Consider the following 41,441-nt stretch of genomic DNA (forward strand, 5'->3'; position numbering starts at 1 on the left):
CTCGCTGCCCGCCATGGCCCTTTTACGCTCCCTTACCGGCCGGTGCCGCCATCGCGCGACAGCTTAGACGGCGCTGGTCAGCGCCGTCGTTCACGGTTCCTGCTGTTCGTGAACATCCCGTTGCAACCCCGCCCTTGGACCACTGGCCGCGCTGATACTGGCCGGGCGGCGGTCGGAGGGCGGGGGGCTGGGGTGGAGTGGACGGTGTGGGCGGGCCTCGCGGCCGGCCTGCTGATCGCGGTGGTGACCGCGCCGGTGGGAGTGTCGGGGGCGGTGTTCCTCCTTCCGGTCCACTTGAGCGTCTTCGGTGTGCCCAGTCCGGCGATCACGCCGACGAACCTGCTGTTCAATGTGGTGGCCGGGCCGGGTGCCCTGTGGCGCTACCGCCGTGACGGCGCTCTGCGCGGCGGCCTGGCCCGGCGCCTGGTCGCCGGAACCCTGCCCGGCGTCGTCCTCGGCGCCGCGATCCGCGTCTTCGCCCTCCCCGGGCCCGGCGTGTTCCGGCTGCTGATCGCGGCTCTGCTGCTGCCGCTCGGCCTGTGGCTGTGCGTCCGCACCCTCGCCCCGGCCACCCGCCGCCCGGCCGCCAACGCGGAGCCGTCGCCGGCCGCGCTGACGGCACTCGCGCTCGCGGTCGGGATCGTCGGCGGGATCTACGGCATCGGCGGTGGCTCCCTGCTCGGGCCGATTCTCGCGGCCCGCGGCCTGCCCATGGCCCGCGTCGCACCGGCCGCGCTGGCCGCCACGTTCGCCACCTCTCTCGTCGGCGCGGTCACGTATGCGCTGCTGTCCCTGGCCACGTCCGGGGACGTCGCCCCCGACTGGCCGCTCGGGATCGCATGCGGGCTCGGCGGCCTGGTCGGCGCCCGCCTCCAGCCCCGCCTGCCCGAGACCGCACTGCGCCTGCTTCTTGGCGCCCTTGCCACCGCCGTCGGCGCGCTCTACGCGCTTCAGGTGCTGGCGTAGAAGCAGGTCCGCGTCAGGCGTGGTGGGTGAACTTCCGGCGCCAGGCGAGCGAGACGTAGACCAGCGCGACCAGGACGGGAACCTCGATGAGTGGGCCGACGACGCCGGACAGGGCCTGGCCGGAGGTGACGCCGAAGGTGGCGATGGCGACCGCGATGGCGAGCTCGAAGTTGTTGCCCGCCGCGGTGAACGCCAGGGTGGCGGTGCGGTCGTAGGCCAGGCCGAGCGCCTTGCCGAGGGCGAAGGTGCCGAACCACATGACCGCGAAGTAGACCAGCAGGGGCAGCGCGATCCGCGCGACCTCGAGCGGCTGGGAAGTGATCGTCTTTCCTTGCAGGGCGAAGAGGATGACGATCGTGAACAGCAGCCCGTACAGCGCCCAGGGGCCGATCTTCGGCAGGAACCGCTGCTCGTAGTTGGTGCGGCCGAGGTTCTTCTCGCCCAGGCGGCGGGTGAGGAAGCCGGCGGCGAGTGGGATGCCGAGGAAGATGACGACGTTCAGTGCGATCTTCCACATGGAGATGTCGAGGTGCTCGCCGTCGCCGAGGCCGAGCCAGCCGGGCAGCAGGTCGAGGTAGAACCAGCCCAGCAGGCCGAAGGCGAGGACCTGGAAGACGGAGTTGAGGGCGACGAGGACGGCGGCGGCCTCGCGGTCGCCGCAGGCGAGGTCATTCCAGATGATGACCATGGCGATGCAGCGGGCCAGGCCGACGATGATCAGGCCGGTGCGGTACTCGGGCAGGTCAGGAAGGAAGATCCACGCGAGGGCGAACATGACCGCCGGGCCGACGATCCAGTTGATGACCAGCGACGATGCCATGAGCTTGCGGTCGCCGGTGACGGCGTCGAGCCGGTCGTAGCGGACCTTCGCCAGCACCGGGTACATCATGATCAGCAGGCCGAGCGCGATCGGCAGGGAGATCCCGCCGATCTCCACCTTCGCCAGCGCGTCGTTCAGGCCGGGGATGAGCCGGCCGAGCCCGAGGCCGATGGCCATCGCGGCGAGGATCCACACCGCCAGGTAGCGGTCGAGGGTGGAGAGCTTGGCGACGACCGACGACTCCTGCGCCGTCGTGGTCGTGGTGGGCTCGGTGGACGTCACGGGCAGGCCCTCTTGTTCTCGGCAGCGGTGCGGGCAGAGGCGGCGAGCTCGGCGAACTGCCCGGACAGACCGGCCAGGACGTCGGGCTTCAGCTTGTAGTAGGTGAAACGGCCGCACGGCTCGGTTTCCACCAGCCCGGCCTCGCGCAGCACCTTCATGTGGTTGGACAGGTTGGTCTGCTTGGCCCCGGTCTCCTCCACCAGGTGCGTGGTGCACAGCGTCTCGCGCGCCAGCAGGGTCACGATTCTCAGCCGGAGCGGATCGCCCAGCGCCCGGATCACATCAGGATCGACTGAAGTCAGCATGCGCTGATACTGTCACATCACTGTTCGCTGATACCAGCGGATGCTGACGTCATGGGTGGCGTGCAGCCGCCGCGAGACGAGAGAGCCCCTCATGCCCGAGAGCCCCGGCACGAAGCCGTCCGTCCTGTTCGTCTGCGTCCACAACGCCGGCCGCTCCCAGATGGCCGCCGCCTGGCTGACCCACCTGGCCGGTGACCGCGTCGAGGTCCGCTCCGCCGGCTCCAACCCGGGCGAGCAGGTCAACCCGGCCGCCGTCGCCGCGATGGCCGAGGTCGGCATCGACATCTCCAAGGAGACGCCGAAGATCCTCACCGTCGACGCGGTGAAGGAGTCCGGCGTCGTCATCACCATGGGCTGCGGCGACACCTGCCCCGTTTTCCCCGGCAAGCGCTACCTGGACTGGAAGCTCGACGACCCGGCAGGCCAGGGCGTCGAGGCCGTCCGCCCCATCCGCGACGAGATCAAGACCCTGGTCGAGAACCTGATCGCCGAGATCGCCCCGGCCACGCCGGAGGCGACGGCCTGAGCGAGATACGGGACATCGTCATCATCGGCTCCGGCCCCCCCGGATCCGCCGCCGCACTCTGCACCGCCCGCGCCCAGCCGTGGGCCCCTGCTCTTCGGTAGCAGCACGTCGGCCTGGTCCACATCGCTCCTCCGGACCAGCACCCGGCCGTCGGCGCCGATCCGCTCACCGGGCCGCACCAAGGTCATGTCGCCAGGCGCAGCCGTTCGCTCGGTGTGCTCTCTTTGCTGCCGTCGTCGGCGAGACGGGTCGCGGTCGTCGACGCCAGCGTCAGCAGGCTGCGGACCGAGGCCGCGGTGCGGGTGGTGGCGCTGTCCTCCACCGCAATGGGATCTTCCGCCTGTTCCCACCAGCTGCGCCTGCTGCGGATCCGGCCTGGTCACTGGACGCGGATCGCAGGCTTCGTGCCGGACGGCGCGGGTGTCAGGCAGGAGCCGGTCAGTGGTGGGGTGGAGCCCCGGGTTCCGGGCCGGCTCCGTGGTCCCGTATCCGGTGGTGCATCCCGCTGGCGGTCACCGAGAGCCAGTCCCGCAGCGTAAGACCGGTGTCCCCGTGCCATGCCGCGTGGGCGACCGTGTCGATGATCGTGCACACCCAGCAGCCCGGTACCGGCTTGAAGGCGTTCGACGGCGGGTCCGCAGACGCGCCGGCACCGTTTTGACCGTCCATGGCAGGGTCTCACTCTCCAGGCGTACCGACCGGACAGCCCCCGGGACCGACGCCCGACGGGAGGCCGCTCGGAGGGCGCCGGTTTTCGACCTTGGATGCGGTACAGGCGGGTGTGCTGGCTCAGCCGGTGACGGCAGGCATGTCGGCTCCGATGGTCAGCGTCACGGTGGTCGTTCCTGCCTGCGTGGACGGGAGGGCTGCCAGGCCGGGCAGGTGGCCGGCGAGTGCGCGGGCCTGCTCCGACTGGCCGGGCCCGTAGGTGAGCGTGGTCGTGTCGACCGGCTCAGGGGCGTTGCCGGTGGCGGTGATCTGGAAACCGAGGGCGCGCAGTTGGTCGGCGATCTTCAGTGCTTCGCCCTGGGTGGTGGTGCCGTTGAGGACGGTGATGTGCACGGTGCCCGCGGGGGCGGGCAGCTGGGCGGTGAGCTTCTTCAGGTCTGCCTTGGTGGTTTCGCGGTCGTGGTTGAGGGCGGTGAACAGCTGCCGGGCGGCGGGCTGCTGCCAGGTGACGTTGGCCTTGTCGGTGGGCACGTCGCGTTCACGCGGATAGTTGGGGACGGTCAAAAAGGAGATCCGGTCGGTGGCGATGCCCTTGACGCGGTCGGCCAGGCTGTAGAGGGGTTTGATGCCGGCGAGGTCGGGGTCGGTGGTGAGTGACTTGGTCGCGGAGTTGAGGAAGCCGTACATGGCGCTCGGGTTGTACAGCTTCGATTTCGCGCGCGTGGCGAGGGACTGCATGAATTCTTGCTGGCGGCCGATGCGGCCGATGTCGGAGCCGTCGCCGATGCTGTAGCGGGCACGGACGTAGCCGAGCGCCTTGTCGTCCTTGACGATCTGGCAGCCGGCCTTCAGGTCGAGGTGGGCCTTCTTGTCGTGGATGGCCTGCTGGGGGCAGACCCGGACGCCGCCGAGGGCGTCGACCATGCCGGTGAAGCCGCGGAAGTCGACGATCAGGAAGTGGTCGATACGCACCTGGGTGTTGGCCTCGACCGTCTTGATGGCGCAGGCGGCGGCCTTGGCGGTGTCGCCGGTGGCGCCGCCGACGGCGAACGCCTCGTTGATCTTGAAGTGGTGCGGGGTGGACGCCGAGCCGTCGCCGCGGTCGCAGGCGGGGATCCGCACCCAGGAGTCGCGGGGGAAGGAGACGACGGTGGCCCATTTCCCGTCGCCGCCGGTGTGCAGCAGCATCAGGGTGTCGGACTGCATGGTGGTCAGGTTCTTGCCGTAGGCGTCGCCGAGTCCTTTGCGGCTGTCGGAGCCGATGACCAGGATGTTCTGGCCGCCGGCGGCGGCCTTGGGCCGGTTGTCGCCCAGCGCACCGCTGACGTCGGCGCCCTTGATGTTGCCGTTCAGGTGCGTATACGCCCAGCCGCCCACGGCCGCCGTCGCCAGCACCAGCAGCGAGAAGGCCACGGCGATCCAGCGGCCGATCCTGCGCTTGGGTTTGCGGCGTCTGCTCCCGCCTGCCGCGGTGGTGTCGCCGCGACGCGCGTGCCCTGCCATCAGTTCTGTGCCCCTTCGATGTCCAGCGCCGATCACAGGCTCTCTCCCCGCCCGCCGGTCACGGCGGGGAACCGGTAGTGCTGGTGGGTGCCGGGCCCGGCCCGTCAGGCCCGGCACCCACCGGCGTCGCTCAGCTGAGGATGGGGATCAGGCCGAGGGCGAAGAGCAGATAGAAGCCGGCCGCGACCGACAGGCGTGCGGGGGTGAGCTTGTGGGCGCGCATGGTCAGCAGGAGGTAGACGATCGCGGCCATGGTGATCAGCCCGGACCACAGCAGGGCGTGGTCGAAGTGCCACTTGGTGAACAGCAGGCCCAGGCCGGAGGGGACGGTGGCCTGGATCATCATGGCGCCGGAGATGTTGGCCAGAGCGAGTTTGGTCTTGCCCTGGCGGACCCAGATCACCGCGTTCATGATCTCCGGCAGTTCGGTGGCGATCGGGGACAGCAGCAGAGCGGTGACGGAGGCGGACAGGCCGATCATCGGGCCGATGGCGTCCAGCTGCTTCACGAACAGCTGGGAGGCGAAGAAGATCACCGTCAGGGTGACCAGGGTCTGGGCGACGACGGCCCAGGTGGCCGGGGAGGCGGCCTTGGGCTGGAACTTCAGCGGTTCGAGTTCTTCCTCGTCACCGTCCTCGTCCTGGCCGCCGCGGATCTCCCGCCAGAAGTACACCGCGTACGCGGCGAAGAACAGCAGACCCAGCACAGGCTTGAACGCGAAGGCGACCAGGCCGAGCGCCACCTTCACGATGAAGATCGGCAGGAACCACTTCTGGTCCTTGGCCAGCCGCTTGATGTCCTTCTTTGTGCCCAGAGCATCGTCGGCATCGGGGTAGGAGACCGGGTCCGAAGAGGGCATTCCTGTGGTGGCCAGGACAGCGTGGCGCTCACGCCGGCGCTTGAGCAGCAGCATCGCGCCGGTCACGCCGTAGGCGACGGTGGCCAGCGCGAGGGGGCCGCCCATCGCGGCGCCCACACCGATGTCCTTGGCCTCGTCGGTGGCACCGGTGGTGACCGCGACCAGGGTGACGACGGACTCGGGCAGGGCGGTGCCGAAGGCGGCCAGGATCGTACCGACCGCCATCTTTCCCACGTTGAGGCGCTCGCCGAGCCATTCCACGGCGTTGACGAACCACTCGCAGGAGAGGTAGATCGCCACCGCGCAGACGATCAGCAGAACAAAATGAATCACAGGTTCGTCCAGGCCTTCCCGCACCGGCGGGGGCTTCGAGGACGACCGCACGAAGAAAGGGGACGGCGGCAGCTTCGACCCCGCCGACACGACATACGTCGTCGACAAAGGGCCGAAGGTCTCGCCCACCCGGCATCTTCACGATGCGGGCCCGGTCACCGGGATCCCGACGCTGGGCTCCAGTATGTCGACGACCGGTATTGCAGGGCTACTCCCCTTCGCGACCGCCGAGCATACACGCCGCCTCCCAGAGCTCACCAACGCGCCTGTGGGCATGTGGCAGTCCGGACGCGGCTTCAGCGAGGCGGGTGGGCGCTGTGGTCCTACAGGATGAGGGTGATCGCTGCGGCGATGCCGCCCAGGGCGAGGGCGAAGGCCGCTTCTTTCCAGCCGCCCTTTCCCCAGCGGAAGGGGCGGTCGGCGGCGAGCCGGCCCGGGCCGATGGCGGCGACGGCCAGCGCGACGACGGCGATGCACACGCTGTATTCCACGCCGCCGTTCGTCTCCCACAGGCCGTGGCCGCCGGTGACCGTGACCATCGCGTTGATCATGACGCCGATCAGTGCGGCAGCGGCCAGCGGCGTCAGCAGCCCCAGGGCCAGGCCGAGGCCGCCGAGCAACTCGGACAGGCCGCCGACCACCGCGAAGAGCTTGCCCGGGTGGTAGCCCAGGGCCGCGAACCCTTTGCCGGTCGCCGTCAGACCCGGGCCCCCGAAGAGGCCGAAGACTTTCTGCGCGCCGTGTCCGGCCATCAGCAGGCCGAAGGTGAGCCGGATGAGCAGCAGCCCGATGTCGGCGGCGGCCGTCATCGGCGCGGTGGCGGGAGCGGACCGTTCCATCGGTGCCGTGGACGGGGCAGGAGAGTTCAGGATGTGCTTGATCATCATGGTGATGCTCCGGCTGGAACGTCGGGAACGGGCATTTCCCCAGCTCGAGCGGTCGTCGAGCACCAGTGACGTATGTGTCCCGCGGGGGATCGGCGAAGTACTCCTTCGGCCCCTCTGCCGCGGGCAGGGGCGCATCGCGTCGGTGGCCCGCGGGGGCGGGCGGCCCGTGCCGTGTCAGTGGTCCTGGGGCATCTGGTCATCACGATCCGAATCGTCCGGGCCCAGTCGTACGCAGCATTCGCCGGGCTCGGGGGCCAGGACGGCCCGGATGCCGCCCACCTCCAGACCGGCCAGGTAGCCGCCGAGAAACGCCTGGTTCATGCCGCACACCAGGTCAGGGGCCTTCGCGGCCAGTGGATGGAACGGGCAGTTGCGCAGCCGCAGCCGGTCGGGTGCCTCCCGGAGGGGTTCGTAGCCGTATCCCTCCAGCAGGCCCTCGCAGACGGTCAGCCCGCGCTCGGGGCCCAGACGCCCGGGACGGATCTCCTTCCGCGCGGCTTGGCCCAGTTGCCGGCCGCGCTGCCCGGCGGTCCGCATGGCCGCCTGCGTGGCGTTCTCGTCGGCCTCCTCGGTCAGCACGGCATCCAGGAGAAGCTCCGCGAGCAGCTCGTGGCGCCGGTCGGGGATGCTGACGGTGATCTGGGCGTCGGTGGGCTCGTACACCTTCGGCCGCCTGCCGACCTTGCGGATCCCGTCGGGCGTCTCGTAGCGGGCGCGCAGCAGGCCGGCGTCGACGAGCTTGTCGAGGTGGAAGGCGGCGAGCTTGCGCGATATCCCCACGCTCGCGGCGGCCTCGTCGCGGGTGACGGCGTGGCCGGCACGGCGGATGAAGGAGAACATGCGCCGCCGTGAGTCCTCGCTCAGGACGCTGACGGAGTCGATGGCGCTGCCGACCGCGTCGGCCGAAGCTGTCTGATCGGAAGCCACGAGACCACGGTAACCCCCATTCGCGTAGGCACAAGTGTTCCTGCTGAGCTGTTTTCCTGCCCGTCTTGACGGCCATCGTCAATAAGACCAAGATTTGTTGGTGAAATTAGAGGAGGAGGTCGCGATGGCTGATGCATCACGGCTCCAGGCGAAGCGTCCGGTCAGTGCCTCGCTCGCCGGCCCGTACGGCCACCCGTTCCACCCCATCCTGGTCACGGTGCCGATCGGCGCCTGGGTGACCAGCCTGGTCTTCGACATCGCCTCCCACCTGGTGCGCCGGCCGGGGTTTTTGAACCAGGGCTCGGAGTGGCTGATCGCGGTCGGGGTGCTCGGCGCCCTGCTGGCGGCCATGGCCGGCTTCCTCGACCTGTTCGCGATCCCCGCCCGGACCCCGGCCTTTCGCACCGCGCTGGTCCACATGACGCTGAACCTGCTGGTGACAGCCGCCTACGCCGTCAACTTCCTGTGGCGTTACAGCACCTACACCAGCGGGGGGAGCGTCGGCTGGGGCAGGCTCGCCCTGTCCGCGGTCAGCATCGTCCTCCTGGGGGTCTCGGGATTCCTGGGCGGCAAGCTCGCCTACCGCTACGGCGTCCGCGTCGCCGACGAGAACACCCAGGCCGAGGGATACACGCCCGGCACCAGCGCGCGAAACGCCCGCCCTACCGCCTGAAACCGCACGACCCGCACCACGGCCGGAGCCGTCCGGCCGCTTTCGACGTACGTCATTCGGGAGTTCCCCATGGACATCGCCGCACTGATCGCCTGGGTGGTCACCGCCCTCGGCGGCTTCTACATGCTCGGTACCTGGATCCAACGCGGCGGGATCCGCCAGCAGCAGTCCGGCACCACCCGCCTGCCCGCACCCGCCCTCTTCGGCCACTTCGCCCTGGCCGCGATCGGACTGGTGGTGTGGATCATCTACGTCGTCGCCGACAAGAGGGCTCTGGCCTGGACCTCCTTCGGCCTGCTGCTGCCCGTCGCCCTGCTCGGATTCGTGATGCTGGCCCGCTGGATCCCGGTCTACCGCGACCGTGCCGCCGGAGCACCGGCCGCCGCAACCGCCCCGGGAACCGAGGGGACCGTCCCCGCCGAACGTCACTTCCCCGTCGCAGTCGTCCTGGCCCACGGCCTGTTCGCCGTGGCCACCCTCGTCCTCGTCCTGCTCACCGCCCTCGGCATCGGAGGAAACTGAGATGACCGACCACCCGCCCCACGCCACCGCCCGAATACACCCGGACGCCGCGCAGGACGAGGCTCCTGCCCGACCCGCCCTGCGAGTCGTCCACGAGCCCGCCGGCATCGACCTGGGCGCCGCGGAAGCGGCGGCCGGCCGGTTCCTCGACGCCCTCGGCGTCTCCACCGCCTCCGAGAGCCTGCGCGGGACGCCGGGCCGCATGGCACGCGCGTACGCCGAACTCTTCAGCCCCCGCCCCTTCGACCTGACCACCTTCCCCAACGACGAGGGCTACGACGAACTCGTCCTGGCCCGCCGCATACCCGTCCGGTCGGTGTGCGAGCACCACCTGCTGCCCTTCGTCGGCACCGCCCACGTCGGCTACCTCCCCGGCACCCGCATCCTGGGACTGTCCAAGCTCGCCCGCATCGTCGAGCACTTCGCCTGCCGGCCACAGGTCCAGGAACGCCTGACCAAGCAGATCGCCGACTGGCTGCAGACCCACCTCGACCCCAAAGGCGTCGGCGTGGTCATCGAGGCCGAACACTGCTGCATGACCCTGCGCGGCGTCCAGGCCACCGGCTCCACCACCATGACCTCCACCCTGCTCGGCCTGCTCCGCTCCGACGCCCGCTCCCGCAGCGAGTTCCTCGCCCTGACCGGCGCCACCTCCTAATACCCTGCGCCAAGGACTACTCAGCCACGTCAGCGACCTCGTTCAAGCTCCGGTCCTGTCACAGGCCGTCCAGCGTCAGCTCCTGCGCGGTGTCTGTCATGCGTGGTCATGCTGCTGGTGCGACGGCTGGCGTAACCCACCACGGTCGGTGACCACGGCTTGCCAACTAGCCTGCTGCACCGTTGCCAACTACGAAACGACGCATCCTTCGGGCCAGGAGCGACCTGCTCTGCTATTTGCCAGCTGTGCTGCGTCGTCACAGTCCCGGCGTCCGTCCGTACGGTGGGGGTATGACGACGTCCTCCGCCCCCGACCCGGCGCCGGTGCCGGTGCCCATCAGGGTGCTGCTGCCCGGGGACCAGGAGGTCGTCGCCCGCCTGTGGTCCCGGCGCCCAGGTGCCCGACGACTGGAGGTACGAGGTGGGCCTGTCGGCGTACAGAAACGGCCCCGGAGACTCGGTGGAGGCGGCCGAGTACCGGGTCTGGGTGCGCGCTCCGGACCATGTGCGGCCCGTGGACGGCGTCTCGTACGACCATGTGCCCACTGAGTACCTGCCGAAGCCGTCGCTGGTGGAGCAGGCCCTCGGGCCGAGTCGTCCGTCGGGCTGGGTGATGGCGAAGGCCGGCGGCCGCGGTCCCGGCCGGGGCGGTGTCGTGCACGCCGTCGACTGCGACGAGGCGCCGGCCGCGCCGGTGCTGCCGCTGGAGCGGGCCCTGGACGTGGCGCAGCAGCCGGGTGTCCGGCTGTGCTCGCTGTGCGGTGCGGCCGCGGAACTGGACCCCGTCCTCAAGGGCTTCGAGCACGGCTTCGGCGAACCGTAACCGCCGACGCGAAGCGGCGTTGAACACGGCACGCGTGCATGAACATCCGCCTCCCCCGCGGATACGCGAGCGAGCCCGGACCATTGCGGTCCGGGCTCGCGGGCTGTTCGGGGTGCGGCTGCTAGAGCTCGAACTCGAGGTGCTCGATGTCCGTGAAGCGGACCTCCTCCAGGGAGCCGGCGCGGCGGCCGCCGTCCTGGAAGTACACCTCCTTGAGTGCTTCGGCGGCGATCTGCTGGAGCTGCTGATCGGTGGCGCCCTGCTCCTGGGCGTCGAAGAGGCGGGCGGCGTACTGCGGGGGCAGGGCGACGGTCAGGTGCCGGATGCGGTCTTGGTCCGTCGACCCGATCGGCGCGGTGTAGCCCATGCGGGCGCGGGTGTCGATGACGATGCCACCCGTGCTCGCGGCCTTCGCCCTGGCCTTGGCCCGGATCTGCGGCTGCCACCGCTTCTTCACCTCGCGCTCCAGACGCGCGGCGAGGTCCGGCCGGGGCTTCTTGATCTGGTCCTTCACGTACCGCTCGACGGTGCGCTGGGAGATCCGCAGCATCTGGGCGACCGCCTTCGTGCCCTTCAGCTGCCTGACCAGGTACCGCATCTGCGCACCCGCGCTCTTGGGCGCCGGGCGGGTGAACGCCTTCTGCACCGCGGCCTCCAGGCCGTCCCCGAACAGGCTCATCGTGGCCTACTCCTACTCTCCGTTGTCGGCGTCGGTGACGGTGCCGTCCTTGATGTACCGGGCGAGGTTGAGTTCCGGCGCGTCGAACCGCTCGCGGACCTCCTCGCCCCACAGCACGGACTGGGTGCCTTCGTGCTTGACCAGGCCGGGGTTGATGCCGAGCTTGAACCCGCCGGGCAGCGGCTTGCCGTCCCGGTAGGGCAGGAAGTCCAGCGGCGAGGGTCCGGCGGCGGCGTAGACGACGCAGTCGGACAGGATCGCGATGGGGTACTGCCCGGTGAACGCCGCGTGCTTGACGATCTTGCGGTGCAGGTTGATCCGGGTACGGGAGATGACGGCCGCCCGGATGTCCGGCCGCCACGTCGGGCGGGACAGCGCCCGCCACGGCTCGCCCGGCCGCCAGCCCTCCCCGCGCGGCCGCTCGCGGAGCTTGCCGATGCCGCCCTTGACCGTGGCCTTGACCGCCGTGATGACGATTCCCAGCTCCGGGTCGCGGTCCTTGTAGCCGTCCATCGCCGCGAGGAAGTCGGCAGGCGCCATGTCCGTGTGCACGCCGAGGTCGGCCATCGTGGCGAGGAAGGCGTCCCGCAGCCGGTTGTACCAGCTGTCCAGGTAGCGGCCGTTGTCGTACCGGACCCACGCCTCGAGCGGGCGCACCTCGTAGCCCAGCTCCACCGCGTACGCCACGGTGGGCGTCGCGTACCAGGCCGGGCCCGTCGGGCGGTCGCCCTTCGGCGTGAACGGGCTCGGCAGCAGGTCGCCGTCCAGCTCCACCCACTCCTTGCCGACCTTCACGCGGGACAGGTCGACGTGGGACAGGTCGACCAGCCACGAGCCGGGCAGCTTCGGGTCGAACACCGGCTGCTTGACGTGCGTCGCCTCGCCCAGGCCGACGGTCAGACCGTTCGCCCCAGCGGCGAACGCCATGTTCACGTCGATGCCGACCAGATGGCGAAGGGTGCACTCCGCGTCGGTCATCGGCCGCGCCCAGTCGTACGCCTCCTCGAACAGCTTCTCCCCCGGGCCCCGCACGTGGAACCGGGGCAGGTCCTTCAGGACCGGGTGCCCGTCGGGGACCTCGCACGGCGGCCAGTTCATCGGGTCGATCGGGTCCTTGCCCAGTGAGCCGGGCGTCTTGGTCTCGGCCTGCCGCAGGACGCCGGTCTCCTCATCGCGCACGGCGTGGGTCGGCGGGTGCAGCGCGGTCATCAGCTCCAGGCTGGTGACCGCGGTCGATCCGCGCGGCGTCATCACCCGCGACGCGTACACGCCCAGGACCCGGGCCAGTTCCGCCGGCGGCAACTGCCCGGCGGGGCCCCAGAACCGGGCGTCCAGCGCGTTCCACGACGGAATGCACAGCTGCACGCACTGCCGCTCCGAGCCCTGGGCCGGGCGGTAGATCCGCGCCCACGGCCCGAACCCGCGCTTGGTCAGCTTCCACTCCGCGCGCGTGAGCTGCTTGATGACCTTGTGGCCCTCCGGGATCCGCCCGGCGTGCTTCTCCTCCTCCGAGAGCTGGGTGGGCAGGCCGTAGCGCTCCAGCGCGGCCTCGGTGAGCACGAGCAGCGGGTCGGCCGGCCTTCCCGGACCCGACAGCTTCGGCTGCCCGAGCTTGGCCTCCTTGAGGGTCCAGTCGACCAGGGACGGCAGGGACTTGGCGGGCACGTCCAGGACCAGGCCGCCGACGCAGTACGCCAGCACCTGCCCGTCCGCGACGTCAACGACCGCCAGCGGTCCGTTCTCGAACCGCGGGTCGGTGCCGCCCGCCGGGGTGCCGGCCGGGGCCGCCTTCTTCGCACCCGGGCGCCGCGACGACGCAGCGGGCCGGGTGGTGCTGCTCGCCGCCGCCTTCGGGCGCGGCGGCGGGACAGCGACGGGCGTGGGGGCCGGGACCGGCTCCGGGGCCGGCCCGGTGAACGCCTCCGGGACTGCCGGGGCCGGGGCGGCGGGCGCGTCGGCAGTCGGGGCGGGGAAGCGGGCGGCGAGGCCCTCCAGGAGCCGGGCGTACGCGGCACGCTTCGGCGGCCGCGGTTCGGTGACGCCCGACTCCCAGTTCCCGATGGTCTCCCGCCGGCTCTTCAGAGCCTTGGCGATCTGTTCCTGGCTCAGCCCGGCGGCCTCGCGCAGTCGCTTGCGCTCCTCGGGTGCCGGGAGATCGTCCTGAGCGACCTCTTCCAGCAGCGCGTCGACGGCGCTGAACAGCTCGTTCTCAGTGGGCACAGAGCTCACCTCCATGCCGCATACTACCTCAATCACTCCTTGGATTTAGCATCGAATTTCACATGGATTGCTCATTGCGGCTATGGTCTGCCAAGACGATCTAGACCCCTAGAGGCGCTGGAGGCCCTGTGGACGACGTGGACGACTGCGCCGTACTTTCGGCCCGCGAGAGCCGGGACGTCCTGCGGCGGGTGATCCTGCCCGCAGCCGCTGCAAGCGCCGTGCCCCAGGCCCGTCCGGTCGTGGTGTTCGTCGGTGGCCAGCCGGGGGCTGGAAAGACGAAGGTCGCCGACTTGGTCCAGGCGGCCCTCAGGCAGCGCGGTGGCGCTGTGAGGATCGGCCGCGACCTCTACAAGGCCGCCCACCGCCACTACGCTGCGGCGTTGGCCGCCGACGTCCGTACCGCCGGCGCGAAGGTCCGGCCGGACACCAGCTCCTGGCAGGCAGCCGTCGAGGAGTACGTCCGCGACCACAGCCTGGACACAGTCGTCGAGACCGCCCTCGCCGACCTCGACGACTTCCGTGCGGCATCGGCGGCGTACCGCCGATCCCGGCACCGGATCGAGGTCGTCGCGCTCGCGACGCCGGAGGCGTGGAGCCAGCTGGGCATCCTCGACCGTTTCCTCACCGAGGCCTGCGAGGGGGCGGGCGGCCGGTTCGTGTCGTGGACCAACCACGACTCCTGCGCGACGAACATGCTCCCGACGCTCGCGGTCATCGAGGCCGAGCAGCTCGCCGACCGCATCACCGTGGTGACCCGCGACGCAACGGTGCTGTACAGCAACGAGCTCGTCGCCGGCGCGTGGCGTCGCCGGCCCGCCGCCGACAAGGCGGTCGCCCGCGGCCGCGCCCGCGCATGGACGGCCCAGGAGACGGCCGCGTTCCACCACGAGATAGCCCGCGCCGAGGTGCGCGTGCACCGCGACGTACCGGGTGAGGACGAGCGCCTGGCCGTCGTACGCGACGCCAGGCGGGCCGCCGCGCTCGCCGAGCCGGTCCGCCGCATCGCCCAGCCCCGACGGCGCGCGCCGGGCGTCGACTACCACCGGCTCTCCACCGCCGAGCACCGGTGGGTCTTCGACGAGCTGATCGTCCCGTCCTACCTGAACGGCATCGTCACCCGGGACGATCCGCGCGCCGTCTACGTCATGGGGCAGCCCGGGGCGGGCAAGCTGCTGGCCGCCCGGATGGTCCGCCGCGCGATGCGGCCCGGAACAACCCGGCTGGTCGGCGACGACTTCAAGGCCCAGCACCCCGACTACTTCCCCCTGCTGCGCGACGACCCCCGCAGCGCCGGCGCGGCGATCCGCGCCGACTACCGGGCCTGGTTCACCTGGGCCGAGCAGTACGTCCGTGACCGGCGCGGCGACGTTCTCATCGAGGCTGCCCCCGGCAGCGTGGAGGAGTTCCTGGCCAGCGCGCTGCCTTTCGCCGCCGGCGGCTATCCGGTCGAGCTCGTCGTCCTGGCCGTGCGCGAGGCCGACAGTCGGCTGGCGACCGCGCTGCGCTACGCCCGTGCCCTGCAGCGCGGCGGCACCGGCCGGTTCACCAGCCGCTCCGGGCACGACACCTGCTTCCGCGCGCTCGCCGACATCGTCGCCCTCGCCGAGCAGCACCCGCAGATCGCGGCCGTCACGGTCATCCGCCGGGACGGCCAGGCTCTACTGCGTCACGAGAGCGGCAGTGCCGGACGGGCGTCGTGGGCCCTGGCAGCGGAACGGCTCCCCCCTACACCGAGCAGGAGGCCGCAGCCTTCCTCCGGCTCCACCAAGGCCTGCGCCGGGCGTTGCCCCGGCACCGCCAGGAGCTGGACGAGATCGCCGCACTCGCCCGGCCGCTGATGCCCGCGCGGGTGCAGCCGGCTCGCCTCGGCCGGCCGCACCCGCCCCTGTGGCCCCTGCCCGTGCCGAGCAGGGCCTTGGGCTACGTCTCCTTGAGCTCCTTCAGCCGGGCGGCGTAGACAGCGGCAATCCGACCGGACTCCTCCGGATCCGCCGTCGCCAGCTGAGCCCCGTCAGCGAGGGCGGCCTCCCGTCCCGCCTTCAACTCCTCCATCCGCTCCTCGTCGGGCACCGGCGCGCGGCGCTCCTCGAGGAGCCAAGAGCCCGAAGGAGTTCGAGGCTGCCCTCGCCGAGGTGAAGGCGAAGAACGCAGAGCTGGAGCACTCGCTCCTCGTCTCGTCCGTGGCCCGGGAGTACGACCTCCCCGAGGAACTGGCCGGGCGTCTGCACGGCTCAACTCCCGAGGAGCTGGAGTCGGACGCGAGGGCCCTTCAGGCCCTCGTCCCCCCTGCCGCTCCGGCCGCCCAGGGTGGCGGCCTCACCCCGTCCGACGACGAGGACGACGGGGAGATGGACCCGCGCAGGCTGGCGCGGCGCACGCGCCGGTTCTGACCGGGCCTCAGAGTCGGTGGGCGATCTTCTCGTCTCGGAGTTGCTTGAGAACCGCTCTCAGCTCATCTCGGCGCGTGAGACTCGTCGTTGGGTCGTCTAGCTCCTCTTGCACGGTCGCCATGGCTCGCTTAATGCCTTGGGCTATCTCACGACGCTCGGCAGCGGCACACACCCAGTTCACCACGACGCTGACCGCGATGGCCAAGACCGGTGCGGCGTACAGGAATGCGTCATGCCAGAACCCTTTCGGGTCCATGTGGTTGCCCAACGCTGCCGTGCCAAGTCCCGACCCGGCGCCACCGATTGCTGCGCTGAGCTGGTCGTAGTTGAAAACTCTTCGTGGTTGTACCTGGGCCGCAGTCGTCACGAGATTACAGCCCCTCTCGGTCAGAGTCAGCGAGCTTCTGCAAGTACCGCAGGGCCTCGCGCCTGTTCGAGAGATCGAAACTCACCTCGCCGTCCCCATCCTTGACGACCACGTGCTTCGGGTGCCGCGACCGCATCCAAAGCACGAGTGTCCGAACCAGTGTGGCCACGGCTGTCGAGCTGCCGAGCGCCGCAATCAGCGGCTCAAGCTCCATGTCCCCCCCCTTACAGCCACCTGCTCAGCAGATGGTGTCGGTCGCAGGCGCCAGCGGGCCAGCTCTCGTCCGGCGGTATCCACCCATCATCTCAATCCGGAGGTCACTCTGCCCACCGTTCAGCACCAGGTAGTCAAGCCGCAGAAGCTCGTGAACGCTGCGGTCGGCATGCTGGAGCAGGAACGCAACGCCGCCAACCAGGCCGAACAGGACGCCACCGCCGCGGAGAACTCCCGCTCACGACGCCGAGTTCTCCGCCGCCTACGCCCGCCAGTCTGCGCGGAACGCTGACAGCGCTGCCGAACGGGCCCGTGCCTCGGCCATCGCTGCGGGCAAGAGCAGCGCCGAAGCGCAGGAAGTCGCTGCTCACGGTATCGGTGCCCGTCTCGTTACGACGTCGACTCATGCCACCTCACCAGCCGCCTGCCCCGGTGCCGGGGGCACGGTCGCCGCGGCCTGGCGGCGGCGCTGGCGGCGAACCTGCTCGATCGGGGCCGGAGCGTCGTCCGCGACGATGCCGGGCTCGGGAAAGGCCCGGCGGGACGGCGCCCGTATCGCGGCGGTCTGCCGCTCGACCGCCTCCGTGATGCCCGGGTCCGCCAGGGACGGCCGGGCGGACTGCCGGTGCGCCTCGATCGCACGGCGGTAGCCCTCTGGCGGCGTCCGGTGCTCCACCGGCGCGGCGGACGCGGCCGGCTGCGGGGCCGGGGCGGGGCCGCCGGGGCGGGGCCGGCCTTGACGGGCGCGGGCGCCAGGACGTGAACGGAGCGGACGTTCGGGCCGGACACCCGCTCGTTGGCCGCCGCGATCAGCTTCGGTGCCTTCCAGCGCAGCTGTGTGTACGCGGGAGCGTCGGGGGCGACATCCAGGCAGCCGGTGTCCGCGTCGAAGCCCACGGCCTGGACGTGCCCGGCGAGCTCGGGTGCGGCCGTGGCGAGGATGTTGTCGAACTGAGCCAGGACGCTGCCGCCGGCGGCAGGGGCGACCATGCCGCGCCTGGTCCAGCAGGGCCGCGGCCGCGGCGACGAATGCCTGCCCGCGGGTATGTCCGGCCTCCTTCTCCCGGGCGAGGCGGCTGTGTCGCTGCGGCAGCGAAAAGCAGGTTGCACACGAACGTCCCGAGCGTCGTCGCCGACAAGCGCCTGCGGGACTACGGACGGGTTGATCAGCCCATAATTTGAGTCAGTGCCGAGCGACCCGGCGCATCGCACCCGCCCCGGGTGCACTCACCGCGATCGGAGAGCACCGTGAAGAACAGCGCGTTGTGGCGTGTAGTTGACAACGAGAGTGGTAGCCAGTCCATCGTCAGCACGCCCTCCGAGGCAGTCGCGTTCGTCAACAGCCGGTTCGACACCGATGACGACGTCGAACCGTTCAGCATCACCGAGGTCGGTCCTCTCCTTCCGAAGCCGCTCGGGGTCATCACCGCATGGGCCGCCGAGAAGGACGGCGAGCGAACCGACGGGCGTACTGCCCCGATCACCATCAGGCCGGTTGTGACGGACAACGCCAGCGAGTGCGATGACGTCGTGCTCTGGGGCGACGTGTACGTCTCCTGGGACCACGACATGTACACCGTCGAGGGGCCGGACGGCTCCGAGTGCAGCGAGGCTTACAGCGCAACCGAGCTGAGCGCGATCCTCGACGAATACGCCGACGACTACGAGTACGCGCCTGAAGAGCCTGAAGGGCCCGACAGCCACAGGTGGCCGAAACCGGGAGAGTTGATCACCTACGGCGCCCAGGAGTGTGCCAAGCGGTTCGGGCACCTCGACGACGACGCCCTGCTGTGGCTCGCTGCCACCCGCATCACGCTCGCCGTGTGGCGCAACACACCCGTCGAGAACTGGCATGCCGGGAAGAGTCCGCTGCACGACGGCACGATGATGCGGATCAACACGGCAACCACCCGACTCGTGCGCTCGATGCTGTCGTTCGACCATGTCGACTGGATCAGTCTCGGTCTCGCGATCGTCAACCCGTCCCGGGTTCTACCGACCGGGCAGTCCGTGCTCGAGCTCGGGCTGGCCTGCCACAACCCTGACGACCCTGCGCACGAGGTTGATCCGCGCGAAGAACTCGCGGAGATGGCACAGGACGCGATCGCTTGGGGGCGAACGTACCGCCTTCGCGAGAAGGAGTTCGGCCTGCGAACCCTGATCGAATCCTTCTGCGCGTCCGACAACGGCTGGTTCGGAGCACCGAGTTGGGGACGCATCGTCGATCGGTTCCTTACGGCTGTCGACGACCGGGAGAATGCGCACTGGCGCATATACCGGGACAAGCCTTGGTTTAACGAGTGGTTCACCAACCGGCCCGCCGACATCGCGGACACCACGGAATTTCGTCGGCTGCTCCTTGCCGGGCCCGACCTGCTTTCCGAGGAGGCCGCCGAATGGTGCGTGGATGGTGCCATCGGCTACGTCTGCCAGGACGACCACGCGAACGATTGCTGGCGGTGCGGTATCCCGCTGGCAACGGAGTCCCCCAACGAGTGAATGTGTGCACCAGCATAGAAAAGCAGCAATCCACTGACCGCACTCTCTCCCGTCTACTCGGCGGCCTCCCCTGCTTGGGGAGCCAGTCGCGGCTCTACTGGAGATGCGCGGGTGCTTCTGACGGATCTGTGGCAGCAACGCTGGTCCGGCTGCCCGCCGGTCGGCCATCCGGGAGGCCCTTGATCGCCGGTCGCGAGGATGGACGGCGTGCAGGAGACGCAGGCGGCCATATAGCGCCGGGAAGGATCAAGCGCGGTCGACGGCGACAGGTCGTGCGAATGCTGCGCACCGACCCGCAGCTACAGGCTGAGCGCGATCGTCTCGCAGTAGCCCAGCGCCACAGCGGCCTGCTCAAGGTCGCCTTCGGCAGCTGACCGGCAGGCCATGCCCATCATCGTCAGCATGCTCTGCAGCGGTGAGTCCTCGCCGCCGGCTTCCGCGCGGGCGAGCAGCGCACGGTCGGCCTGGTCCAGGACCTCGGACCACGCGCCGCCGTACGCGGCCGGGTCGACGCCGGTCAGCGGTGTCAGCCACAGGTCGGCGTGTGACTGGAGCAGCTGCTTCGCCAGCCGGTAGTCCAGGACGCTGCCGCACGGCATCGACCCGCGGTCGTCGTGCGTGCGCACGCCTGGCCCCCCGGGCAGCTGCCCGGAGTGTTCGGAGCACAGGAACACGAGCCAGGCCGGGCCGGTGCCGGAGTCCACCGCGGCGCCCTCTCGCAGGGCGCTCGCCTTCAGGGGACAGTCCAGCACGGAGCGCAGGGCGCTGAGTTCGCGGTGGGCGGAGAGCTGCTGGAGGGCGGTCGGCACTTCGGCTCCTTGGTGGCTCAGACCTCGAGGTAGGCGACGACGACCACGGTCTTCAAGGCCGTCACCCAGTACAGGAGGCGTACGCGCTCGACTTCGTCGGCGTACTCGCGCAGCCGGGGGCCGGCGGTGTCGCCGGGGATCGGATCACCGATCTCGGGGTCGACGGAGACGACGACCAGGGCGCGGTCCAGGGCGTGGATCTCCGCCTCGCTGGTGATGTTCTCCAACTGCTTGGCGGCGGAGTCGGAGAAGGCGATCCGGGCGCGGCGGGGGCGGCGGGGGCCGTGCTGCGGGGCCATCAGGCGACGGCCGGCCGCTGGCGGGCAAGGCGGGCGAGGTGGGCCTCGCGCAGCTCCTCCCACGGGGTGCACTGCTCGGGGTCGGGCAGGCCGTTGGTGGCGATGTCCTCCAGGACGGCGGCGAACCGGTCGGCGTCGGCGCGGGTCTTGGCCGCGTACGCGCGGACCGCGTCGGCGGCCGCGGGCTCCAGCTGCCGGGCGGCGGTGTCGGCGGGGGCCGGCTGTTCGCTCATCGAGGGCTCCGTAGGGCGCGGAACGGGCGGGTCTCACCACGGTATCGCCGGACCCTGGCGGGCCGGGACCACTCCGACGGAATGCGCGCAGGCGGACCCAGGACCCAGGTGGACCCAGGTCTGGCAGCGCTCCGCATCGATCAGGCAAAACGCCGGACCCGGGACCCAGCAGACCCAGCTCGCGGTGCCCGCCGGATCCTGACCGAGGCGCCGAGCCGGCCGGCCGCACGCCGCGCCGCCGACTACCGCTCGTGACGAACGGACGGGGTGCGGAGCAGGAACTCTTATGTGTCACGCCCGAGCCCTCGAACAGCCCCTGGAAGGGGGTTCGAGGGTCAAAAAACGGACAAACGTGCCGATACTCAGGGCGGCGTGACACGCCCCCAAGGGAACCGTGACACCAGTGTCACGCTCACGCTGCGTCAGCGTGACAGCGGGGCCGGAGTGTCCTCTGACGCCGAATGTGGACCGATTGTCAGTGATGTTGGACAACTACGACAAGGCAGGATCGCCGCCGGGTGGCGGATACCTGCCGTCAGGGTGGTGGTGTCGGTTACTCGGAGACGCCCAGCTTCTGGGCGAGCTTCTGGCTCATCATGTAGTGCTCCCGAAGGGTGGGCAGCGCATTCAGGGCAGCTTCCTTGAGCGAGGGGTTCTCTCCCTCCTTGGCCTCCTTCTCGAATGCCGCGATCGCCCGCCGATGTGCCGCCAGGCCGAGCTTGCGGACGTAGGCGTGGTCGAAGTCCGAACCCGTCAGGGGTTTGAGAGACTCCAGGAGGGCGATGTCGCTGTTGTCCTTCGGCACCTCTACGCCCTGGGGCGCAACGGCCTTGAGCTGCACGGTCAGGCGCATGCCGTCGGCGATCATGTGCCGGGCGAAGGACCTGACATCGGGGTTCGAGGTGTTCTTGTGGGCCATCTTGCCCGCGTCGATCTGCGTGCTGAACACCATGGTGGCGGCCTGCACGAAGTCCCTGTCCACGGCCGGCAGTGAGTTCGCTGCGGTGACGGCGCTGGACTCGGTGTTGGAGCTGACGCTGGTCATCGTGTCCTCCTTCAGATGTGCCGCATGACGGTGAGCTGCGGCGTGGCTCGGCGTTCGTGGTGCGGTGGCGCGCCGGCGAGTACCCGTCGGGCGGTCAGGGCCCCGGACGCGCCGGCCGGGCGTGGGCTGCTCAGGCGGTGGTGAAGAACCAGGCCTGGCTGCCCTCGCCCTCGCGCAGCGGGGCGAGGCCGGCCAGCGGCGGGAAGATCCGCAGCGGGTGCAGGTCCACGGCCAGCTCGTTGCCGTCGATGGGGCCGCCGGGGACGACGAGGTGGAAGCCGCCTTCCTCGTCGTCCATGGTGCGCACCTGCCACTCGGTGGGCTCGGGGTAGCCGAAGACCGCTTCCTGGTCGTTGGGGTCGCCGTCGTGTCCGAGGTAGGTGCCGGAGGCCGCGTTCCTCAGGGTGACGTTGCCGTTGTCCAGCACGGCCACCTCCCACTGCTGGGTCTTCTCCGGGGTGAGGCTGTCGTCCGCGGGCAGCAGTACGATCTGGGTCCGGACGTCGGGGTAACCGCCCACCAGGGTCAGGCGCAGGTCGCCGTCGATGGCGATGGTGTAGGTACCGGGTTGCACGAGGGTCACGACTGGCTCATCTCCCACGAAACCGTTGATCGGGTCACCCGACACCGGCGACGCACGCTCGATGTCGATCACCGACAATCTGAGCCGCCACCCCCCACCCGGGAGTCCGCCACACGGTGAACCCACACGAAGGGCCGAACTTCCCGTCATCCGGCCCGAGCCCGCCACGTCTGGGGTGTATGAGACGCGCAGCGCAGTCGCGAGTTGTCGAACGTGAGGTGCTCCCAGGGCGGGCACGTGCACGGCTGGCAGACGGTGCAGGCCGCGCAGCTCATGCAGAACGCGCGTGGGACGGCGGGGCAATCGCAGAGGGGGTTGTAGTCGGGATCCTCTTCGCCGGCGTGGTACGTCTCGCCGAGCGGCGGCTCGGTCCACGCGTGGACGGTGCCGTCGGCGAGCAGCTCCTCGAAGCGCCGGCCGACAGCACTGGCGGTGTGCCAGACGGCGACCACCTCCGGCTCCTCCTGGTCGTGGTTCACCCCGGGCGCCCCGCCGGGTTGGCCAGCCCTACGGCACGGTCCAGGAGCGCGGCGAGGCCGGCGGTCGCCTCGGGGTCGGCGGCGGCGAGGCGGGCCGCGGCCGCCAGCTCGCCGGGCGCGGCGGCCGGGACCAGGCGGGCGAGCGCGGACAGCAGCGCGGCGCGGGCGAGGACCGGCTGCGGCAGGAGGCCGGCGGCCGTCTCACGGGCGGCCGGATCGCGGTAGTGGCCGCGGTGCGCGGCCAGGGCGCGGGCGAGCCAGGCGTCGATGTCGGCCTGGACGTGCCACCCGGCGCGGCGGGTGAGCTCGTCGCGGACGGCTTCGTCGCCCTCGCGGGGCTCGCTCTGCTCCAGCGTGCCCAGCTCGCGCAGCGCCTGGAGCTCGTCGGCGCGAGCCGCGATCCGCTGCGCCTCGCGTACGGCGGCTTCCCGTTCGGCGGCGGCCGCGGCCTCCGTGGCGAGCTCGGCCCGGACGACGTCGTCGGTGTCCGGGTCGTAGACGGTGCCCGGCGGCGCGGCGGCGAGCAGCTGGTCCAGGCGCTCCCACTCCGCGAGCTCCGCCCGGCCGCGGACATCGTCGGCCAGGTCCTCGAACCGGGACGCCTGCCGCGCGTCGAAGCGGGCCTCCTCGAGGGCCGCCGTCACGGCGCCGGCGTCCATCCCCTTCGCCCGGCGCCGTACGACGCGGCGGCCGATGCGGGCGGGGTCGGCCGGCTCACGGGGTACGGCGACGCGCGGGGCGAGCGAGCGGCGAGCGGTGCGCCGGGGCGGCCAGGGAGTGGTCATCGTCGGCCTCGTCTTCGTGGTGTGGAATTTGAGAGCGGGCCGCCGTCAGAGCGCTGTACGGCGGCCCGCCGGACATGTTTCTAGCAGGTCTGGAATTCAGCCTGGTCAGAACCGGAACTCAATTTGCGAGACGTGTGTGAAATCTGCGCGCAGGCCGACGGCGCGGGTGCCCCATTGCGTGAAATAGGACTCGGTGATGGCCTCGGCGACGATCGGATGCAGGTCTTCCTCCGTCGCACCGGCCTCCTGGAGGTCCAGGATCTGCTTCGCGTAGGTGGGCGAGATCGCCGTGGTGATGGTGCGCTCGCGGCCGTCGTCCGAGCTGCCCGTGCAGGTGAATCCGAAGTACGCGGTGACATCCACCATCATGCCGCTGGAGGTGGCCGCCTGGTGCCGTGCCTGTGCTCTGACCTGCGGTTGCCACTCGGATTCGGTCTCCTCCACCAGGGCGGCCCGCAGGCGCTTCTGCGGGGTTGTCAGCGTCCCAGCGCGGTAGCGCTCTACCGTGCGGCGCGAGACACCCAGGCGCTCCGCCAGGGCCTGCGTCGACCCCTTCGCCCGCGTGAGAAGGAATTTCACCTGAGCCTTTGCGGATTTCGGCGCGGGCCGGGTGACCACCTTCCGCTCCGCCCGTGCGAGGGCCTCCAGAACCTTGCCGCGGCGCGGGGCCGACTGCGAGTCGTTGATCGTCATGGCCGCAGCCTCGGCCGTCTCCCCTGTGGACAGAGGCCGGTGGCCGGGCAGGTCGTGCCGGGCGTCGCTGTCCCGGCGTCCGTCCGTACGGTGGGGGTATGACGACGTCCTCCGCCCCCGACCCGGCGCCGGTGCCGGTGCCCATCAGGGTGCTGCTGCCCGGGGACCAGGAGGTCGTCGCCCGCCTGTGGTCCCGGCGCCAGGTGCCCGACGGCTGGAGGTACGAGGTGGGCCTGCCGGCGTTCCGAAACGGCCCCGGGGATTCGGTGGAGGCGGCCGAGTACCGGGTCTGCGCGCTCCGGACCATGTGCGGCCCGTGGCCGGCGTCTCGTACGACCAGGTGCCCACTGAGTACTTGCCGAAGCCGTCGCTGGTGGAGCAGGCCCTCGGACCGAGCCGTCCGTCGGGCTGGGTGATGGCGAAGGCCGGCGGCCGCGGTCCCGGCCGGGGCGGTGTCGTGCACGCCGTCGACTGCGAAGAGGCCCCGGTCGGGGCACAGGTGCTGACGCTGGAGCGGGCCCTGGACGTGGCACAGCAGCCGGGCGTCCGGCTGTGCTCACTGTGCGACGCGGCTGCCGAACTCGACCCCGTCCTCAAGGGCTTCGACCACGGCTTCGAGGACTGATGTCCAGACTCAGATGTTGCCCTGCGGGGCTCCTGCCTCAGTCCCGGATGAGCTGCTGGAACTGTGGGCAGCCGACGGCGTGCCACTCCCTGACGAGAATCTCTCCCTCAGCGACCACGACTTCCGCGTGCCAGGGCAGGCAGTTGTGGCACGCATGGATCTCGTACGAGTTGCCGTCGTCGTCGAACGCCCTGAGATCGACGGAGCCGACCGGTGCTCGGTAGGTGACGTCCTGTTGGTGATCTGCGCCTTCTGCCATGCCGGTCAGTATCTCGTTGTCACTGACTTGTGCCACGTTCCCACCGTGCCCACCTGGCCGAGAGACCAACTCCTCCGCCGAGGCGGTTGGGTTCTTGACGGATGAGCAGGCGGCCTGGTACGGGTCGTTTCATGAGGTGCCCTCGCGGGCGGAGCTGGAGCGGTACTTCTTCCTGGACGACGCGGCCGGAAGGAGGTGCAGGCCAAGAGGCGGTCGCACAACTGGCTCGGAACCGCAGTTCAGTTGACGAGTGTGCGCTTCCTGGGCCGGTTCATGGCGGACCCGTGGCAGATGGGTACCTGCTCCAGCAACCTGGCCAGTGTCATTCCAGGATTGTTCGTGGACGGCCCCAGCGCCGGGCACAGGTCACTCCTCCGCTGCGTCGCCGTCTTCGTCTGCACCCTGCTCGCGGGGCAGGGTGATGGTCAGGTGCCGGATGCGGTCCTGGATGAGGACGGCGTGCAGGACTGACGGCGGCCCTCAGCCTGATATCTCCACCGTTGGCCTATGTGTCGTGTGGTTCACCTTTTGGCCTACAAGGAGGTGCCGGGCGAACGCCCTGGTCGGAGAGTGGGGTGGGAGGAAGGAGTGGCTGTGTCAGTGTGGCGAGACGCCGTTCGCGGCTCTCCTGCGGGGCCTATGCCCTTCGTCCTCCTTGCCCGTCTTGCCCTGTGCCATCTGTCGAGAGGGCTACGGGCGTCGAGTGTTCGGAAGGAGTTGTTCACCATGGCAGGAAAGACCGCGTGGTCCCTGGCGGCGACAGTCGGAGCACACCCCGAACCGAAGCTCCTGGACAGCGCGCCTGCGCGTAGCGTCCTCGTGGAAGGTGATCTTTGCTGGGGAAAGCCGGAGCGCTGGCTACGGCCCGAGGAGGTGCCGGTACGTGCTGAGCAGGCCGGAGTGGCGGACCTGATGTCCGCCAGGGAGCGGGCGCTGCAGGGCTGACAGTCCCGGGCTTCGAGCCGATGGACATGTACGAGGCCGGGCTGGCCACCGTGTTGGTGCTGTGGCTGGCGCTGACAGCGGTGGCTCAGCTCGGTGAGGCGGTGCCGCGGGTGAGGGAGGTGCTGTCGGCGGGGCCTTTGCGTCTTGTGCTTCCCGCCTACAACTTCTTCGCCCCGGTTCCGGGCACCACCGACGCGCACCTGCTGGTGCGGCTCCGGCTTCCGGGAGACGACCCCGGTCCCTGGCGGGAGTTGACCGATGAGCCGGTACGGAGGCGGTGGGACTGGGTGTGGAACCCGGGCCGCAGGGAGTGCAAGCAGATGGCCGACCTCGCCGACTACCTGGCCAGGACTGACCCGCGGTGCGAGGTGCTCTCAACGGTGCTGTCTGTTCCTTATCTGCTGCTTCTCAATCGTGCTGTCGCGGCCGTCACCGATTCCGGGCTGACGGCCGACGCGCAGGTGCAGTTCCTCATCGCTCACTCGCAGTGTTCGGATGGCGAGGTCCGGTCGGACGTGCGGTTCCTGTCCCGGTGGCACCCGCTGTCCGGCCGCCCGGCCGCGGAAGGAGCCCACCGGTGACTGTCGACGCCGAGACGGCCCTGCGGTGGGTGGAGATCCTCGCCGGCATCGGCACGGTGATCATTTGTGCTGAATTCCTCGCCCGCCCGGCACTGTTGGACGACGCGTCGCTCGCCAGCTGGCCGCTGCTGCGACTGCGCGCGCGCCGCTGGGCCGCCTGCGGGGACGCACTGTTCGCCTATCCCGGGGTCTTGGTGCTGCCCGGGCTGCGGATGGCCGCCGCCGCGACGATCCTCGCCTGTCCGCTGCACGGCCCCCTCCACACGGCCGTCCTGGGTGCCGTCGCCGCCACCTCGGTGCTGTGGATGATGCGCGGTCCCTCGGGAGACGAGGGCGCCGACCACCTCCTGACGATCACGTTTACCACCCTGACCCTGGCGTCCCTGCACCCCACCCCCGGGGTGATGCGTCTGGTCCTGTGGTTCCTGGCCGCGCAGGCCGCCCTGGCGTACTTCACCTCCGGGATCTACAAGGCCGCCTCACGCGTGTGGCGGGACGGCAGTGGACTGACCGGAATCCTGAGCACCCGCGCCTGGGGCACTCCCGGCCTGGCCGTCTGGGCCAGAGCCCATCCCTCGGCCGCCGCATGGGCCTCGCGCAGTGTCATCTGCGCCGAGACGCTCTTCCCGCTGGTGCTGCTCGCCCCGCCTGCCGCCCTGTGGCCGCTGCTGGCCGGCGGGGTACTGTTCCACCTCATCTGCGCGGTGGTGATGGGGCTGAACGTGTTCCTCTGGGCCTTCACGGCCACCTACCCGGCCCTGGCGTACACGGCCCTGGCCCACTGAACCACCCGTCCCGCGTCTCCTGGGAGGCACACATGTCCACCGCTGTCGCCGTGCGGCGCTACGACCAGCGGCAGGCAGAGGCCGTGTGTCCCGTCCTGCTCGCTCTCTATGCCGGGGTCCTTCCGCCTGGGGCAGTGCCGCCTTTCGCCGAGCGGTTCGCCGAACGGCTGCAGGCCCACACCGCGCAGCCCGGCTGGACATGTGCCATCGCCTACGACGGCGAACAGCCCGTCGGCTTCACCTACGGCGTCCCCTTGCCTCCGGACACCGACTGGTGGAAAGGGCTACTGGCCCGGCCGCCCGCCGAGATCACCGCCGAGACCGGTCACCGCACCTTCAATGTCGAGGAACTGGTCGTACACCGCCCCTGGCGCAAGACCGGCACCTCACACCGTCTGCTCCACACGTTGCTCGACGCACGCCGCGAGGAACGCGCGGTCTGCCTGACCGGAGTGAAGCTGGGCGTCTACTACCAGACAACATGGGGCGCGCGGCCCCTGGGCGTCTACCGCCATCCCGACCCGGACGCCCCCTCCCTCAACGCCTTCCTCTGCCCCCTGCCCCTGCCGGCCACAGGCGGCCGAGCACAGGATCAAGGAATCCTGAGATCGGGGGCCATACTGGCGAATTACGCCAACTGAAGTACTCAACCGCCAAGGCCCGTGGAGGGCGTCTCGCACGACCAGATGCCCACCGAGTACCTGCCGAGCCGTCCGTCGTGGACCAGGTCCTCAGGCCACGCCGCCGGCCGGGCTGGGTGATGGCGAAGGCCGGCGGCCGCGGTCCCGGCCGGGGCGGTGTTGTGCACGCTGTCGTGAGCAGCGGTTCAGCGGCGGATGACGGTGTAACCGGCGTCGTTGACGGCGGCGGTCCACACGTCGCGGTTGAACCACTTGGTGATGTCCGGCTGCATCTCGGTGATGGTGCGCATCCGGGCCTGCCAGTCGTGTCCGGCCGGGCCTCGGCTGCCGTCGCACCCGGCGCAGCCGTCCTCGCCGTGGATGTGGCCGGCCATCCAGGCGTTGACCGCCACGTTGAGGATGACCGCGTACAGGTCGCCGCCGGTCTGGGCCAGGGAGTCCGGCACCCCGGCGAGGACCAGGGCGAGCTCCGGATTGTCGATCGGCGGCATCGGGGCCTGCCCGGCGTCCTTCTCGCTGCTGCTCTCCTCGTAGGAGGCCTGACTCCGCGCGAGCCGGTCGGCCAGGGCGGAGGCGTCGAAGTACCGCCAGGCGGAACGCACCTGGATCCCGAGCCGTTCCGCCACGGTGTTGATGTTCTTCTCGATCGTGTCCTCGACCGTCGACGGCGCGAACGTCACCCCCCGGTGAGCCAGTTCCGCAAGCGTCTGGGCAACGGCTTCTTTGAACGCCTTCGTGTTACGCACCCCCGCATCGTAGGCGGGCCGGTGCAGCCGCTGGACGGCTTCGCCCGCAATTGACCGGCGCCGACGTGCAGTTCGGGCGGTGTTGTCAGTGGCGGCTGCCATCATCCGGCCATGCCCATCAGCCGGGAGTACGCACGGCCGGCCTCCTCCCAGCCGCACAGGTTCCGGGTGACCGGCACGTGAGGGTGTCGTTGAGCAAGGCATCGCGTCGATGAACATCCGACCCCCCGCGGATACGCGAGCGAGCCCGGACCGATGCGGTCCGGGCTCGCGGGCTGTTCGGGGCGCGGCTGCTACAGCTCGAACTCAAGGTGCTCGATGTCCGTGAACCGGACCTCCTCCAGGGAGCCGGCGCGGCGGCCGCCGTCCTGGAAGTACACCTCCTTGAGCGCTTCGGCCGCGATCTCCTGGAGCTGCTGGTCGCCGGCACCCTGCTCCTGGGCGTCGAAGAGGCGGGCGGCGTACTGCGGGGGCAGGGCAACGGTCAGGTGCCGGATGCGGTCCTGGTCCGTCGACCCGATCGGCGCGGTGTAGCCCATGCGGGCGCGGGTGTCGATGACGATGCCGCCGGTGGTGGCCGCCTTCTGCCGAGCCCTGGCCCGGATCTGCGGCTGCCACCGCTTCTTCACCTCGCGCTCCAGGCGCGCGGCGAGCCTGCCTGCGGGGACCAGGACTCGTTCACCGGTCTGCGGATTTGCTGCGCGGCGCGCGGGGGTGTGGACCGCCTGGAGCCTGCCGAACCCGGTCACGGAGACGGCGTCGCCGTCCAGGACGCGCCGGACCAGAGTGTCCAGCACCACTTCCAGGGCTTCGGCGGCAGCCGACCCCGTACCTGGCAAAGCCGTTGATCACCTCTTCGGCCGGACCGTAGGTTCCGTCGCATGACGAATCTCCGGATCGGTGTGATGTACGACCGCGACTGGGTGCCCGAGGAGTTGCCCGCCTTCGCGCGGCGGGTCGAGGCGCTCGGCGCGGACGACCTGTGGGTGGTGGAGGACCTGCGCTGGAACGGCGGGGTGTCGGCGGCGGCCGTGGCGCTGGGCGCGACCGAGCGGCTGCGGGTGGGCATCGGGATTGCCCCGGCGCCGTTGCGCAGCCCGGCCCTGCTGGCGATGGAACTGGCCACGCTGGCACGGGTGTTCCCCGGCCGCCTGGTGGCCGGGATCGGTCATGGCGTACGGGAGTGGATGGAGCAGGTCGGGGTGGCGCCGCGCTCTCCGCTGGCCCTGCTGGAGGAGACGATCACCGCGGTGCGGGCGCTGCTGCACGGGGAGCGGGTCGCGGTAGAGGGGCGGGAGGTGCGGATCGACGGCATCGAGCTGGTGCATTCGCCCGCCGAGCCGCCACCGCTGGTGGCGGGGGTGGTACGGCCGCGCTCGCTGGAGCTGTCCGGGCGGGTCGCGGACGGCACGCTGATCGCCGAGGGCCACGGACCGCGGGACCTGGAGCACATCCGGGCGCTGCTGGCCAAGGGCGGCGCGGGTGACGACCACACGCTGAACGTGTTCGCGTTCGCCTGCGTCGGCGACGACCCCGAGGAGGTCGCGCGGACCCTGCACCCGCACACCGAGGGGCACGGCGCCTGGCTGGGCCGCCCGCAGAAGGAGGTCTTCACCGTCTCCGGCGACGCCGCCGGGGCCGCGGCACGGATCGACGCGCTGGGGGAGTCGGGCGCCGACACCGTCGTCCTCCGGTTCGTCGGCGCCGAGCCGCTGCGGCAGCTGGAAGCGGTCCTGGAGGCCGCCCGGCGCTGACCCGCCCTGCGTCGACACGCAGGTCAGCGGGCTCTCCTCGCTCCGGACCGGCGACGACCTGGCGGGAACGCCGCCGTGCCCGCCGGGCCGGCTGACCGTAGGCCCCGAGCTGGCGATCGTCGTGTCGGCGGTCAAGGCCACGGTGAAGGGCGGCATCGGCAAGCTGCGTGAGCGGCCGCGCGGGGAGGGCTGGCGGCCGGGCGAGCCGTGGCGGGCCTATCGCGCACCGCGATACCTGGGAGTGGCTCGCCGCCCTGGCCGCCGGCCACAGCCACTTCCGTACCCCGCCCTCCGTCGAGGACATCAAGGACGGCCGCGAGGGCCGCGTCCAGACCGTCCTGTCCGGACGCTCTCTCATCGCCCTGCTGATCGAGCTGTGGAGCACCCGCTCCGCAGCGGCTCCGCTGCAGAGCGAATGGGCCCTGGCCACAATGACGTACAACCGCATCGCGGCCGAACTCACCGACCCCGCCGGGCAAGGCCAGACCATCCGCTTCGTCCTCGACGACGGCTATCCGCCGGAGACCGGCGACTGACTGTCACCGCCTACGGAACAAGAGACTGCGGCCGTTCCGCACCCGTGCGGAACGGCCGCCCGAAGCGGGCAAGGCGCCCTGACCGCCGGACATTCCGCCGTCCGCGACGATGTCGGGCTCGGGGAAGGCACGGCGGCTCAGCTCCCGCATCGCGGCGGTCTGCCGCTCGACCGCCTGCCCGGGTCCGCCAGGGACGGCCTGGCGGCCTGCCGGCGGGCCTCGATCGCACGGCGGTAGCCCTCCGGCGGCGTCCGGCGCTCCACCGGCGCGGCGGACATGGCCGGCTGCGGGGCCGGGGCGGCGACCGCCCTGGCGGGGTCGGATTCGGGCAGCGGGCAGCGCCAGCGGCTCGGCGGTACGGCCAGCGGTGGCCCGCCTCGCGTTGGTGGTGCGTTGAATCGCAGGTCAGCAGCTTGACGCGGGGCGCCGGGTAGGTCCCAGGATCAGGCGGCGAAGGCGAAGTAGGTTCCCGTCGTCAGGCCGGAGAAGGTGATCAGCTGTCGGGGCTTGAGGCAGCTGAACGCGGTGTGCATCGCGATGCCGGCGGCGACGGCGTACGGCACCGTCTGCGGGATGAGGAGCGCGATAGGCAGCGCGAGCTCCGCCGCGATGACGGTAGCGGCGATCAGGCGCCACAGCCGGATGTCGCGGTCGGTGAGGTTGCCCAGGTGGCGGCGGACGAGGGCAGGGACGGCGTACTGGCCGCGGCGGTGCGGGAGGTGGTCTCTGACCTGGGTGTAGGTGTGGATCCACTGGGCGAGGTAGAGGCCGCTGCGGAACTGGTTGCTGCGGATCTTCTGCCAGGCGCTGTTCCAGTAGGTGTCCGTGGTGATCAGCACGAGGAGGCACTGGGCCCATGTGTTCGCGGCGCTCGGGGCGTGTTCGATGCTCAGCCCGTGGCCGAGGTCGCCGGCGAGCAGGAGGCAGGTGCCGGTCAGCAGGGTGTAGCGCACGGCGTTGGGGCTTTTGAGGTAGAGCAGTTCCATGGCGGCACCGGCCAGGACCACCAGCAGGGCGAGGCGGGGGGCGGCGCCGAGTGCCAGGGCGGGTGCGGCGGTCGTGCGGACGAGCAGCGCGGGCCGGTACACGGTTGCGAGGAGCCGGGCCCGGCGGGGGCCGAAGCGCTGTTCGGTGAGGTGGAGGCTGAGGGAGTTGGGGGCGAGGCGGTCCCAGCCGCCCTGGCCGAGGGCGAGGGTGAACCGTGCGGTGAGCACGGTGCCGAAGACGATCCGGAACAGCTGGAGTCGGCCCGGGTCGGTGGGGCGGGTGAAGCCGGAGGCGAGGGCGTCAAAGAACCACACGGCTGGCCACCACTTTCATGGGCTGCTCGCCGCGGGCGGACAGAACGCGGCCGGTGCCGTCGATCCGGTCGTACCTGCCGCTGGTGGTGAGGTGGTCGAGGATCGCCTGGAGCTGGGGTGGTCCGAGGATGAAGGAGCCGGGCGAGAGGTGGTCGTAGATGTTGACCGGCTCGCCGTGGCCGTTCTTGGTGCCGGTGAGCTGGACGATGGTGAAGGTGGCGCGGCAGAACATCTTCCATCGCAGCCAGCGGCCGGGCAGAGGGGTGAAGCCGGTGATCATCCATGCCACGAGGGCGAGGGTGATCACGGTCTGGGCAGCGAGCAGCATGGATTCGCGCATGGGGTGAGGACCTCCGTGTCGGGAGGGTGAAGGCGAGGTGCGGCAGGTTCCCGTGGGCCGGGGTTCCGCTGGGGTCAGCGCTCGGGCTTGGGGGGGCGCTGCATCAGCGCGGACGCGGCCTGGTCGAGCGTGACCTTCTCGTGCAGCAGGTCGGAGACGATCTCGGTGATCGGCATCTCGACGTCGTGGGCGTGAGCCAGGGCGAGGATCGCCTCGGCGCTCTTGACGCCCTCGGTGGTCTGTCGGGTGGCCGCGGTCGCTTCGGCCATGGTCAGGCCGTGGCCGAGGTGGGTGCCGAAGGTGCGGTTGCGTGACAGCGGGGAGGAGCAGGTCGCCACCAGGTCGCCCATGCCGGCGAGGCCGGCGAGGGTGGCCGGGTGGGCGCCCATCGCGGTCGCGAGCCGGGTGGTCTCCGCGAGTCCCCGGGTGATGAGCATGGCCTGCGCGTTGTGGCCGAGCCCCATGCCGGAGGCGATGCCGACCGCGAGGGCGATGACGTTCTTCACCGCACCGCCGAGCTCGCAGCCGGTCACGTCAGTGGAGGTGTAGGGCCGGAAGTACGGGGTGTGGCACGCGCGCTGGATGCGGCGGGCGGCGTCCTCGTCGGTGCAGGCGATGGTGGCGGCGGCGGGCTGACCGTCCATGATCTCGCCCGCGAGGTTCGGGCCGGACAGCACCGCGACCCGGTCGGCGTCGATGCCGGTCACCTCGGTGATGACCTGGCTCGCCCGCAGCCCCGAGCCGATCTCGATGCCCTTCATCAGCGACACGATCACGGTGCCCGGGCCGATGTGCGAGGCCCAGGCCGCGAGGCTGGTGCGCAGGGACTGTGCGGGGATGGACAGCACGAGGAAGTCCGCGCCCGCGAGCGCGGCGGCCGGATCGGTCGTCGCGGTCACCGTGTGGGGCAGGTCGACGTCCGGGAAGTAGCCGGGGTTGCGGTGCGTGGTGTTGATCGCGTCCGCGATCTCACCGCGGCGGGCGTGCATGATCACGCTGGTGCCCGCATCGGCCATGATCTTGCCCACGGCGGTGCCCCAGGAACCAGCCGAGAACACCGCCGTACGGGCGTGGTGCTGGTTCACTGCGGGGTCTCCTTGCCGGACTCGGGCCTGTCGCCAAGGTGGCGGCCGGGCGCGGCCATCCTATCGGCCGCCCCGTCTTTGGCAGGGGTTGATGGGAGGCGTCGCAGCGTCAGCAGGACGGCCCGCCTTCCGCGCACCTTGGGGAGCATCCGGTGTGCCTCGTGGAGCATGTTCTCGGCCGGTGCCTGGCCCAGCTCGCGCCGCAGCTGGTCGGCGTGGGCGATCCACAGCCGGTAGAGCCGCTCCCACATCGCGGGCTCGCCGGGCCGCTCGTCCAAGTGCTCCTGCGTCAGGCCGGCGGCGGCGACCTGCTCGTGCCACGCCGGTTGTGCACCTCGCCGCAGCGCACGAGTGACGACCAGCCGGCCGCCCGGGGCCAGGACGCGGCCGAGCTCACGCAAAGCGGCCCCTCGGTCGGCGGCGCCGCCGAGGGCGTCCACGCACACGATGCCGTGGGCGCAGCCGTCGGGCAGGCCGGTGTTCTCCAGCTCCCCGACGTGGAAGACGGCGCGGTCGGCGGCGGGCCCGAGGAAGTGGGCGCGGCGGGAGGTGGCCTGGGCGGCGGCGACGTGTGAGAGGTCGAAGGCGGCTAGGCGGACGGCGAGGGCGTGGGCCAGCCACAGGCCGATGCCGCCGGCGCCGCATCCGGCGTCCACGAGGAGCTGTCCGGGACGCATCCGGAGTCGCGCGGTCAGCAGCCCCAGCAGGCGCCAGTCGCAGGAGCTGGAGGCGGCGACCTCTACCGGGTAGTCCGCGCCCATCGCCTGGGCGTACAGGCTGGCGACCAGATCGGTGCGGGCGCGGGCGGCGTGGAAGGCGTCGTACTGGGCCGAGCGCCCCTGCGCGGGTGCGGACGGCGCTGGGGGCGGGCTGCTGGTCGTGGGGTTCATCGGGGCATTGACCTTCTGATCCGGGAGCGGGTGCCGGGGCAGACGACCTGCACGGCGTGAACGGGGGCGTGCGAGACGGACAGGTCCAGGACGACGGGCTCGTGGGTGGTGACGTGCTGGAGGCGGCGGGCGACGTCGCGGGCCTGGTCGGCGAAGTGGCCGGCGGCCGGGGTGAAGCGGGCCGTCGCCTGCGGCCACGGCGCGAGCCCCGCCCTCTGGGCGGGGCGCAAGGGCGAGGTGTCGAAGCTGCCGGGATCGGCGGGCAGGTCGTCGCGGGTTCCGGCAATGGCGGCGAGCCGGGACTGCGCGGCCTCGGTCACCGCCCGCGTCAGCGCGATGGCCGGGTCGCTGTGGCAGCCGCCGCCCGCGAAGACGACGGGGTAGTCCTCCGACCACAGATAGGCGACGCACACGGGCAGCCCGTACGGGCCGTCCACCAGGGCGATCTCCAGCGGCATGCCCGCGGCCGCGAGGCGGGCGATGACCTCCTGGCCGAACGGGTCGTCGACCGTGCGGGGGTCGATCAGCGTGCGCCGCCGTCCGCCCGCATGCGTGTCCCGGTACAGTACGTCGCGCTCGACCACCTCGAGCAGGGCGTGCACCGCTGCCTCGTCGCGGGTGTTACCGCAGGCGAGTCCGGTGCTGGTCGCCCGCCACACTTCCGGGGTCCAGTCGGGGCGCTGGCCGCGGCGGCGGACCAGGTCGACCGGCAGCAACATCTTCGCCCCGCTCAGCAGGCCCGCGCCGTGCGTCCACTCGCACACCACCTGGGCGAGGGCGTGCTCGGGGTACGGGGCGGTGGTCGGCAGCGCGGTCACGGGGCAGCCGGGGGCGACTTCGGCGGCTGGGCCCACCGCGGCGACGGGCAGCGGCTGCTCGACGTGCCACAGCTCGATCGCCTCCATGACCGCCGACAGTTTCGCCAGCAGTGCGGTGGCGCCCTTGCCCTGCGTCGCGGACAGGGTCTTCGACGCGGGCCTGATCGCCGTCCACACCGGCAGCCCGATCACGTCCAGGCCCGTCAGGTCCGCGAGGCGGGTGATGCCGAATTCCTCAAGGCGGCCGGCCACCGCCTCCCACGTCTCCTCAGGCGTCCGGGCCCGTACGGTGCCAGGCAGCGCCACCAGCTCGTCAACGCCCACCACGGGCCGTCTCCATCCTCTTCGTCTCTTCCCAGAACCCGGGAACGAACCGCTTGGCCGCCTCCACCGCGCTCGCCGCCCGGGTAAGTCCCCGCGCGGACGCCTCCGCGTCGAACTCCCGCTCGCCGCACCGCCACGCCCCGAGCAGGAGGTCGCGGGCCACCGCGTCGCGGATGGCCGCCGTGGAGAAGCCGGGCCGGCTGCGGCGGGCCCAGGCGAGTGCGTCGGCGTACCGGGCGACCGCGCACCGGTCGGCGGCACTTTCGCCAGCCAGCAGCAGCGCCACGGTCTGCTCGTCGCGCAGGTCGGGCCTCGGGTGGAACACACGGTCGGCGGGCAGGCTCCCGCCGCACACCTGGGCCAGGCGTGCGGCGAGCGGCAGCCCGGGCCCGCCGCCGGCAGGGTGCCGGGAGAGGTGGTCGAGGTAGGCCGCCCACCTGTCGCGGAAGGCGGGGTCGAACACCTGCTGGTAGACGAGGCGGTCCTCGGTGGACAGCTCCAGGCCGTCCACCCGCTCCCGCACGGCGGCGTTGGACCAGCGGCGGAAGTAGGCCGTCTCCCACTCCGGCGGCGAGGCTGCGACCACGCTCGTCGCCGCGGTGGTGCCGGCGAGCGCGCCCCGCACGGCGGCGATCGCGTCGACGCGCTTGAGGTCACCGAAATGCCGGTCCTGCTGACGCCGCTCGGCCAGCCAGTCGGCGAACGCCCTCTCGCCCCGGCTGCGGCACACGGCCCGCACAGCGGCCCAGGTGCGCTGCGGGTAGTAGACCGCGCGCAGCTCCGACAGGAGCCCGACGGCCCGCCCGGCGTCGAGAACCTGGTCCGCGACCGCGAGCTGAAGGGCGTGCCTGAGGTTGACCAGCGGCCAGGTCAGCGCGTCCCACGCGCCGTCCGGGGCCTGCCCGACCGCCACCTCGTCGTCGCCGTCGATGTCCCCGCGGACGTAGGCGGTGTAGATGTGGCCGACGCCGAGCATCCCGTATGGCGCCAGTTCGGCCGCCCGCAGCGCGCCGATGCTCGCCGCCCCGACCATCCGGATGCCCCGGCCCATCGCCGCGAGGATCTCCTTGTGCCGCAGTGCCGGCGCCTGGTGATACACGCCGTCAATGAGGACCACCGTGTCGCCGTCGCGGATCGCGGGGTCGAACAGGTCGCCGTGCCGCGCCGGCGGCCACACCCGCACACCCGGTGCGGCAAGCTGCGGCTCGCACCGCGGCAGCGTCGGCCCGACGAACACGTGAATCACTACCGGCCTCCAGGGTGAAGCGCGAGGGGTGCCTCTTCCCCGGCCCCGAGGCCGGGGAAGAGGCACCCAGGTCAGGGCGCGGACGGGGGCGAGGACTACTCCTCGTCCTCCACGTCGACGGCGACCACGACGGGCCCGGTGACCTCGTCGGTCTCCTGGGCCGGCGCCTGGGCGCCGATGGCGGCGTTGGTGGACTTGGACTGGGCCATGGGATGGCTCCTTCTCTGCAGAGATCGGCGGTGCGGAACGGTTGCCCGCATCCGGTGGTGCCGCGGGCCCCCTGGGAGGGGGACCGCCTGCCCGCCCCTCGGTTGAGGCGGGAAGCTGATGGGGTTCAGTCCTGGGTGAGGGTGCGGTGGTCGGCGACGATCCACTCCATGCCGCCGCCTTCGGGGCGCAGGAAGACGGCGCAGTCGGTGACGCGCCGGGTGGAGGGGTCTTCCCACTCGCCGATGAACTGCACGATGCCTCGGCGGCCGTCCTCGTCGACGGCCGCGGCGCCCTCGGTGAGCCAGTCGGGCAGCTGCCGGTGGGAGACGGGCCGATGTGCGGTGTTCATGACGCAACCTCCATCGGTCGGACTCCCGCAAGGGTGAACCGTGCCGACACCGTCACGGAGGGGCATCCGGAGGGGCATCATGTGCTCATGCCGATCGGACAGTTGATCCGTGATCTGCGATTACTCAAGCCTTGGTCCCAGGTCCAGCTCGCCGAACAGCTAGCCATTTGTGCAGGTGACCCGACCGGGGCGCCGGACCGGGACGCGGTCAAGCGGTGGGAGAGCGGGAAGGTCATTCCCGGCAGGTACTGGATCGGGCACTTGTCTCGCGTACTGGGCGTCCCTGTCGAGCAGTTGGAGGCGGAAGCTAGGCTCGACCGCGTGAACCGACGAGCCTTTCTGGGACTGTCCGCCCTGGCCGTCACGCACGGCGCGCTCGCCACCGAGATGGCAGCCAGCATCGCCGGGAGCGACCCGGTCCCCCTGGCTCGCGTCCAGACCACGCACGGCGCGGACATCGTCACCGCGTCCATGGCGGACAAGGCATCCACCGTGCGCCTGCTCCGGTGGATGCTGGACGGCGACGTACCGATCCTGCGGGTCAACGCCGCGGGCATCCTCGCCAAGCTGCCCGGCCAGGACCAGGCCGACCAGGTCGCCCGCGGCCTGACCCACGACGAGGAGGTCCGCCACCTCTACATGACGGCCGTCACCTCCCGCGTCTGCGCCGTGGACTGGACGACCGCCGGACGGATCGTCGCGCAGCCCGCCTCGTACGGCCATCGCGCGGACTTCCTCGCCACCCGCTTCGCGCGGGAGGCCATCAACCCCCAAGACTCTGGCGCCCGCTGGTGCTCCTCGGTCATGCTGCGGGAGCTGAGCCCCATGATCGGACGGAGTCCCGCATGATCGTGTTCGAAGTCCCCGCCGGCGAACTCGTCGACGAGCTCAACCGCCAGGCCGCCGAGGCCGGCATCACCGACGCAGCGATCGTCTCCCTGATCGGAGCCGCCGACTCCTTCACCGTCTCGACCATGCCCGAAGGCGACGCGCTCAAGGACAACATCACCAAGTACGACCTGCCCGGCGAGATGACCGGCACCGGCGAGATCCGCAACGGCTTCGCCCACATCCACGTCGTCATGGGCGTCGAAGGCGACCGCGCCATCGCCGGACACCTCCACGAAGCGCACATCGCCACCCACTTCGCCCGCGCCTACGTCATCCCCGTCACCTCACCGGGCACATAGGAATCCTCCTCCAGCACACCCTGGCATCAACGTCTTCGCGGCCGTGCTCGATGTCGTCCTCGGCCGCCCGGCCGCGCTCACCCCCACCGCCCGCGGTCACGCCACCGTACGGTTCATCACCAGCCCGCACACCGGACGCCTGACCTCACTCAGCCGCCTTCCGGAGCAGGGGCCCGGGGTGCCGTTCGTCCGATGGCGGGCAGCAGTCGGCGACCTGGTGCACGTGGCGAGGACCAACACGGACCGGCTGGGCTGCTTCGTCGTCACCGGTCAGGACGCGGACGAGGTCGAAGAGCGAGCCGACGCGCTCGGGCGGCGGATCCGGATCCAGGTCGAGCCGCTGCCCGCGGCGGACGGGCCGGGTCAGGTCAGGTCAGGTTGGCGAGGACGGCGGCCATCGCCGGATAGCTTTCGGCGATCGAAGAGCACGAGGCCGTTGCACAGCAGGCTCCAGCCCTACTCCGGGTGGGCGGCCACGACGTACGCGGCTTCCCGGTCGGAGCTCTCGGCGACCGGGCACTTCGGCGTACGCAGGCAGGGCCGATCAGCAGTCCAAGCGGTAGCCCGTCGATGGCGCGGGGAGGCCCCGCCGAGCATGGACGGCCTCAGGCGCCGCCTGAGGCGTAGTTGACTCCGGCCGGCAGGGTCCCTGCCTTGGGGTCCCACAGGTGGAACATCTGGACGTCGCGCCGCTCGGAGCGGTGGTCGTCGTGTGGGTCGTGGTGGGCCTGTGCTGGTGTCAGCACCTTTCACTTTTCTTTCACATGATCACAATAAGTCACATATTGATCACATTCGGCCAACCGCTGCCTGATCAAGTCCTGGCCCGTGATCGAACCGCTTAGATCACCTCATTCGCCCCATGTTCATCGGAACTACCGAGGAACAACACAGGAGGCGGACCAGAAAAGGGGGGCATACGCGTGGCGATCAAACGGAGGACGATCTTCGTCATAGGTGCTGCGAGCGCTGCTCTGGTCGCGAGTACCACCGTTGCCCAGGCAGCCTTGACCGACAACATGTACCCGACCGCCAATTACAGCCCCACTTGCCGAGACGGCGAGCTGGGCGACACGTTCTGCCAGACCGACAACAAGACGCTGACGGTCTACCGGGAAGACAGCCTGACTTCCGCCGAGAAGAACACCATCTCCCGGGCCGTGAAGGACTACTACGGTCCGACCGACCTGGTTGTGAAAATCGAGTCCGCAGGCGTGTACGCGGGCGGCTCTGAGACAGACATCGTCTACAAGGAGAAGACCCTGGGGCGAGGCAAGATCGGCATCACCTGGTGTGACGATGCCGTCGCGTTACGCAAGTGCGACCAGCATTACGTCGCCTTCAACAAGGACCACACCGGAATCGGCTCCGTGAACAAGTCGGACGCCTGCCATGAGACCGGTCACGCCGTCGGCCTGACGCACGGGCCCAACGCCAGTCCCGCCCTGGGCTTGTACGACGACCGTCTTGGCTGCATGTCCTACAACGACGTCTACCGGCTCGGAGCGAACAACAAAGAGAACATCAACTCGACCTACTAGACCCGACTAGGAACACAGGGGGGAATTCCGTGGCAATATCCACCAGAGGGAAAATCACTGCAGCTGCGCTCGGCGCAGCCCTGGCCGCATCCTTGGCAGGTGCGGCCGTGCTCGGCCCGTTCGGCGGTGCCTCGCACGCCGAAGCCGCCGGCGGCGGACGTAACGATGTGATCATCGCCGAGTCGAAGGACGGCATCCCGTCCGCCACCGCGACCGACTGGGTGTCGTACGGGGACCAAGCGGCCGTCGTTCACGTGACGGCCGAGCACGAGGGCGCTGCGGACAGCGAGGAGATCGCGGCCGGCGAGGGGTACCTGTCCCGGACCGTCGACCTGCAGGTGAAGGAACGGGTGTGGTCGCGTTCCGGCGCCACCGCCCTGCCCGCCGCCCTGACGATCGTCGCCGACGGCTGGTCGTTCAAGGGGGACGCCAAGACCCGTGTGGGCTCAGTCGAGGCCTCTCGGCTCGAGGTCGGGCACGACTACCTGATCGCGCTCGCGCACTACGCCGACGGCGAGTGGGCGACCACCGGCACCGGCGCCATCCTGCCGTACGACGGCGGCGAAGTGGGACAAGGCGAGTACGAGGGCTCGACAGTAACCGCAGCCGCCTACCGCGCCAAGATGCAGGCGAAGCTGGTCTCGGGCGCGGAAGAGCCGCTGGCCTACCGAGCCAGCACCAGCGCCGCTTCCAGCGTCAAGACGTTCCTGACGAGCGCGACACCGAACCCCACTGCCGCTGAGAACTACAACCTCGACGCGGCGGCCCGGGCCAAATTGGTCGCCAAGGCCGCGGCGGCGGCAGCGGCGGCCGCAGACACGTTCTGCAATGTGGCGGCCCCGCTCGCCACCGACGCCGGGAGCACGTACACCCGAGGAGAACTGGCCGACCTCGTCACAGACCTCGCAGGCCTCACGGACAACGTCGGTGATAAGGCCCGGCTGATTGCCTTCGCAGCGCAGTTGAATGCGAGCGCGGACCCGGCGACCTGGGGAACCCGCGAGGTCACCGTGCTCAGCATCGAACGTGCCTGCTCCATTGACGTCGATCTCCTGCCCAACGACGTCGAAGAAGCGGAGTGAGCGGCACGCGGTGAGCACACGCTGATCACCGCGAGATGAGCACGACGAAACGGCTGCGGGGGGGGGGGGGGGGGGGGGCCCCCCCCCCCGGAAGAGCAAAAAGGAGGGAATAAACAGAAACAGAACCGGAGACACCAACAGGGG

At 70.8% G+C, this 41,441-nt stretch carries 54 protein-coding genes and 2 pseudogenes (1 of these 56 running past the window's edge); 23 read left to right on the forward strand and 33 right to left on the reverse strand.

The window, feature by feature from the left end; genetic code table 11:
- Positions 1–15, reverse strand: partial view of a class I SAM-dependent methyltransferase gene (locus ACZ4W9_RS29060; protein WP_467940760.1) — the 5' end (the start) only. It extends 651 nt beyond the left edge of the window; the window shows 15 of its 666 coding nt (coding positions 1–15); it begins with the start codon at positions 13–15; its stop codon lies beyond the left edge, outside the window.
- Between the two features lie 177 nt (positions 16–192).
- Between ACZ4W9_RS29060 and ACZ4W9_RS29065 the strand changes: the two genes are divergently transcribed.
- A complete protein-coding gene (locus ACZ4W9_RS29065) occupies positions 193–966 on the forward strand; it encodes a TSUP family transporter (protein ID WP_467940762.1) in 774 nt (257 codons plus the stop codon).
- A gap of 13 nt (positions 967–979) precedes the next feature.
- Here the strand turns inward: ACZ4W9_RS29065 and arsB are convergent, their stop codons facing one another.
- Both arsB and ACZ4W9_RS29075 read right to left on the reverse strand, forming a co-directional pair.
- Positions 980–2,068, reverse strand: a complete 1,089-nt coding sequence (gene arsB / locus ACZ4W9_RS29070; protein ID WP_467940764.1) for an ACR3 family arsenite efflux transporter — start codon at positions 2,066–2,068, stop codon at positions 980–982.
- Positions 2,065–2,373 (reverse strand): ArsR/SmtB family transcription factor, encoded by a 309-nt coding sequence (locus ACZ4W9_RS29075; RefSeq protein ID WP_467940766.1) that lies wholly within the window; start codon positions 2,371–2,373, stop codon positions 2,065–2,067. Before ACZ4W9_RS29075 ends, arsB begins: the two co-directional genes overlap by 4 nt.
- Positions 2,374–2,464: 91 nt before the next feature.
- Between ACZ4W9_RS29075 and ACZ4W9_RS29080 the strand changes: the two genes are divergently transcribed.
- The gene (locus ACZ4W9_RS29080; RefSeq protein ID WP_467940768.1) at positions 2,465–2,899 is read left to right on the forward strand and encodes an arsenate reductase ArsC; all 435 of its coding nucleotides are present in this window, start codon (positions 2,465–2,467) and stop codon (positions 2,897–2,899) included.
- Positions 2,900–3,083: 184 nt separating this feature from the next.
- On the opposite strand, the gene ACZ4W9_RS29085 is transcribed toward ACZ4W9_RS29080, so the two are convergent.
- The 5 genes from ACZ4W9_RS29085 to ACZ4W9_RS29105 form a co-directional block, all read right to left on the reverse strand.
- Complete coding sequence (locus ACZ4W9_RS29085; protein ID WP_467940770.1) at positions 3,084–3,221, reverse strand: hypothetical protein; 138 nt, start codon at positions 3,219–3,221, stop codon at positions 3,084–3,086.
- A 467-nt stretch (positions 3,222–3,688) separates the two neighbouring features.
- A complete protein-coding gene (locus ACZ4W9_RS29090) occupies positions 3,689–5,071 on the reverse strand; it encodes an LCP family protein (protein ID WP_467940772.1) in 1,383 nt (460 codons plus the stop codon).
- A gap of 130 nt (positions 5,072–5,201) precedes the next feature.
- Positions 5,202–6,263, reverse strand: coding sequence for a sodium:calcium antiporter (locus ACZ4W9_RS29095; protein ID WP_467940774.1), 1,062 nt, complete (start codon positions 6,261–6,263; stop codon positions 5,202–5,204).
- A 323-nt stretch (positions 6,264–6,586) separates the two neighbouring features.
- Positions 6,587–7,072: a DoxX family protein gene (locus tag ACZ4W9_RS29100; RefSeq protein WP_467940891.1), complete on the reverse strand. Its 486-nt coding sequence runs from the start codon at positions 7,070–7,072 to the stop codon at positions 6,587–6,589.
- 252 nt (positions 7,073–7,324) lie between these two features.
- Positions 7,325–8,077, reverse strand: a complete 753-nt coding sequence (locus ACZ4W9_RS29105) for a helix-turn-helix transcriptional regulator (RefSeq protein WP_467940776.1) — start codon at positions 8,075–8,077, stop codon at positions 7,325–7,327.
- A 124-nt stretch (positions 8,078–8,201) separates the two neighbouring features.
- On the opposite strand from ACZ4W9_RS29105, the gene ACZ4W9_RS29110 reads away from it, so the two are divergent.
- The 4 genes and pseudogenes from ACZ4W9_RS29110 (at position 8,202) to ACZ4W9_RS29125 (ending at position 10,752) form a co-directional block, all read left to right on the forward strand.
- Positions 8,202–8,750: a DUF2231 domain-containing protein gene (locus tag ACZ4W9_RS29110; RefSeq protein WP_467940778.1), complete on the forward strand. Its 549-nt coding sequence runs from the start codon at positions 8,202–8,204 to the stop codon at positions 8,748–8,750.
- A 69-nt stretch (positions 8,751–8,819) separates the two neighbouring features.
- Positions 8,820–9,272 carry a hypothetical protein gene (locus tag ACZ4W9_RS29115; protein WP_467940780.1) on the forward strand — a complete coding sequence of 151 codons (453 nt, stop codon included), beginning with the start codon at positions 8,820–8,822 and terminating at the stop codon, positions 9,270–9,272.
- Position 9,273: 1 nt separating this feature from the next.
- Positions 9,274–9,930, forward strand: a complete 657-nt coding sequence (gene folE / locus ACZ4W9_RS29120; RefSeq protein WP_467940781.1) for a GTP cyclohydrolase I FolE — start codon at positions 9,274–9,276, stop codon at positions 9,928–9,930.
- A gap of 290 nt (positions 9,931–10,220) precedes the next feature.
- Positions 10,221–10,752, forward strand: a pseudogene (locus ACZ4W9_RS29125) (DUF6233 domain-containing protein).
- Between the two features lie 121 nt (positions 10,753–10,873).
- Here the strand turns inward: ACZ4W9_RS29125 and tpg (ACZ4W9_RS29130) are convergent.
- Together tpg (ACZ4W9_RS29130) and tap are read right to left on the reverse strand one after the other, a co-directional pair.
- Positions 10,874–11,431, reverse strand: coding sequence for a telomere-protecting terminal protein Tpg (gene tpg, locus ACZ4W9_RS29130; protein WP_467940783.1), 558 nt, complete (start codon positions 11,429–11,431; stop codon positions 10,874–10,876).
- A gap of 12 nt (positions 11,432–11,443) precedes the next feature.
- Entirely contained in the window at positions 11,444–13,651 is a 2,208-nt protein-coding gene (gene tap / locus ACZ4W9_RS29135) for a telomere-associated protein Tap (protein WP_467940785.1), read from the reverse strand.
- A gap of 128 nt (positions 13,652–13,779) precedes the next feature.
- Here tap and ACZ4W9_RS29140 point away from each other — a divergent pair, with 128 nt between their 5' ends.
- Positions 13,780–15,492 carry a zeta toxin family protein gene (locus ACZ4W9_RS29140; protein ID WP_467940787.1) on the forward strand — a complete coding sequence of 571 codons (1,713 nt, stop codon included), beginning with the start codon at positions 13,780–13,782 and terminating at the stop codon, positions 15,490–15,492.
- Between the two features lie 82 nt (positions 15,493–15,574).
- On the opposite strand, the gene ACZ4W9_RS29145 is transcribed toward ACZ4W9_RS29140, so the two are convergent.
- Complete coding sequence (locus tag ACZ4W9_RS29145) at positions 15,575–15,724, reverse strand: hypothetical protein (RefSeq protein WP_467940789.1); 150 nt, start codon at positions 15,722–15,724, stop codon at positions 15,575–15,577.
- A 62-nt stretch (positions 15,725–15,786) separates the two neighbouring features.
- On the opposite strand from ACZ4W9_RS29145, the gene ACZ4W9_RS29150 reads away from it, so the two are divergent.
- The gene (locus tag ACZ4W9_RS29150) at positions 15,787–16,044 is read left to right on the forward strand and encodes a hypothetical protein (protein WP_467940791.1); all 258 of its coding nucleotides are present in this window, start codon (positions 15,787–15,789) and stop codon (positions 16,042–16,044) included.
- Between the two features lie 7 nt (positions 16,045–16,051).
- Here ACZ4W9_RS29150 and ACZ4W9_RS29155 read toward each other — a convergent pair whose 3' ends face one another.
- Both ACZ4W9_RS29155 and ACZ4W9_RS29160 read right to left on the reverse strand, forming a co-directional pair.
- Positions 16,052–16,411 (reverse strand): hypothetical protein, encoded by a 360-nt coding sequence (locus tag ACZ4W9_RS29155; RefSeq protein WP_436961427.1) that lies wholly within the window; start codon positions 16,409–16,411, stop codon positions 16,052–16,054.
- A 4-nt stretch (positions 16,412–16,415) separates the two neighbouring features.
- Positions 16,416–16,625 carry an effector-associated constant component EACC1 gene (locus ACZ4W9_RS29160; RefSeq protein WP_467940793.1) on the reverse strand — a complete coding sequence of 70 codons (210 nt, stop codon included), beginning with the start codon at positions 16,623–16,625 and terminating at the stop codon, positions 16,416–16,418.
- A 150-nt stretch (positions 16,626–16,775) separates the two neighbouring features.
- On the opposite strand from ACZ4W9_RS29160, the gene ACZ4W9_RS29165 reads away from it, so the two are divergent.
- A complete protein-coding gene (locus tag ACZ4W9_RS29165; RefSeq protein ID WP_467940794.1) occupies positions 16,776–16,916 on the forward strand; it encodes a hypothetical protein in 141 nt (46 codons plus the stop codon).
- 111 nt (positions 16,917–17,027) lie between these two features.
- Here ACZ4W9_RS29165 and ACZ4W9_RS29170 read toward each other — a convergent pair whose 3' ends face one another.
- Positions 17,028–17,300 carry a hypothetical protein gene (locus ACZ4W9_RS29170; RefSeq protein WP_467940795.1) on the reverse strand — a complete coding sequence of 91 codons (273 nt, stop codon included), beginning with the start codon at positions 17,298–17,300 and terminating at the stop codon, positions 17,028–17,030.
- A 572-nt stretch (positions 17,301–17,872) separates the two neighbouring features.
- Here ACZ4W9_RS29170 and ACZ4W9_RS29175 point away from each other — a divergent pair.
- Entirely contained in the window at positions 17,873–19,123 is a 1,251-nt protein-coding gene (locus tag ACZ4W9_RS29175; RefSeq protein WP_467940797.1) for a hypothetical protein, read from the forward strand.
- A 299-nt stretch (positions 19,124–19,422) separates the two neighbouring features.
- On the opposite strand, the gene ACZ4W9_RS29180 is transcribed toward ACZ4W9_RS29175, so the two are convergent.
- The 8 genes from ACZ4W9_RS29180 to tpg (ACZ4W9_RS29215) all read right to left on the reverse strand — a co-directional run bounded on the left by ACZ4W9_RS29180 (position 19,423) and on the right by tpg (ACZ4W9_RS29215) (position 24,049).
- Positions 19,423–19,932 (reverse strand): hypothetical protein, encoded by a 510-nt coding sequence (locus ACZ4W9_RS29180; protein WP_467940799.1) that lies wholly within the window; start codon positions 19,930–19,932, stop codon positions 19,423–19,425.
- Positions 19,933–19,949: 17 nt separating this feature from the next.
- Positions 19,950–20,231: a hypothetical protein gene (locus tag ACZ4W9_RS29185; RefSeq protein ID WP_467940801.1), complete on the reverse strand. Its 282-nt coding sequence runs from the start codon at positions 20,229–20,231 to the stop codon at positions 19,950–19,952.
- A complete protein-coding gene (locus tag ACZ4W9_RS29190; protein ID WP_030655479.1) occupies positions 20,231–20,464 on the reverse strand; it encodes a hypothetical protein in 234 nt (77 codons plus the stop codon). The genes ACZ4W9_RS29185 and ACZ4W9_RS29190 overlap by 1 nt, the downstream gene beginning before the upstream one ends.
- Positions 20,465–21,017: 553 nt before the next feature.
- Positions 21,018–21,509 carry a DUF4142 domain-containing protein gene (locus tag ACZ4W9_RS29195; RefSeq protein WP_467940803.1) on the reverse strand — a complete coding sequence of 164 codons (492 nt, stop codon included), beginning with the start codon at positions 21,507–21,509 and terminating at the stop codon, positions 21,018–21,020.
- A 130-nt stretch (positions 21,510–21,639) separates the two neighbouring features.
- Positions 21,640–22,092, reverse strand: coding sequence for an RICIN domain-containing protein (locus ACZ4W9_RS29200; protein WP_467940805.1), 453 nt, complete (start codon positions 22,090–22,092; stop codon positions 21,640–21,642).
- A gap of 146 nt (positions 22,093–22,238) precedes the next feature.
- The gene (locus tag ACZ4W9_RS29205; protein WP_467940807.1) at positions 22,239–22,571 is read right to left on the reverse strand and encodes a hypothetical protein; all 333 of its coding nucleotides are present in this window, start codon (positions 22,569–22,571) and stop codon (positions 22,239–22,241) included.
- Positions 22,568–23,356 (reverse strand): hypothetical protein, encoded by a 789-nt coding sequence (locus ACZ4W9_RS29210; protein ID WP_467940809.1) that lies wholly within the window; start codon positions 23,354–23,356, stop codon positions 22,568–22,570. The genes ACZ4W9_RS29205 and ACZ4W9_RS29210 overlap by 4 nt, the downstream gene beginning before the upstream one ends.
- Positions 23,357–23,461: 105 nt before the next feature.
- A complete protein-coding gene (gene tpg / locus ACZ4W9_RS29215) occupies positions 23,462–24,049 on the reverse strand; it encodes a telomere-protecting terminal protein Tpg (protein WP_467940811.1) in 588 nt (195 codons plus the stop codon).
- Positions 24,050–24,147: 98 nt separating this feature from the next.
- Here tpg (ACZ4W9_RS29215) and ACZ4W9_RS29220 point away from each other — a divergent pair.
- Positions 24,148–24,674 (forward strand): annotated as a pseudogene (locus ACZ4W9_RS29220) (DUF6233 domain-containing protein).
- 37 nt (positions 24,675–24,711) lie between these two features.
- Here the strand turns inward: ACZ4W9_RS29220 and ACZ4W9_RS29225 are convergent.
- On the reverse strand, positions 24,712–24,933 hold the full coding sequence (locus ACZ4W9_RS29225; protein ID WP_467940813.1) for a hypothetical protein: 222 nt from the start codon (positions 24,931–24,933) through the stop codon (positions 24,712–24,714).
- Between the two features lie 195 nt (positions 24,934–25,128).
- Here ACZ4W9_RS29225 and ACZ4W9_RS29230 point away from each other — a divergent pair, with 195 nt between their 5' ends.
- The 5 genes from ACZ4W9_RS29230 to ACZ4W9_RS29250 all read left to right on the forward strand — a co-directional run bounded on the left by ACZ4W9_RS29230 (position 25,129) and on the right by ACZ4W9_RS29250 (position 27,885).
- Entirely contained in the window at positions 25,129–25,404 is a 276-nt protein-coding gene (locus ACZ4W9_RS29230; protein ID WP_467940815.1) for a hypothetical protein, read from the forward strand.
- A 255-nt stretch (positions 25,405–25,659) separates the two neighbouring features.
- Entirely contained in the window at positions 25,660–25,878 is a 219-nt protein-coding gene (locus tag ACZ4W9_RS29235) for a hypothetical protein (RefSeq protein ID WP_467940817.1), read from the forward strand.
- A 20-nt stretch (positions 25,879–25,898) separates the two neighbouring features.
- Positions 25,899–26,459, forward strand: coding sequence for a hypothetical protein (locus tag ACZ4W9_RS29240; RefSeq protein ID WP_467940819.1), 561 nt, complete (start codon positions 25,899–25,901; stop codon positions 26,457–26,459).
- Positions 26,456–27,244: a hypothetical protein gene (locus ACZ4W9_RS29245; protein ID WP_467940821.1), complete on the forward strand. Its 789-nt coding sequence runs from the start codon at positions 26,456–26,458 to the stop codon at positions 27,242–27,244. Before ACZ4W9_RS29240 ends, ACZ4W9_RS29245 begins: the two co-directional genes overlap by 4 nt.
- A gap of 32 nt (positions 27,245–27,276) precedes the next feature.
- Positions 27,277–27,885 carry a hypothetical protein gene (locus ACZ4W9_RS29250; RefSeq protein WP_467940823.1) on the forward strand — a complete coding sequence of 203 codons (609 nt, stop codon included), beginning with the start codon at positions 27,277–27,279 and terminating at the stop codon, positions 27,883–27,885.
- A gap of 185 nt (positions 27,886–28,070) precedes the next feature.
- On the opposite strand, the gene ACZ4W9_RS29255 is transcribed toward ACZ4W9_RS29250, so the two are convergent.
- Positions 28,071–28,631, reverse strand: coding sequence for a hypothetical protein (locus ACZ4W9_RS29255; protein WP_467940825.1), 561 nt, complete (start codon positions 28,629–28,631; stop codon positions 28,071–28,073).
- A gap of 293 nt (positions 28,632–28,924) precedes the next feature.
- The gene (gene tpg / locus ACZ4W9_RS29260; protein ID WP_467940827.1) at positions 28,925–29,470 is read right to left on the reverse strand and encodes a telomere-protecting terminal protein Tpg; all 546 of its coding nucleotides are present in this window, start codon (positions 29,468–29,470) and stop codon (positions 28,925–28,927) included.
- Between the two features lie 42 nt (positions 29,471–29,512).
- On the opposite strand from tpg (ACZ4W9_RS29260), the gene ACZ4W9_RS29265 reads away from it, so the two are divergent.
- Both ACZ4W9_RS29265 and ACZ4W9_RS29270 read left to right on the forward strand, forming a co-directional pair.
- Positions 29,513–30,385, forward strand: coding sequence for an LLM class flavin-dependent oxidoreductase (locus ACZ4W9_RS29265; RefSeq protein WP_467940829.1), 873 nt, complete (start codon positions 29,513–29,515; stop codon positions 30,383–30,385).
- Between the two features lie 167 nt (positions 30,386–30,552).
- Positions 30,553–30,921: a hypothetical protein gene (locus ACZ4W9_RS29270; protein ID WP_467940831.1), complete on the forward strand. Its 369-nt coding sequence runs from the start codon at positions 30,553–30,555 to the stop codon at positions 30,919–30,921.
- Between the two features lie 443 nt (positions 30,922–31,364).
- On the opposite strand, the gene ACZ4W9_RS29275 is transcribed toward ACZ4W9_RS29270, so the two are convergent.
- The 7 genes from ACZ4W9_RS29275 to ACZ4W9_RS29305 form a co-directional block, all read right to left on the reverse strand.
- Positions 31,365–32,222, reverse strand: coding sequence for a hypothetical protein (locus ACZ4W9_RS29275; RefSeq protein ID WP_467940833.1), 858 nt, complete (start codon positions 32,220–32,222; stop codon positions 31,365–31,367).
- Positions 32,209–32,562: a hypothetical protein gene (locus ACZ4W9_RS29280; protein WP_467940835.1), complete on the reverse strand. Its 354-nt coding sequence runs from the start codon at positions 32,560–32,562 to the stop codon at positions 32,209–32,211. The genes ACZ4W9_RS29275 and ACZ4W9_RS29280 overlap by 14 nt, the downstream gene beginning before the upstream one ends.
- A gap of 74 nt (positions 32,563–32,636) precedes the next feature.
- On the reverse strand, positions 32,637–33,647 hold the full coding sequence (locus ACZ4W9_RS29285) for an NAD(P)H-dependent glycerol-3-phosphate dehydrogenase (protein ID WP_467940837.1): 1,011 nt from the start codon (positions 33,645–33,647) through the stop codon (positions 32,637–32,639).
- On the reverse strand, positions 33,644–34,537 hold the full coding sequence (locus tag ACZ4W9_RS29290; RefSeq protein WP_467940839.1) for a class I SAM-dependent methyltransferase: 894 nt from the start codon (positions 34,535–34,537) through the stop codon (positions 33,644–33,646). Before ACZ4W9_RS29290 ends, ACZ4W9_RS29285 begins: the two co-directional genes overlap by 4 nt.
- Complete coding sequence (locus ACZ4W9_RS29295) at positions 34,534–35,682, reverse strand: YcaO-like family protein (protein ID WP_467940840.1); 1,149 nt, start codon at positions 35,680–35,682, stop codon at positions 34,534–34,536. Before ACZ4W9_RS29295 ends, ACZ4W9_RS29290 begins: the two co-directional genes overlap by 4 nt.
- On the reverse strand, positions 35,669–36,925 hold the full coding sequence (locus ACZ4W9_RS29300) for a TfuA-like protein (protein WP_467940842.1): 1,257 nt from the start codon (positions 36,923–36,925) through the stop codon (positions 35,669–35,671). The genes ACZ4W9_RS29295 and ACZ4W9_RS29300 overlap by 14 nt, the downstream gene beginning before the upstream one ends.
- Before the next feature lie 334 nt (positions 36,926–37,259).
- A complete protein-coding gene (locus ACZ4W9_RS29305; protein WP_467940844.1) occupies positions 37,260–37,484 on the reverse strand; it encodes a hypothetical protein in 225 nt (74 codons plus the stop codon).
- Between the two features lie 321 nt (positions 37,485–37,805).
- Here ACZ4W9_RS29305 and ACZ4W9_RS29310 point away from each other — a divergent pair, with 321 nt between their 5' ends.
- The 3 genes from ACZ4W9_RS29310 to ACZ4W9_RS29320 are packed head-to-tail and all read left to right on the forward strand — an operon-like array spanning position 37,806 to position 39,305.
- A complete protein-coding gene (locus tag ACZ4W9_RS29310; protein ID WP_467940846.1) occupies positions 37,806–38,333 on the forward strand; it encodes a hypothetical protein in 528 nt (175 codons plus the stop codon).
- Positions 38,330–38,674, forward strand: a complete 345-nt coding sequence (locus ACZ4W9_RS29315; protein ID WP_467940848.1) for a PCC domain-containing protein — start codon at positions 38,330–38,332, stop codon at positions 38,672–38,674. The genes ACZ4W9_RS29310 and ACZ4W9_RS29315 overlap by 4 nt, the downstream gene beginning before the upstream one ends.
- A 43-nt stretch (positions 38,675–38,717) precedes the next feature.
- Positions 38,718–39,305 carry a hypothetical protein gene (locus ACZ4W9_RS29320; RefSeq protein ID WP_467940850.1) on the forward strand — a complete coding sequence of 196 codons (588 nt, stop codon included), beginning with the start codon at positions 38,718–38,720 and terminating at the stop codon, positions 39,303–39,305.
- Here the strand turns inward: ACZ4W9_RS29320 and ACZ4W9_RS29325 are convergent.
- Positions 39,280–39,420 carry a hypothetical protein gene (locus tag ACZ4W9_RS29325; RefSeq protein WP_467940852.1) on the reverse strand — a complete coding sequence of 47 codons (141 nt, stop codon included), beginning with the start codon at positions 39,418–39,420 and terminating at the stop codon, positions 39,280–39,282. The two genes, ACZ4W9_RS29320 and ACZ4W9_RS29325, sit on opposite strands and share 26 nt — an antisense overlap.
- A 177-nt stretch (positions 39,421–39,597) precedes the next feature.
- Between ACZ4W9_RS29325 and ACZ4W9_RS29330 the strand changes: the two genes are divergently transcribed.
- The gene (locus ACZ4W9_RS29330; protein ID WP_467940854.1) at positions 39,598–40,215 is read left to right on the forward strand and encodes a hypothetical protein; all 618 of its coding nucleotides are present in this window, start codon (positions 39,598–39,600) and stop codon (positions 40,213–40,215) included.
- A 107-nt stretch (positions 40,216–40,322) separates the two neighbouring features.
- Positions 40,323–41,297, forward strand: coding sequence for a hypothetical protein (locus tag ACZ4W9_RS29335; protein ID WP_467940856.1), 975 nt, complete (start codon positions 40,323–40,325; stop codon positions 41,295–41,297).
- The last annotated feature ends 144 nt before the right edge of the window (positions 41,298–41,441 follow it).

Source organism: Streptomyces sp. NPDC029296, from assembly GCF_055569255.1.

Excerpts from the sequence above, each read along its gene's own strand:
- ACZ4W9_RS29075 (WP_467940766.1), bottom strand. The coding sequence starts at position 2,373 with ATGCTGACTTCAGTCGATCCTGATGTGATCCGGGCGCTGGGCGATCCG.
- ACZ4W9_RS29080 (WP_467940768.1), top strand. The coding sequence starts at position 2,465 with ATGCCCGAGAGCCCCGGCACGAAGCCGTCCGTCCTGTTCGTCTGCGTC.
- ACZ4W9_RS29090 (WP_467940772.1), bottom strand. The coding sequence starts at position 5,071 with ATGGCAGGGCACGCGCGTCGCGGCGACACCACCGCGGCAGGCGGGAGC.
- ACZ4W9_RS29100 (WP_467940891.1), bottom strand. The coding sequence starts at position 7,072 with ATGACGGCCGCCGCCGACATCGGGCTGCTGCTCATCCGGCTCACCTTC.
- ACZ4W9_RS29110 (WP_467940778.1), top strand. The coding sequence starts at position 8,202 with ATGGCTGATGCATCACGGCTCCAGGCGAAGCGTCCGGTCAGTGCCTCG.
- ACZ4W9_RS29115 (WP_467940780.1), top strand. The coding sequence starts at position 8,820 with ATGGACATCGCCGCACTGATCGCCTGGGTGGTCACCGCCCTCGGCGGC.
- folE (WP_467940781.1), top strand. The coding sequence starts at position 9,274 with ATGACCGACCACCCGCCCCACGCCACCGCCCGAATACACCCGGACGCC.
- tpg (WP_467940783.1), bottom strand. The coding sequence starts at position 11,431 with ATGAGCCTGTTCGGGGACGGCCTGGAGGCCGCGGTGCAGAAGGCGTTC.
- ACZ4W9_RS29160 (WP_467940793.1), bottom strand. The coding sequence starts at position 16,625 with ATGGAGCTTGAGCCGCTGATTGCGGCGCTCGGCAGCTCGACAGCCGTG.
- ACZ4W9_RS29185 (WP_467940801.1), bottom strand. The coding sequence starts at position 20,231 with ATGGCCCCGCAGCACGGCCCCCGCCGCCCCCGCCGCGCCCGGATCGCC.
- ACZ4W9_RS29190 (WP_030655479.1), bottom strand. The coding sequence starts at position 20,464 with ATGAGCGAACAGCCGGCCCCCGCCGACACCGCCGCCCGGCAGCTGGAG.
- ACZ4W9_RS29195 (WP_467940803.1), bottom strand. The coding sequence starts at position 21,509 with ATGACCAGCGTCAGCTCCAACACCGAGTCCAGCGCCGTCACCGCAGCG.
- ACZ4W9_RS29210 (WP_467940809.1), bottom strand. The coding sequence starts at position 23,356 with ATGACCACTCCCTGGCCGCCCCGGCGCACCGCTCGCCGCTCGCTCGCC.
- tpg (WP_467940811.1), bottom strand. The coding sequence starts at position 24,049 with ATGACGATCAACGACTCGCAGTCGGCCCCGCGCCGCGGCAAGGTTCTG.
- ACZ4W9_RS29225 (WP_467940813.1), bottom strand. The coding sequence starts at position 24,933 with ATGGCAGAAGGCGCAGATCACCAACAGGACGTCACCTACCGAGCACCG.
- ACZ4W9_RS29235 (WP_467940817.1), top strand. The coding sequence starts at position 25,660 with ATGGCAGGAAAGACCGCGTGGTCCCTGGCGGCGACAGTCGGAGCACAC.
- ACZ4W9_RS29240 (WP_467940819.1), top strand. The coding sequence starts at position 25,899 with ATGGACATGTACGAGGCCGGGCTGGCCACCGTGTTGGTGCTGTGGCTG.
- ACZ4W9_RS29250 (WP_467940823.1), top strand. The coding sequence starts at position 27,277 with ATGTCCACCGCTGTCGCCGTGCGGCGCTACGACCAGCGGCAGGCAGAG.
- ACZ4W9_RS29265 (WP_467940829.1), top strand. The coding sequence starts at position 29,513 with ATGACGAATCTCCGGATCGGTGTGATGTACGACCGCGACTGGGTGCCC.
- ACZ4W9_RS29280 (WP_467940835.1), bottom strand. The coding sequence starts at position 32,562 with ATGCGCGAATCCATGCTGCTCGCTGCCCAGACCGTGATCACCCTCGCC.
- ACZ4W9_RS29290 (WP_467940839.1), bottom strand. The coding sequence starts at position 34,537 with ATGAACCCCACGACCAGCAGCCCGCCCCCAGCGCCGTCCGCACCCGCG.
- ACZ4W9_RS29305 (WP_467940844.1), bottom strand. The coding sequence starts at position 37,484 with ATGAACACCGCACATCGGCCCGTCTCCCACCGGCAGCTGCCCGACTGG.
- ACZ4W9_RS29315 (WP_467940848.1), top strand. The coding sequence starts at position 38,330 with ATGATCGTGTTCGAAGTCCCCGCCGGCGAACTCGTCGACGAGCTCAAC.